At 61.0% G+C, this 43,257-nt stretch carries 42 protein-coding genes and 1 pseudogene; 22 read left to right on the forward strand and 21 right to left on the reverse strand.

The genetic code is table 11. The features are described from left to right. Window positions 1-195, forward strand: a pseudogene (locus tag SYN65AY6A5_RS14235) (RNA-guided endonuclease TnpB family protein); the annotation flags it as partial. Window positions 196-249: 54 nt separating this feature from the next. On the opposite strand, the gene SYN65AY6A5_RS00955 reads toward SYN65AY6A5_RS14235, so the two are convergent. From SYN65AY6A5_RS00955 to trpE, 4 genes are all read right to left on the reverse strand, one after another. Beyond that, complete coding sequence (locus SYN65AY6A5_RS00955; protein WP_011430954.1) at window positions 250-705, reverse strand: hypothetical protein; 456 nt, start codon at window positions 703-705, stop codon at window positions 250-252. A gap of 156 nt (window positions 706-861) precedes the next feature. Continuing rightward, window positions 862-1,926 (reverse strand): chlorophyll synthase ChlG, encoded by a 1,065-nt coding sequence (gene chlG / locus SYN65AY6A5_RS00960; RefSeq protein ID WP_071813560.1) that lies wholly within the window; start codon window positions 1,924-1,926, stop codon window positions 862-864. Between the two features lie 83 nt (window positions 1,927-2,009). After that, window positions 2,010-2,816, reverse strand: a complete 807-nt coding sequence (locus SYN65AY6A5_RS00965) for a phytanoyl-CoA dioxygenase family protein (RefSeq protein ID WP_099812963.1) — start codon at window positions 2,814-2,816, stop codon at window positions 2,010-2,012. A 6-nt stretch (window positions 2,817-2,822) separates the two neighbouring features. Then, window positions 2,823-4,319: an anthranilate synthase component I gene (gene trpE, locus SYN65AY6A5_RS00970; RefSeq protein WP_099883732.1), complete on the reverse strand. Its 1,497-nt coding sequence runs from the start codon at window positions 4,317-4,319 to the stop codon at window positions 2,823-2,825. Window positions 4,320-4,423: 104 nt separating this feature from the next. Between trpE and SYN65AY6A5_RS00975 the strand changes: the two genes are divergently transcribed. Next, window positions 4,424-4,999: an NUDIX hydrolase gene (locus SYN65AY6A5_RS00975; protein ID WP_011430949.1), complete on the forward strand. Its 576-nt coding sequence runs from the start codon at window positions 4,424-4,426 to the stop codon at window positions 4,997-4,999. 85 nt (window positions 5,000-5,084) lie between these two features. On the opposite strand, the gene SYN65AY6A5_RS00980 is transcribed toward SYN65AY6A5_RS00975, so the two are convergent. After that, window positions 5,085-6,131: a glucokinase gene (locus SYN65AY6A5_RS00980; protein ID WP_011430947.1), complete on the reverse strand. Its 1,047-nt coding sequence runs from the start codon at window positions 6,129-6,131 to the stop codon at window positions 5,085-5,087. A gap of 138 nt (window positions 6,132-6,269) precedes the next feature. Between SYN65AY6A5_RS00980 and SYN65AY6A5_RS00985 the strand changes: the two genes are divergently transcribed. After that, a complete protein-coding gene (locus tag SYN65AY6A5_RS00985) occupies window positions 6,270-7,016 on the forward strand; it encodes a DUF3120 domain-containing protein (RefSeq protein ID WP_099812964.1) in 747 nt (248 codons plus the stop codon). 188 nt (window positions 7,017-7,204) lie between these two features. On the opposite strand, the gene SYN65AY6A5_RS00990 is transcribed toward SYN65AY6A5_RS00985, so the two are convergent. From SYN65AY6A5_RS00990 to glgP, 4 genes are all read right to left on the reverse strand, one after another. Beyond that, window positions 7,205-7,846, reverse strand: a complete 642-nt coding sequence (locus SYN65AY6A5_RS00990; protein ID WP_099812966.1) for a hypothetical protein — start codon at window positions 7,844-7,846, stop codon at window positions 7,205-7,207. Between the two features lie 45 nt (window positions 7,847-7,891). Beyond that, window positions 7,892-8,416, reverse strand: a complete 525-nt coding sequence (gene ilvN, locus SYN65AY6A5_RS00995) for an acetolactate synthase small subunit (RefSeq protein WP_011430944.1) — start codon at window positions 8,414-8,416, stop codon at window positions 7,892-7,894. A 117-nt stretch (window positions 8,417-8,533) separates the two neighbouring features. Beyond that, window positions 8,534-9,595, reverse strand: coding sequence for a tetratricopeptide repeat protein (locus SYN65AY6A5_RS01000; protein ID WP_011430942.1), 1,062 nt, complete (start codon window positions 9,593-9,595; stop codon window positions 8,534-8,536). A gap of 161 nt (window positions 9,596-9,756) precedes the next feature. Next, a complete protein-coding gene (gene glgP, locus SYN65AY6A5_RS01005) occupies window positions 9,757-12,357 on the reverse strand; it encodes an alpha-glucan family phosphorylase (RefSeq protein WP_099812968.1) in 2,601 nt (866 codons plus the stop codon). A 189-nt stretch (window positions 12,358-12,546) separates the two neighbouring features. Here glgP and mnmE point away from each other — a divergent pair, with 189 nt between their 5' ends. The 4 genes from mnmE (at window position 12,547) to gpmI (ending at window position 16,912) form a co-directional block, all read left to right on the forward strand. Next, window positions 12,547-13,926: a tRNA uridine-5-carboxymethylaminomethyl(34) synthesis GTPase MnmE gene (mnmE, locus tag SYN65AY6A5_RS01010; protein WP_099883734.1), complete on the forward strand. Its 1,380-nt coding sequence runs from the start codon at window positions 12,547-12,549 to the stop codon at window positions 13,924-13,926. Window positions 13,927-14,044: 118 nt separating this feature from the next. After that, window positions 14,045-14,545: a DNA starvation/stationary phase protection protein Dps gene (gene dps, locus SYN65AY6A5_RS01015; RefSeq protein WP_011430939.1), complete on the forward strand. Its 501-nt coding sequence runs from the start codon at window positions 14,045-14,047 to the stop codon at window positions 14,543-14,545. 42 nt (window positions 14,546-14,587) lie between these two features. Further along, window positions 14,588-15,112 carry a tetratricopeptide repeat protein gene (locus SYN65AY6A5_RS01020; protein WP_011430938.1) on the forward strand — a complete coding sequence of 175 codons (525 nt, stop codon included), beginning with the start codon at window positions 14,588-14,590 and terminating at the stop codon, window positions 15,110-15,112. 207 nt (window positions 15,113-15,319) lie between these two features. Then, entirely contained in the window at window positions 15,320-16,912 is a 1,593-nt protein-coding gene (gene gpmI / locus SYN65AY6A5_RS01025) for a 2,3-bisphosphoglycerate-independent phosphoglycerate mutase (protein ID WP_099883736.1), read from the forward strand. Between the two features lie 13 nt (window positions 16,913-16,925). Here gpmI and SYN65AY6A5_RS01030 read toward each other — a convergent pair whose 3' ends face one another. Beyond that, window positions 16,926-17,240 (reverse strand): hypothetical protein, encoded by a 315-nt coding sequence (locus tag SYN65AY6A5_RS01030; RefSeq protein ID WP_099812972.1) that lies wholly within the window; start codon window positions 17,238-17,240, stop codon window positions 16,926-16,928. Continuing rightward, window positions 17,237-17,821 (reverse strand): DUF3177 family protein, encoded by a 585-nt coding sequence (locus SYN65AY6A5_RS01035; RefSeq protein WP_099812974.1) that lies wholly within the window; start codon window positions 17,819-17,821, stop codon window positions 17,237-17,239. The genes SYN65AY6A5_RS01030 and SYN65AY6A5_RS01035 overlap by 4 nt, the downstream gene beginning before the upstream one ends. A 345-nt stretch (window positions 17,822-18,166) precedes the next feature. Here SYN65AY6A5_RS01035 and SYN65AY6A5_RS01040 point away from each other — a divergent pair, with 345 nt between their 5' ends. The 8 genes from SYN65AY6A5_RS01040 (at window position 18,167) to SYN65AY6A5_RS01075 (ending at window position 24,244) form a co-directional block, all read left to right on the forward strand. Then, window positions 18,167-18,718 carry an ATP synthase subunit I gene (locus SYN65AY6A5_RS01040; RefSeq protein WP_228375272.1) on the forward strand — a complete coding sequence of 184 codons (552 nt, stop codon included), beginning with the start codon at window positions 18,167-18,169 and terminating at the stop codon, window positions 18,716-18,718. Window positions 18,719-18,723: 5 nt separating this feature from the next. Next, window positions 18,724-19,470 (forward strand): F0F1 ATP synthase subunit A, encoded by a 747-nt coding sequence (gene atpB / locus SYN65AY6A5_RS01045; RefSeq protein ID WP_011430933.1) that lies wholly within the window; start codon window positions 18,724-18,726, stop codon window positions 19,468-19,470. A gap of 229 nt (window positions 19,471-19,699) precedes the next feature. Continuing rightward, a complete protein-coding gene (gene atpE / locus SYN65AY6A5_RS01050; protein ID WP_011430931.1) occupies window positions 19,700-19,945 on the forward strand; it encodes an ATP synthase F0 subunit C in 246 nt (81 codons plus the stop codon). Window positions 19,946-20,039: 94 nt separating this feature from the next. Next, window positions 20,040-20,513 (forward strand): F0F1 ATP synthase subunit B', encoded by a 474-nt coding sequence (locus SYN65AY6A5_RS01055; RefSeq protein WP_099812975.1) that lies wholly within the window; start codon window positions 20,040-20,042, stop codon window positions 20,511-20,513. A gap of 35 nt (window positions 20,514-20,548) precedes the next feature. Then, window positions 20,549-21,109: a F0F1 ATP synthase subunit B gene (locus tag SYN65AY6A5_RS01060; RefSeq protein ID WP_049749774.1), complete on the forward strand. Its 561-nt coding sequence runs from the start codon at window positions 20,549-20,551 to the stop codon at window positions 21,107-21,109. Window positions 21,110-21,125: 16 nt separating this feature from the next. Further along, on the forward strand, window positions 21,126-21,674 hold the full coding sequence (gene atpH, locus SYN65AY6A5_RS01065; RefSeq protein ID WP_011430928.1) for an ATP synthase F1 subunit delta: 549 nt from the start codon (window positions 21,126-21,128) through the stop codon (window positions 21,672-21,674). 59 nt (window positions 21,675-21,733) lie between these two features. After that, window positions 21,734-23,254: a F0F1 ATP synthase subunit alpha gene (atpA, locus tag SYN65AY6A5_RS01070; RefSeq protein WP_011430927.1), complete on the forward strand. Its 1,521-nt coding sequence runs from the start codon at window positions 21,734-21,736 to the stop codon at window positions 23,252-23,254. A 45-nt stretch (window positions 23,255-23,299) separates the two neighbouring features. Continuing rightward, window positions 23,300-24,244, forward strand: coding sequence for a F0F1 ATP synthase subunit gamma (locus SYN65AY6A5_RS01075; protein WP_011430926.1), 945 nt, complete (start codon window positions 23,300-23,302; stop codon window positions 24,242-24,244). Between the two features lie 115 nt (window positions 24,245-24,359). Here the strand turns inward: SYN65AY6A5_RS01075 and SYN65AY6A5_RS01080 are convergent, their stop codons facing one another. The 3 genes from SYN65AY6A5_RS01080 to SYN65AY6A5_RS01090 form a co-directional block, all read right to left on the reverse strand. Continuing rightward, window positions 24,360-26,069 carry an iron ABC transporter permease gene (locus SYN65AY6A5_RS01080; RefSeq protein WP_240527839.1) on the reverse strand — a complete coding sequence of 570 codons (1,710 nt, stop codon included), beginning with the start codon at window positions 26,067-26,069 and terminating at the stop codon, window positions 24,360-24,362. A 115-nt stretch (window positions 26,070-26,184) separates the two neighbouring features. After that, on the reverse strand, window positions 26,185-27,453 hold the full coding sequence (locus tag SYN65AY6A5_RS01085; protein WP_099812978.1) for an esterase-like activity of phytase family protein: 1,269 nt from the start codon (window positions 27,451-27,453) through the stop codon (window positions 26,185-26,187). Window positions 27,454-27,625: 172 nt separating this feature from the next. Continuing rightward, window positions 27,626-28,672, reverse strand: coding sequence for a Fe(3+) ABC transporter substrate-binding protein (locus tag SYN65AY6A5_RS01090; RefSeq protein ID WP_099835810.1), 1,047 nt, complete (start codon window positions 28,670-28,672; stop codon window positions 27,626-27,628). Between the two features lie 412 nt (window positions 28,673-29,084). On the opposite strand from SYN65AY6A5_RS01090, the gene SYN65AY6A5_RS01100 reads away from it, so the two are divergent. After that, window positions 29,085-31,277 carry an NAD-binding protein gene (locus SYN65AY6A5_RS01100; RefSeq protein WP_011430921.1) on the forward strand — a complete coding sequence of 731 codons (2,193 nt, stop codon included), beginning with the start codon at window positions 29,085-29,087 and terminating at the stop codon, window positions 31,275-31,277. Here the strand turns inward: SYN65AY6A5_RS01100 and SYN65AY6A5_RS01105 are convergent. From SYN65AY6A5_RS01105 to accD, 3 genes are all read right to left on the reverse strand, one after another. Further along, a complete protein-coding gene (locus SYN65AY6A5_RS01105) occupies window positions 31,274-31,972 on the reverse strand; it encodes a class I SAM-dependent methyltransferase (protein WP_099812983.1) in 699 nt (232 codons plus the stop codon). The genes SYN65AY6A5_RS01100 and SYN65AY6A5_RS01105 overlap by 4 nt on opposite strands. 82 nt (window positions 31,973-32,054) lie before the next feature. Next, complete coding sequence (locus tag SYN65AY6A5_RS01110; protein WP_011430919.1) at window positions 32,055-32,429, reverse strand: STAS domain-containing protein; 375 nt, start codon at window positions 32,427-32,429, stop codon at window positions 32,055-32,057. A 279-nt stretch (window positions 32,430-32,708) separates the two neighbouring features. After that, entirely contained in the window at window positions 32,709-33,653 is a 945-nt protein-coding gene (gene accD, locus SYN65AY6A5_RS01115) for an acetyl-CoA carboxylase, carboxyltransferase subunit beta (RefSeq protein WP_011430918.1), read from the reverse strand. A 137-nt stretch (window positions 33,654-33,790) separates the two neighbouring features. Between accD and SYN65AY6A5_RS01120 the strand changes: the two genes are divergently transcribed. The 3 genes from SYN65AY6A5_RS01120 (at window position 33,791) to SYN65AY6A5_RS01130 (ending at window position 35,674) form a co-directional block, all read left to right on the forward strand. Continuing rightward, window positions 33,791-34,663, forward strand: coding sequence for an MnmC family methyltransferase (locus tag SYN65AY6A5_RS01120; protein WP_041438476.1), 873 nt, complete (start codon window positions 33,791-33,793; stop codon window positions 34,661-34,663). Between the two features lie 146 nt (window positions 34,664-34,809). Then, complete coding sequence (locus SYN65AY6A5_RS01125; protein ID WP_099883738.1) at window positions 34,810-35,412, forward strand: hemerythrin domain-containing protein; 603 nt, start codon at window positions 34,810-34,812, stop codon at window positions 35,410-35,412. 100 nt (window positions 35,413-35,512) lie between these two features. Further along, window positions 35,513-35,674, forward strand: a complete 162-nt coding sequence (locus tag SYN65AY6A5_RS01130; protein ID WP_099883740.1) for a DUF4089 domain-containing protein — start codon at window positions 35,513-35,515, stop codon at window positions 35,672-35,674. Here the strand turns inward: SYN65AY6A5_RS01130 and SYN65AY6A5_RS13910 are convergent. After that, window positions 35,671-35,853, reverse strand: coding sequence for a hypothetical protein (locus tag SYN65AY6A5_RS13910; RefSeq protein ID WP_168174230.1), 183 nt, complete (start codon window positions 35,851-35,853; stop codon window positions 35,671-35,673). The genes SYN65AY6A5_RS01130 and SYN65AY6A5_RS13910 overlap by 4 nt on opposite strands. 256 nt (window positions 35,854-36,109) lie before the next feature. On the opposite strand from SYN65AY6A5_RS13910, the gene SYN65AY6A5_RS01140 reads away from it, so the two are divergent. Beyond that, window positions 36,110-36,919 (forward strand): hypothetical protein, encoded by an 810-nt coding sequence (locus SYN65AY6A5_RS01140; RefSeq protein WP_240527840.1) that lies wholly within the window; start codon window positions 36,110-36,112, stop codon window positions 36,917-36,919. Between the two features lie 8 nt (window positions 36,920-36,927). On the opposite strand, the gene gcvP is transcribed toward SYN65AY6A5_RS01140, so the two are convergent. Continuing rightward, window positions 36,928-39,858 carry an aminomethyl-transferring glycine dehydrogenase gene (gene gcvP, locus SYN65AY6A5_RS01145; protein ID WP_099883741.1) on the reverse strand — a complete coding sequence of 977 codons (2,931 nt, stop codon included), beginning with the start codon at window positions 39,856-39,858 and terminating at the stop codon, window positions 36,928-36,930. A 214-nt stretch (window positions 39,859-40,072) separates the two neighbouring features. On the opposite strand from gcvP, the gene psbU reads away from it, so the two are divergent. Continuing rightward, window positions 40,073-40,435, forward strand: coding sequence for a photosystem II complex extrinsic protein PsbU (gene psbU, locus SYN65AY6A5_RS01150; RefSeq protein ID WP_041438474.1), 363 nt, complete (start codon window positions 40,073-40,075; stop codon window positions 40,433-40,435). Window positions 40,436-40,843: 408 nt separating this feature from the next. Next, the gene (tyrS, locus tag SYN65AY6A5_RS01155; protein WP_099812990.1) at window positions 40,844-42,097 is read left to right on the forward strand and encodes a tyrosine--tRNA ligase; all 1,254 of its coding nucleotides are present in this window, start codon (window positions 40,844-40,846) and stop codon (window positions 42,095-42,097) included. A gap of 67 nt (window positions 42,098-42,164) precedes the next feature. On the opposite strand, the gene SYN65AY6A5_RS01160 is transcribed toward tyrS, so the two are convergent. Continuing rightward, complete coding sequence (locus SYN65AY6A5_RS01160) at window positions 42,165-42,866, reverse strand: hypothetical protein (RefSeq protein WP_011430909.1); 702 nt, start codon at window positions 42,864-42,866, stop codon at window positions 42,165-42,167. 20 nt (window positions 42,867-42,886) lie between these two features. After that, window positions 42,887-43,257 (reverse strand): zinc ribbon domain-containing protein (locus SYN65AY6A5_RS01165; protein ID WP_143597119.1); only part of this gene is annotated, 371 nt, incomplete at its 5' end.

A 43,257-nucleotide genomic window follows, 5' to 3' on the forward strand; every position in this document is an offset into this window, starting at 1 on the left:
AAGTGCAACCATAGGCTACCACGAGATTGGCAAGGCGCTCTGGGTGTTATGCTCAGGGCTTTGCGGGATACCGCCTTTCTGTTTGGACTCCGTCCGAGTAGCGCGGTCGCGTCAGCGTCGCGTAGTGACAACGGAAACGGACAGAATGCTATCGCTTCACCGCTGAGCAGTAATGCTCAGCAGTGTTCAGCGTAAATGTATCAGCTGCTCCTGAGGGATCCCCTTAGACAGGGGGCCGCTTCCCGTCTGTCAGTTGAGGATGATGCGCAAGCCACTGCCGGAGGGCTGCACCGGCTCGGAGTTGGGCAGAATCCGCAGGCCGCTGCCGGAAGGCTGGATCACAGGGTTGTCAGTATTGACGAAGAAGGTGTTGGAGCGGCCATCCCGCTCGTAGACCACCACGTCGTTGGGGTTGAACTGGGAGCGGCAGATGATGGGAGAGTTGTCGGCAGCGGTGGCGGCGCTGCAGCGGTAGCCAGGGGCAGAGACCACTTGGCCCTCTGCATCGAGGGAAAAAGGAACTCCCCCAGGCGGGATCGGAGCCAAGAGCGGCTGGTCGGGGTTGAGGATGACCGAGCCACCGGTGCTGGGTTCGACCAGGATCCCGCGCCCGTCGATGACGATCCGCTGGGCTTGTGCAGGGACGACCGCCCCCAAGAGCAGAGCCAGGCTCAGGCTGAGTTGGAGGGGAATAGACAGCTTCATCGGATATCTCCTTTGGCCCAGGGCCATCCCACTTTTTGGGATCCATCGGCCATCCCCGATGGGATCCTGACTTGATCTTGGCCCAGGCAGAGGGAGCACCCCAGGGCGGAAGCCGTCACCTCGGTTGCCAGGATGGGCACTTTGGCCTCGGCTCGACTACCCCAGCCCCAAGCGGCCCAGCGCCAGCCCCACCACCAGCATGCCCAACACCAGAAAAGGCTGAGCGCTGGCCTGGTATTTGACGTCGTTGTTGAGGGGATCCCGCAGCAGGTACATGTCTTGGAAGGTGATCTGCGGGATAATCAGCAGCACCAAAATTGCGGCGTAGAGCTTTAGGCCAGCTCCCAGCAAAAACGAGGCCATGCCGAACTGAAACAGGTCGATCATCAGCGCCGCGATCCAGGCCGCCCCCATCGCCCCAAACATCACCGGCAAGGAGGCGAGGCCAAATTGTCTATCCCCCTCCATGCTTTTGAAATCGTTGACCACGGCGATCCCCAGGCCGGCCAAGCTGTAGATCAGGGTCAGAATGCAGATTGTCCAGTTCAGCTCGCCAAAGAGGGCATGTCCCGTCCACCAGGGCAGGGCGATGTAGCTGGCCCCCAGGGCGTAGTTCCCCAGCCAGCCGTTGCGCTTTAGTTTCAGGGGCGGCGCCGAGTAGATGTAGGCAATTAGGGCTCCCGCCAGGGCAATGCAGGTGATCACCGGAAAGTCGTGGCCGGTGTACCAATCCAGGGCATAGGCCAACGCCAGCCCCAGGATCAGCAGCACCCAGATTTGGATGACCACCCGCCGCAGGGAGATGGCCCCGGAAGGGATGGGGCGATAGGGCTCGTTGATGGCGTCGATGTCGCGGTCGTAGTATTCGTTCAGGGTCTGGGTGTAGCCCGTCATCAAGGGGCCGGCCAGGATCATGCCCACCAAGATGAGGGCCACGTTTTCCCAAGTCCAGGTGAAGTGGCCGGAGGAGGCCGCTCCCGGAATCAGGCCCCACACCAGCGGGATCCAGGTCACGGGCTTCATCAGTTGCAGGTGGACTTGCCAAACGGAGCGAGACTCCACCTCTGCCCCTTTCATGCCCAAGAGTTGGCGGACACGCCGGGCGGCGGATCCCTTGTCGGCTTCAGGAGCCGGGGCGGTTTCTGCGCCAGGACCCACAGCAGGGGCCATTTCGTCTGCCGTCGGCGCCCAAGATGGCTCTTGAGAGGTGCTTTCGCTCATGGTGGGGTGCGCAATCAAACTTCAACAACGGGGATACCCACCCCCATTCTGAGGCATCTTCCCACATTCCTCAAAACTTTCCTCTACACAATCTGCGCTGCCACGAATAGGGAGTGGTGCTGGGCCGGGATCCGCTCTTTCTCGGCTGCCGGGATCACCAGGGGGGGCTGTCGGGTATAGTTGACGGGATCCCGGAACCAAGGTCGGCTGTAAGTGTTGTAGAGGAGGGGCCGGGGAGCAGCAGAACGATTGGCCCGGCCCAGGTGAATCAAGCGGTAGTCGAACAGCAGGCAGGATCCCTTGGCCAGCGGCGGATCGACAAAGGGCATCTGCCGGGCCAGCTCGGTGTAGTGGGCCTCGAAAACAGCGTGGCTGCCAGGCCAGAGGCGGGTCATGCCGTTCTCTTCGTTGACCTCCACCAGCGGGATAAGCAAATTCAGGGCATAGCAGGGGACGATGGCATCTAGAATTGCGTCGCCGAAGAGGTGGGAGAGATCCCGGTGAACCTGTTGGTCGGCGGATCCCGGCAGAGAAACTACCACCCCCAGCCCGCTCAGGATCAGGCTTGATCCCAAGATTCGCTGCAAGATAGGCAGGATTAAGGGATGGGCATAGAGCAGGGGATCGTTAAAGGGCCCCTCCAGGCGCACCGTCACCATCACTCGTCGATTGCCCACCAACAGGGCGTCGGGGTGGTTTTCGTGGGTGCAGTAGCGGCTGTAGGTGGTCAGAAAGCTACTGTGTAGCTTGTCGATGAGCGCCGTGGGGAAGATCTCCGGCAGCACCAGGTAGCCCTCGGTGGAAAACAGGTGAAACGCCTGCTCTACGGTCTCTGGATCCGGCTGCCGGCGCTCCCGCTCGGCATGGCTAAAGTGCACCTGGGCTAACACGAGCCTTTACTCCTTCTGCAAGCTGGCCACTGCCATGAGCATGCCCCGCGCTTTGTTCAGGCATTCTTGGTACTCCCGCTCCGGATCCGAGTCGGCCACGATGCCCGCCCCGGCTTGGATGCTCACCCGGTCCCCCTGAACCAGCAGGGTGCGGATGGTGATGGCGGTGTTCAGTTGGCCGGCAAAGTCGTAGTAGCCATAGGCGCCGGCGTAGGGGCCGCGGCGACACCCTTCCAGCTCGTGGATAATCTGCATGGCGCGGATCTTGGGAGCGCCAGTAACCGTGCCGGCAGGAAAGGTGGCCCGCAGCAGATCCCAGGCGCTGTAGCGGGGATCCAACTGCCCCACCACATTGCTGACGATGTGCATCACGTGGCTGTAGCGCTCGATCTGCATCAGGTCGTCCACCTGCACGGATCCCAGGCGGCAGACCCGCCCCAGGTCGTTGCGGGCCAAGTCCACCAGCATCACATGCTCTGCCCGCTCCTTGGGATCCGCCAACAGCTCCTGCTCCAACTGGCGGTCTTGGGCGGGGGTGGCGCCGCGGGGGCGGGTGCCGGCGATGGGACGCACGGTGGCGATGCGCTCTTCCCCTATCCGAGTGAGCTTGACCATCACTTCTGGGCTGGAGCCGACAAGGCAGAGATCGCCAAACTGGAAAAACGCCATGTAGGGGGAGGGGTTAATCAGCCGCAGGGAGCGGTAGAGCCGGAAAGGATCTCCAGCAAAAGGGGTGGTGAAGCGCTGCGAGAGCACCACCTGAAAGATCTCGCCAGCCCGGATGTAGGCTTTGGCCTGCTCCACCGCCTGGCAGTAGGCGGCGCGGCTGAGGGTGCTGGGGGGAATGGCATCGGGCAGTTGCGGCTTCCAGTCGAGGCTGAGGTGGGCAAGAGAAAGGGGGGCGCTGAGCTGTTGCACCAACTGTTCCACCCGCCGGCAGGCTTGGGCGTAGGCCTGCTCCGCCGGCTGCTGGCGTGTGTCGGCAAAGGCCACCACCCAGATCTTGCGCTTGACCTGGTCGAAGATCAGGATGCTGTCCACCTGCATGAGGATAGCGTCGGGGGGATCCCCCGGCTGCAGGGGGTGAATGGGCACCTTGGGCTCGATCCAGCGAATCAGCTCATAGCCCCAGTAGCCAAAGAGCCCGCCGATGCTGCTGGGCAACTCCGGCAGGTGCACCGGCTCATAGGGCTGCAGGCAGCGGGCCAAAACGGCAAAGGGATCCCCTTGGTGCTGCTCTCGATGCCCATCGCGGTGGATCTGCAAGGCCTGATCCCCGCGCACCTGCAAAACCCACAAAGGGTCGCAGCCGAGGAAGCTGTAGCGGGCCACCTGTTCCCCTCCCTCCACCGATTCCAGCAGAAAGTTGTAGGGCCGCCCGGCACAGACCCGGTACCAGGCAGAGACAGGCGTTTCCAAGTCCGCCACCCATTCTTGGTAGACCGGGATGAAATTGCCCTGTTGGCTGAGGGCGAGGAACTCCTTCAGAGAAGGGGAGATCATGGCCTGCACCTTCGCTTGCCCCTCTGACTTTACCTTAAGGGGGGAGCTCCAACAGCACCGCCACCGATTAAGCTGAGGGGGGCCTTTCTCTGAGCAACCTTGCCATGCACACCCCATCGCAGATCCTTCGCGAGCGCCTGCGCTTTCAAGGCCACAAGTACACCTTTGTCAGCCAGCGCTTGCGCTTTCCCAACGGCACCGAAGGGGAGCGGGAGTACCTCCTCCACCCCGGCGGCGTGGTGGCCGTGCCGGTCACTGCCGAAGGCAAGTTCGTCTGCATTCGCCAATATCGCTTTGCCGTCGCCGCCTACCTCTACGAGTTTCCCGCCGGTACCGTCGAGCCAGGGGAACATCCTGATGAAACCATTCGCCGCGAGCTGGAAGAAGAAACCGGCCTGCGCGCCCACCGCTGGGATCCCCTCGGCCAATTTTATCTGTGCCCCGGCTATTCCAGCGAGATCATGTACGCCTACCTGGCGCGGGATCTGGAAGTGCTGGATGCTCCACCGGCCAAGGATGAAGATGAAGACATTGCGGTGGTGGAGCTTTCGCCTGCCGAACTGACAGAAATGGCCCGTTTTGGCCTGGATTTCGACAGCAAATCCATCACCTGCTTTTGGCGGGCCCAGTTGTTTTTGGCAGCGGAAAATGCGGCCTTTGCGAGCAGGAACAAGCCCTAGGCATGGCCATCCTGCGCCTTGCCCAGCCCCCCTCTCCCCCTGGGAGAAGGGAGCGGGGGATCCCTGCCGCCAACAGGCTTAACCTCTACAGCAAAGTGGCGGCATAGTGGGCAGCCCCTATCAAGCCCACCTGGGCGTTCACCACCACCTGCACTGACAGTTGCTCCAGCAGAGTGCGCATCCGTCCCTTATCCAAAAAGGAGGGCAAAAACTCTCCCTCCCGCAACAGGCGCAGGAGCTTGGGCGCGATCCCGCCGGCGATGAACAGGCCCCCACGGGGCAGCAGGTGCAGGGCAAAATTGCCGACAGCGGCCCCATACAAGCTGGTAAACAGCCGCAAACACTCCACCGCCAAGGGATCCCGTCCCTCCAGGGCGGCATTGGCAATTTGGGCGGCTGGGTCGACGGGGCTGGCTCCCCTTTCCCAGGCGGCAATTTGGGCCAGCAACTGCTCCTCTCCCTGGCCCCAGCGGCTATCCCGCAGAAATTGATAGATGGCCACGATCCCCTGCCCCGAGACCACCCGCTCGGTGGAGACGCGCCCATGTCGTTGTTGCAGATACCGCAGCAGCTCCCATTCCAAAGGGGTCCGTGGAGAAAAATCCACATGCCCCCCCTCGCTGGCATGAACCTGGTAGCCGCCTTCTCCCCAGGTGAGGTAGGCCTGCCCCAGCCCTGTGCCCGCCCCGATGACGCCGATGGGCGCCTGGGGCTGCCGCTCTCCTGTCTGCAGCGTTTCCAGATCCTGATCTCGCAGGGCCAGCACCCCATAGCCTACGGCGCTGAAGTCGTTGATCAACGCTAGGCGGGGGATCCCCAGCTCCGCCGCCAACTGGCTTGAGTGCAGGCTCCAGGGCAGGTTGGTGATTTTGGCCCTCTGTCCCCCGGCTCCTGGACTGCTTTTTTCTTCCACTACGGGGCCGGCCACAGCAAAGCAGGCGGCAACCGGTTGGGGATCTCGCCCCAGCTCCTGCCGTGCCTGGGCCAGAAACTCCAGCACCACCGGGGTGAGGTTGGGATAGCTCTGGCTGGCGTAGCGGCAGTGGTAGAGGCTGTGATCGGGATCTTGGGCATTGAAGAGGCTGAGGCTGGTCTTGGTGCCCCCGATATCTCCCGCCAACAGCAACTCCATAGTGTTTTCCGGGCAGCGCGTTATTCTCACCCTGACATTTTCGGCAGTACCCTGGCAACGCCGGCCCCTCTCGGCCGGGGCGGGAAAGGGCAGGGAAGATGCTATGTTAACTGATGTAAAAGTTTCTAAGATTGCGTTTTGTTTCCTACCTCTTGTTCGCCGCCTCTCCAAGAAGAGCCTTCCCTGGCCTCCCAGGGCCCAGTCGGACGGGAGATTCCCCGTTCTTCTCTGCGAAGGCGGTTTCCCTCTCACCACGCCATCGGGGGAGCGGCGGCTGTGCTGGTGTGCCTACCCGTTTTTGTGGCAGCGCCCCTGGTGCGCTATAGCCCTTGGCTGAGCTTGGCGATGACTCTAGGCTGGCTGGGCCTTAGCTGGCGGCTCTACTCGCGGCCCCGCACCCGCATCTGGGGGGATCTGCTCTACGGCTTCACGCTGACTTGGCTGGCAGGATCCTTCTACTGGGGCTGGCTGCGCTGGGAGCCCCTCTGGCACATGCCGGTGGAAGCTCTGGGGATCCCGATGGTCTGGTGGGGGGCACGGCAACGCTTTGCCCGCATCGGCACCTGGTTCTATCTCGGCTCCTTGTGGGGCACAGCGGTTACAGATCTTTACATTTACTCGGTGGGGCTGTTGCCGGAGTGGCGGCAGGCGATGCGGTTTGACCGGCTGGATCAGGCAACCGTCCCGTTTATGGCTGCGCTCGACAAAATGGCCGCCCCTTGGGGGGTAGCTTGGGGCATCGGCTTAAGCCTTCTGCTCCTTGGGGTTGGCCTGTGGGTCATTCAGGGATCCCGTCGCTTGCACCACTGGGCCTTTGCCGGAGCAGTGCTGAATACCCTGTTGGTGGATGGGCTCTTTCTGTGGGGGGCGGCCTTGCTTCGCTGAGCCAACCACCTCTGCGGTGCTGACCCAGAAAATGGCGGCGCAAGGGACAACATTGAGGCCTGCAGAGGAGCCTGCCTACCGTTGTTTGGAGTTTCTACGTAGCGCTTTGTTGTGGCCAGGTAGCCGCGAAGGATCTCTTCCTCCCCAGGGAAGGTAGCTGACTTCTCCGGTGGGAGCAGTCCTCCAGCCTAGGAAAGAGTTCTCTGGCTTACCCCTGGGCGAAAGCCAGCTATAGGGGCGGGGAGAGCGTCAAGGTCAGTCGGGTGTCGGTACGCCTGTTCGGCAGGAGGCAGCTCCGGCAGCGGTGCCGGCTGGGGGAAAAAGTCGATGACCTCCCAGCTCTTGGCATCGGGAGAGGAATGGGCCAGTAGCCACCGTTCGGGCAGGGTTTTGGGCTGCGCTCCCCCAGGGGAAGGGGAACTTTGCGCCTTCTGGTGGGCCAGGGTGAGCTGGAAGGGATCCCCCTTGCGGCGGTAGGGGCGGCGGGATCCCGGTGGCTTGACAATTACGGTATAGGTGCCGCTGAGGTGGTGGCCTTCCAGTTTCTCTCCTGAGGCCAACAGCAGGGGTTCACGGCGATCCTGACGAATTTGGACATCCTGCACTTCCAAACGGCCTGCTAAGCGGTCGCTGCCCACCAGCGAGGCAACCGGCTCAGCCGGGTGGGAGATCTGGTAGGCCAGAGCCTGCTGCACAACCGACTTGGGAGGTCGGGGGCCACAGCCCCCCAGTAACCCCAACAGCCCAATGGCCAGGAGGCTCATCAGGCAACGCAGGCTATTGCGCAGGGCCTGCCCCCTATGGCGCCGGCTTCTCTCCGGTTTTGCCATGGCCTCCTCCCTAAGCAATCTCTGTTGGCATCGTGGCCAAGCCCCTCAGACGACTGCCACGGTGGGGTGCTGCTTCAAGTACTCGGTATTGACTCCCGACTCGCGGGTGAGAGCTACCAGGCCGGTGCGGGCAATCTCCCGAATGCCGAAGCTGGTTAACATCTTGATGATGGCCACCATTTTGCCCGGATCCCCTGTCACTTCCAAAGTTAAAGACTCTTCCGCCACATCCACAATCCGGGCACGGAACATCTGCGCCACGTCCATGATGGCCGAGCGAGTTTCGATGCTGGCGTTGACCTTGACGAGCATCAGCTCCCGTTCTACACAGGGGACATGGGTAATGTCGGTTACTTTCAGCACGTCGATCAGCTTGTAGAGCTGCTTGGTCATCTGCTCCACATCGTGCTCATCCCCCTGCACCACCATGGTGATGCGGGAGATGCCAGGCCGCTCGGTGGGGCCAACGGTGAGGCTGTCGATGTTGAAGCCCCGGCGGGCAAACATGCCGGCGATGCGGGTTAAGACCCCGGGCTGATCCTGCACAAGAGCGCTGAGGGTGTGTTTCACGGCAGCCACAGAAGGAGGTGGGAAAAATCCAACTGCAGATCAGGGGAATTGAGATGGCGATAAGCAAATTTTACGCCAGTTTCGCGGCAATGTTCTGAGGGGATCCCTTCGACCTCGCTAGCCAAAGGCTCCGGGATCTCCGTCCAAATCCTGGAGCTGCCGCAAAGATCGATGCGCCTGTTCCTGCAAAACTAGGTTGTGGTGTTGGCGGCTGACCTGCAAAGCGGCTTGCCAACTGGAAATAGCCGTTGCCCTATCTCCCATATTTCCGTAAGCCAGCCCCCGACCGTACAAGCCGTACTCGTCGGTGGGATCCCCGAGGTTGCCGTCGGCTTCCAAGCGAAAGGCCTGGTCGTAATCGTCGAGGGCAGCTTTGATCTCCCCCAGCTCGTAGAGAAGATTGCCCCTGATGTAGAGAACGTGGGGTTGGCAGGGTTCTGCCTCGAGGCTGCGGCTGAGGTCGGCAATGGCCTCGTCATAGCAATCGGCCCAAGCATAGGCAACGCCCCGCCCATAGTGGTGGGCCGGACAGGGATCCCAGCGGATGGCCTGGGACCAATCGGCCACAGCCGCCTCCCATTCTCCCAGGTAGCCGTACACCGTAGCGCGGCAGGCATAGGCAGGCGCCGAGGTGGGATCCCGACAAATGGCCTCGTCCAGGTGAGCTAGAGCTGAAGGCAGGGATCCCTGTTGCCTGAGCAGGTTGGCCAAGCGGAGGTGGTGGGGGGCGCTGGGATGCCGGCGTACTACCTCGGCAAGCTCGGCTATTGCCCCCTGCAAATCCCCCTGCAACTGAAGAAGGAGGCCGCGGTAGAGATAGGACTCTGGCCGGCGCGGGGCCAACCGGGTGGCTTGGTCGAAGTCCGCCAGCGCCTGGGGAAGTTGGCCGAGTTCGAGGTAAACCTGGCCGCGCAGAAGGTGGGCGTTGGTCAGACAGGGATCCTGCTGCAGCGCCAGGTTGAGCTGCTCGACAGCCCCTATCAGATCCCGGTTCAGCCACCGTTCGCGACCCCGGTTGTAAGCCAAGATGGCGGGGCGGGTGAAGGCTGAAATGGCTGCCGCACTGGCCAGACCCATCACTGCCGAGAGGCGATCCTGCCGCCAACTGGCCAAGCCCCCCAACAGCAGGGCAGCCGCGAGCAACAGGCGCAAACCGGCCGAGTCGTGGGCTTTGAGCATGGCATCAACCCGGAGCTGGTTTCTCTGATTCTGCCTGATTGGGCAGCGAGAAACACCCATCCGCACGAATTTGGGGAGTCTCTCTTGTTCAGGCTGGATCCGCATAGGAAGGGGATCCCTGCTGTTCCCCTTCCTTCTCCCTTTTGGGTGGAACGGACATTCTAGGCCCAGAGCATCAGCCGCAGCTCATAGGGATCGTGCATGTCAGGATGAAAGGGCAGCAGGCGGATGGCCAGCCCCTGCAAGCCGCTGGCCTCGTAGCGAATCTGGCCGGAGAAGATGGCCCGATCCTCCACCGTCTCCACGTAGCGCAGGGGGGTTGCTTGGCCGTTCCGGATCTGGCCGTTGTCGTCCACCGGCCCCTGGTAGGCCTGGACGATGACATCCTGGGGTTGCAGGGATCCCAGCCGCACCTCAACGGTCACCGTGAGGGGATCGCGGGCCATCACCACTTGGTCGTTTTGCGCCGAGGGGAGGCCGGCGGCGGAAGCTTTCTTGGGGGGTTCGACCTGGACATTGACAACCCGAATGTTGTACCAGTTCTCCTGCAGATGGCTGCGCCAGCGGGTAAACTGGCGAGCCGACTCGAAGTTATCGCGGCGCATGCGGTCGAAGTAGTTGCTGAGGGGAATGTAGGCCCGCTCGGCATACTCCAGTACCATGCGCTGGGTGCTAAAGCGGGGGCAGTTGAGCTGAATGGCCTGCTTCATGCGCCGAATCCAGGCGTGGGGCAGGCCATCGCTACCGCGCTGGTAAAACAGAGGGGCAACCTCCTGTTCCAGCAGGTCGTAGAGGGCGTTGGACTCCACCTCGTCTTGGTAGGCGCGATCCTCGTATTCCTCGCCGCGGCCAATGGGCCAGCCAGTCTGGTAGTAATCTGCCTCATCCCACCAGCCGTCCAAGATGCTCAGGTGCAGTCCGCCGTTAGCCGCTGCCTTCATGCCGCTAGTACCGCTGGCCTCGCGGGGGCGCAGGGGGGTGTTCAGCCACACGTCCACCCCGGCCACCATTAAGCTAGCGATGTACATGTCATAGTCTTCGATAAACACCAGCCGCTGGCGAAACTCCGGCTGGCGCGACACTTGCACAATTTGCCGGATCAGCTCCTTGCCGGGGTTGTCGCGGGGGTGGGCTTTGCCGGCAAAGATAAACTGCATCGGGTAGCGGGGATGGTTGAGCAAGGCTTTGAGCCGTTCCAGGTTGTGAAACAAGAGGGTGGCCCGCTTGTAGGTGGCAAAGCGGCGGGCAAAGCCAATGGTGAGCACTTCCGGGTTGAGGGCTTCAGAGGCCCACTGAATTTCCACCGCTGAGGCCGCCCGCTTTTGCAGTTGCTCCACCAGGCGCTCGCGAACGAAGTTGATCAGGCGCGAGCGGCTGCGCTCGTGGGCCCGCCACAGCTCCCCATCCGGGATCCGATCCACTTTCTGCCACAGGGGATCCGAGGGGGGAGCCTCCGCCCAATCCGGCCCCAGGTAGCGGTCGTAGAGAGCTTGGTTTTCCTCCCCCACCCAGGTGCGGACATGCACGCCATTGGTGATGGAGGTAATCGGCACCTCCTCTTGCGGGATCCCAGGCCAGAGGGGGCCAAACATCTTGCGGGCGACCGCCCCATGGAGCTTGCTGACGCCGTTAACAAACGAGGCCATGTTGATGGCCAGCACCGCCATGCTGAAAGGGGACTGGAAGTCGCCTGGATTTTCTCGACCCAGGGCCAAAAAGTGCTCCCGACTTAGGCCCATCTGGCGGTAGTAGGAGCCCAGGTAGTAGTCGATTTTGTCTGGCGGGAACAGGTCGATCCCGGCAGGTACCGGCGTGTGGGTGGTAAACATCTGGCTGGACTTGGCCACCTGCCAGGCTTCTTCAAAGCTCAACCCCTGCTCCACCATCAACAGGCGGATGCGCTCCACCGCCAAAAAAGCCGAGTGCCCCTCGTTCATGTGGTAGACGGTGGGATGGATGCCGAGGGCGCGCAAAGCCCGCACGCCGCCGATCCCCAACATGATCTCCTGGTGGATGCGCACATCCTGGTCGCCGCCGTACAGCTCATCGGTGATGTCCTGGTCGTACTGGCTGTTGGGCTCGATGTTGGTGTCCAGCAGGTAGAGGGGCACCCGCCCCACCATCGCCTTCCAAATGCGGGCAAACACCTTGCGTTTGGGGTAGTCCACCTCGATGCGAATCTCGCGGCCCTCCGCATCTCTTTGCAGCTCCAGGGGCATATTGAAAAAATCGTTAACGGGATAGCGCTCCTGCTGCCAGCCGTCGGGGTTGAGGTACTGGCGAAAATACCCCTTCTGGTAGAGCAGGCCCACCCCCACCAGCGGCAGGCCCAGGTCGCTGGCCGCCTTGAGGTGATCCCCGGCCAAGACCCCCAGGCCTCCTGAGTAGAGGGGCAAACAATCTGCCAGACCAAACTCGGCTGAAAAATAGGCGTAGCACTCCCCTTCCACCGCTTGGGCCGAGCGATACTTGCGATACCAGGTGTCTTCCTGCAGGTAGCTCTGGAGCTGTTGGCTGGCCCGCTCCAGGTGGGCCAAAAAACCAGGATCCTCCGCCAGCTCGTCCAGCCGCTCCTGCCGAATCTGCCCCAACAAAGCCACCGGATTGTGGCCACAGGCATCCCACAGATCTGGATCCATGCGCCGAAACAGGCTGCGGGTTTCCACGTTCCAACTAAAATGCAGGTTATAGGCCAACAAGCGCAGACTTTCCAGAGCAGCCGGCAGGTAGGGAGTGACCTTGAACGTGCGTAACGGCTTCATAAGTATCCGGGACGAGCGTGAGTTGCCACTGTCAGGCTACCCCGGCCTTCACCGGGTCGCACGGCTTTTTATAGCTTTTTCCGACTTCGGGGAGGCGCGCCAATAGGCGCAAGAGACCTCTGCAGGGGATCGGGGAAAGCCGATGGGGAATCCAACAGTTGCGACAATTCAAGCCGGGCTTTGTCGAGGATGGATCTGACTGCGCCCCTGGCCGATACCATTGCTGCCATTGCCACGGCAGTGGTGCCCGAACAGGGCAGCATTGGCATTGTACGCCTCTCCGGTTCGCGGGCTTTGGCCATTGCCCAGGCTATCTTTACTCCCGCCCGCCGCAACGCAGTCTGGGAAAGCCATCGCCTCCTCTACGGCTGGATCCACGACGAGAAGGGCCGGCGGTTGGACGAGGCCCTGGCCGTCTGGATGCAGGCTCCCCGCTCCTACACCCGCGAGGACGTAGTGGAGCTGCACTGCCACGGCGGCATCATGGTGGTTCAGGCCACGCTGCAGCAGTGCCTGCGCCAGGGGGCACGGCTGGCGCAGCCGGGGGAGTTCAGCCTGCGCGCTTTCTTGAACGGCCGCATCGACCTCACCCAGGCCGAAAGCGTGGCCGATCTGGTGGCGGCCCGCTCCCCGCAGGCGGCCCAAATGGCCCTGGCGGGGCTGCAGGGCAAGTTGGGGCAGTCCATCCGCGCCCTGCGCCAGGAGCTGCTGGGTTTATTGGCCGAGATCGAAGCCCGCCTCGACTTTGAAGAGGATCTGCCCCCCCTGGACGTCCCCGCTTGGCAGGCCCGGCTGCAAGACATTCAGGCTCAGATGCAGGCCCTGCTGGCCACCGCCGAGCGGGGGCAATTGCTGCGCACCGGGGTCAAGGTGGCCATCGTCGGGCGGCCCAATGTGGGCAAGTCCAGCCTGCTCAACGCCTGGTCAGGCCAGGATCGCGCCATCGTCACCGACCTGCCCGGCACCACCCGCGACGTGGTGGAATCCCAGTTGGTGGTCAGAGGGATGCCTGTCCAGCTTTTGGATACCGCCGGCATTCGCGCCACCGACGATCCGGTGGAACGGCTAGGGGTGGAGCGCTCCCAACGGCTGGCCCAGACCGCCGATGTGCTGGTGCTGGTCATCGACGCCCAGGCCGGCTGGACGGAGGCTGATGCGGCTATCTATGCCTCCATCCGCCACCGCCCCCTCATCCTGGTGATCAACAAAACCGACCTCGCCCCCGCCGACAAGATCCGCCTCCCGCCCGAGATCGCCTACCGCGTCCCCGCCGTCGCCGCCCAAGGCCAAGGGATCCCGGAGCTGGAAGAGGCCTTGGAGCAGCTTGTGACTCAGGGGCGGCCCCAGCCCAACCTGGAGGTGAGCCTCAACCAACGCCAGGCCGCCGCCCTCCGCCAGGCCCAAGCCAGCCTGGAACAAGTCGTTCAGGCTATGCAGGCGCAGCTCCCCCTCGATTTTTGGACCATCGACCTGCGCGGCGCCCTGCACGCCCTTGGCCAAATCACCGGCGAGGAGATCTCCGAAGCGGTGCTGGATCAGATCTTCAGCCGCTTCTGCATCGGCAAGTAAGCGCTTGCTAACTCATACTCATTCCGAGTTTGTGTTAGTATGGACTCAGTCGGGAATCAGCAGGCCCCAGAGCCGAGGCGGATCCCAGATAATGGAAACACAACTTAGGAGGTTGGCTATGGTTACCGCCGCAAAAACCCGTCTCTACCCCACCCAGATCGACTTGCCGGCGGAGGCCCGCGCGCAACTGGTGGAGCTGCTCAACCAGTCCTTGGCGGACACGCTGGATTTGAAAACTCAGGTGAAGCAGGCCCACTGGAACGTCAAAGGCATGAACTTCATCGCCCTGCACGAGATGTTCGACACCTTTGCCGGCACTCTGGAGAACTACGTGGACATGCTGGCGGAGCGGGTTACAGCTTTGGGGGGCATTGCCCGCGGCACGGCCCGCATCGTCGCCCAAACCTCAGCCTTGCCGGAGTACGACCTGACGGCTGAAGACGGCCGGGCTCACCTGCAGGCTTTGGCGGCCCGCTACGGCCAGTATGCCGCTTCGGTGCGCCGCAACATCGACCGCAGTACCGAACTGGGGGACGCCGATACCGCCGACCTGTTTACCGAGATCTCGCGCCAGATCGACAAAGATCTTTGGTTGATCGAGGCTCACCTGCAGGCGTAACGCTGGCAAGGCAAATCTGAAGAGGCAAGCGGGATAGGCAAAATGGGCGTCAACGCTCCCCTCCTGTACCTGGTGGCTTTGGCCGGTATCCTCAGCGTGGTGGGCTACTTCGTCCTGCGCGAGGTGCTGCGGATACGGGCCCAGGAAAGAGTCATCCGGCAGCTCCAGCCCCGCCTGAGCAAAGGCAAGGGATCCCCGCAGGAGCACTACGAGTTGGGCAGCGTCTATCTGCAAAAGCGCCTCTACGACCAGGCCATCGTCCAGCTTAAAAAAGCTCTAGAGGTGGCTGGGGAGAACATTCCCCCCGTCTGCAACGCCCTCGGCTTTGCCTACTTCAGCCAGGGGCAATACGACTTGGCCATCCGCTACTACAAAGACGCGGTGGCAGCGGATCCCGGCTATGTAACCGCTTGGAACAATCTGGCCCATGCCTACGAGAAGAAAAATCTCTACGGCCCTGGCCTCGAGGCCTACGAGACGGTGCTGCAACTGGATCCGAAGAATGCCATTGCCAAGCGCCGCGCCGAGTCCCTGCGCAAACGTTTGCGGCCCAGCCCCCGCGGCTGACCGTGTTTTATCTGGGTAGATGTCTGCGCAGATATGTATAAATACTTATGGCAGCTCGCCTATCGATTGGCGGTAGCTGCTCAATCCCGACTATTGGAGTTGCTTCTTTTCCCCTCACAAGAAAGGTGAAATCTTGAGAGGGAATGGAGGATTCGGTATCGTATTGCCTGGGCTGGTATTATGTCTTAAAAAACGAGAGGCCATTTCATGGATGCACAATCGGTGGCACCTGTGGTTCTGGTAATCCTGGATGGCTGGGGTTATCGCGAAGCCCCTGAGGGCAATGCGGTGCTGGCCGCCCGAACCCCTGTCGTGGACAGCCTATGGGCTACCTACCCCCATACCCTGCTGCAAGCTTCGGGGCGAGCCGTGGGCCTGCCGTCAGGGCAAATGGGCAACTCAGAAGTGGGCCACCTGACCCTGGGGGCGGGGCGGGTGGTGCCGCAGGAGTTGGTGCGTATCAGCGACGCCATCGAGACGGGATCCCTTTTTCACGAGCCCCTCTTGGTGGAGGTTTGTCATCGGCTCAAGGAGCAGGGGGGCCGTTTTCATTTCATTGGCCTCTGCTCTGAGGGGGGGGTTCACTCCCACATCGACCATCTCTACGGCTTGCTGAAGCTGGCAGCCCAGGCGGGGATCCCTGCCTATGTCCACGCCATCACCGATGGCCGCGATACCTTGCCCCGCGATGGAGCCAGGGTTCTGGCCGCTCTGGAAAAAGAGCTGCAATGGCTGGGCAGCGGCGTCATCGCCACCCTGAGCGGCCGCTACTACGCCATGGATCGGGATCGCCGTTGGGAGCGCACCCAGAAGGCCTACGAGATCCTGACGGAAGACGGCCCTGGCTGTGGCCGCAGCGCCGCCGAGGTGATGGAAGACTTTTACGCCCAGGATATTACCGACGAGTTTATTCCCCCCACTCGCTTGGCTCCGGGGGCGGTGCAGTCGGGAGATGCGGTCATCTTCTTCAATTTCCGCCCGGATCGCGCCCGCCAGCTTACCCAAGCTTTTGTCTGTCCCGACTTTTCCGGTTTTCAGCGCCGTCTGATTCCGGATCTCACCTTCATCACCATGACCCAGTACGATCCGACCTTGCCGGTGCAGGTGCTTTTTAAGCCGCAGAACCTGGATCACCTGCTGGGCCAAGTGGTGAGCGAGGCCGGCCTCAAGCAATTGCGCATTGCCGAGACGGAAAAGTACGCCCACGTCACCTACTTTTTTAACGGCGGCATTGAGCAGCCCTTTCCCGGCGAAGATCGCATCTTGGTGCAAAGCCCGCTGGTGGCCACCTACGACCAAATGCCGGAGATGTCAGCGGTGGAGGTGACCGACAAAGCCATCGAAGCTATCGCCCGCCGCGAATACAGCCTGGTGGTGCTCAACTACGCCAACCCCGACATGGTGGGCCACACCGGCAACTTCAAGGCCACGGTGCGGGCGCTGGAGACGGTGGATCGCTGCCTGGGCCGTCTGCTGGCGGCGGTGGTGGACGTGGGGGGAACCACCTTAATCGTGGCGGATCACGGCAATGCGGAGCTGATGTGGGACGAGCAGGGCAACCCTTGGACGGCCCACACCAACAACCCCGTGCCCTGCATCCTGGTGGAGGGGGAAAGGCGCAAGATCCCTGGTCGCGGTGGCGATGTCAAGCTGCGCTCTGGCGGCACCCTGGCCGATGTCGGCCCCACCCTGCTCGAGATCCTAGGCCTGCCTCAGCCCCCCGAGATGACAGGGCAATCTCTTCTGCAGCCGGCAGAATACACCATCCTGCAGCGCCAGCCCAGTCCAGTGGGGCGCTGAGACCGGGAATTGCTCACTCGGCCACGGGGATCCCTTCTTGGATCAGCCAAGCCCTCAACTCCTCCCAGGTTCGGTAGAGGGCCAAAACCTGCGAGCGCTCAGGGTGATAAGGAGCGCTCAGGCGCTCCAGTTGCAAAAAGCGAGCCTGGGGAGGGATCACCGCCACTTCTGGATCGGGGGGCGTAGCCCGCTGCAGGGAGCAGCTATAGCCACGGTAGATCAGCACCAAATCAGCTTCCCCCTCGCTTTCCACCTCCACCCGCAGCACCTCCTGGGGGTGGGCCTGGCTGTAGCGCTCTAGAGCCAGCGGCCAGGGCAGAGCACTCATGCCAGCTCCCCCCTGTCTGCGCCAGGCCGCAGCCGCCAGACAAAGTAGACGCTGTAGAGCAGGTAGGCCACCAAGCCCCAGGCCCCCACGCTCCCCAGCAGCTCCGGCGGCACATTGGGATGGAAAATTTCTCGAAACCCCAGCGGCGGCTCAAACCAAGCTCGACACTCTGCCGATAGGGAAGCCCGGAAGGCACAGGGCACAAAGGCCCCCGAAAAGAGGATCCCAATCCCCATGTAGCCAGTCAAGATCCAGCGCCAGAGCAAAAAAGCTCGCGCCGCCCCGCTTCTCGACTGCTCAAGGGCAGTGCTCCAATCCTGCCAGAACCACAGACCCATTGGGATCAACAGCCGCGCCATCGCCCCGCTCAAGAAACTGATGGGCAGACCGCCGATCATCAAATACACCGTCACCGCCAATAGGCTGGATACCCGCCAGTAGACGATCAAGAGCTGAATCAGAGGACGCAACCCCACCGCAAAGGCCCAAATTAGGAGAGCCAACGGCAGCACCACCGTCAGCGCTACAGCCAAGCTGTAGTCCACCCAGATCGCCTTGACCAGCCAACTCACTGGGATCATCCTCGCCCTTTCTTCTCACTGCCCCATAGTATATAGAGCAACAGAATCGGCGGGATCCACCTCAAAACAACAGGAGGTAACAGAAGATTGCAGCTTCTCAGCCACCCCAGGCAAAACTTTACATCCGCGGTCTTTCAGAAAGTTTTCCATTTTTGCCGTTGCCGATCCACGAAGGTGGTAAATTCTTAGAGGAACATCTCCATCTGTCGAAGGGCTAGTCGTCTTTCGAGGCGATAGTTGCAAGGTTCCATCCCGCCCTGGCCTCGCCCAACTCGTTAAGTATTGTTACTTAGTCGTGTTATTTTGGGTTAAGGCCAGATCCTCAGAGGTGGTGACCTCATTCCCATGGCACGTTCTTCCCGACTCCTCTCCCACAGTCCTGCCCGTTGGAAGGCGACCCCGTGGAAGCCTAAGCCTTTGCCGCCCCTGGAGGAGGCGGCGCCTCCGCCACAGCAGGAGGCGGGTCTGGGCTGCCAGAGTGCGTTGCAGCCGTCGCTTGCCCCGGGCAAAGCGGATTTGCGGGAGAAGGCGACAACGGCTGGCAGGAGCTATGAAGCACTGCAGCTATGGTTGGTGCTGGTCACCTTGGGGGTGAGCCTGGCCATTGCGGTGGGGGTGGCTTTGGTTTACTCGCCGGCGGTGGCTGCCAATTATTTGCTGGGGGCAATCGTCGGCGTAGTCTATCTGCGCATGCTGGGCCGCGGCGTCGCGGAACTGGGCAAAAGTCGCAGCCGACTGGGGGTAACGCGTTTGGCTTTGTTTGTCGGGCTAATCGTCCTGGCCACCCAGGTGAAGTCTTTGCAGATTTTGCCCATTTTCTTGGGGTTCATGACCTACAAGGTCACCCTGCTGATTTATCTTGTTCAGACCTTGACCCGTTTATCTTCTTCTGCGTGATGCTCATGAACCTGTTCTTCTCCGCTCCTCCTCTGGTAGCAGAACTTGAGGTTGGTCATCACCTTTACTGGCACCTGGGCAAATTTACGGTTCACGGGCAAGTTTTGATTGCCAGTTGGATTGCCATCGCCCTGATCTTGACCGTGGTGCTGTTGGGGACTCGTCAACTGCAGCGGGAGCCCGCTGGTCTGCAAAACTTTATCGAGTACACCCTGGAGTTTGTCCAAAGCATTGCCCGTGCCCAGATTGGTGAGAAAAACTTCCGGCCCTGGGTGCCCTACGTTGGCACCTTGTTCCTGTTTATTTTTGTCTCCAACTGGATGGGCAATCTCTTCCCCTGGAAGTTGATTCCCCTGCCGGAAGGAGAGCTGGCCTCTCCCACCAACGACATCAACACCACCGCCGGCTTGGCGCTGCTCACCAGCGTCATGTATTTCGTGGCCGGTATCAGCAAGCGAGGGCTGTCTTACTTTAAGAAGTACATCGAGCCCACGCCAGTTCTGTTGCCCATCAACGTCCTGGAAGACTTCACCAAGCCCCTCTCCCTGAGTTTCCGTCTGTTCGGCAACATCTTGGCAGAAGAGCTGGTGATTGCGGTGTTGGTGTTGCTGGTGCCGTTGTTGATCCCGGTGCCGGTGATGATCCTATTTCTGTTTACGGGGGCCATTCAGGCTTTGATCTTCTCCACCCTCTCGGCCGCTTACATTGGAGAGGCGCTGGAAGGTCATGGGGGTGGGGATCACCACGATTGACCTGCGGAGGGAAGGTGGGGACTTCTACCCAGTTCAACGCCCCCTCTCCTTCAAAGGTCGTCGCAAGGGATCCCTTCTCTGGTAAGGTTTGTTGGGGCCGAGGGCTTGAGCCTGGAGGCCGCCGACAAAGAGGCGATCGGCTCGACTACTCCGGTCAGATCACCTCAAGCTCAAGACGCTGTTGCGTTCGTGTCAACATCTGTTTTGTAACGACAAGGAGCATCTTGCTATGGATCCGTTAACCTCTGCTGCTTCTGTGTTGTCTGCCGCTCTGGCAATTGGCCTGGGATCCCTGGGCCCGGGTCTGGGCCAGGGGAATGCTGCTGCCGCTGCCATGGAGGGGCTGGCCCGTCAGCCGGAAGCAGAAGACAAAATCCGCGGCAACCTGTTGGTTAGCCTGGCCTTCATGGAAGCCCTGACCATCTATGGCCTGGTGGTGGCGCTGGTGCTCTTGTTCGCCAACCCCTTCGCCTGATGTCTCTGGGGGCGGCCCGGATCAATAGCTCTGTTGCGCCGGTTCGCCCCCTGCCTTGTTCGATGTTGGATCCCGTTTCTGTTGGTGCGGCCCCATGATCTGTCCAACCCTGTTGGCTGTTGAAGCTGCCGAGAAAAATGGCCTCTTCGATCTCGACGCCACCTTGCCCATCATTGCCGTCCAATTTCTGTTGCTGGTGGCCGTGCTCAACTCCCTCTTCTACGAGCCGGTTACTCGGGTTATCGACAGCCGCAACGACTACATCCGCACCACCCAGGCGGAGGCCCAGGAGCGGCTGGACAAGGCGATGGCCCTGACCCGCCAGTACGAGGCTGAGATCGGCCAGGCCCGCCTCCAGGCGCAGCAGGTGATCGCCGAGGCGGAAGCGGCTGCGGCCCGTATCCGTTCGGAGAAGCTGGCGGCGGCCCAGGCGGAGATCCAAGCTAAGCTGGAGGCGGCGCGGCGGCAAATCGAGCAGGAAAAGCAGACGGCGCTCGAACAACTGCAGCAGCAAGTGGATGCCATTGCCGCCCAGATCACCGAGAAGCTGTTGGGCAGCGCCCGTTAAGTGGCCAGTTGAACATTCCTTTGGAGTAGCGCGTGATGCTGGTGTGGAGCCTTGTGCCCGCTTGGCTTTTGGCCGTTGCCGAGCCGGTGACGGAAGCCACTGAGGGTTCTGCAGAAAAGGGGATCCTGGATGCGATTCTGGAAAGCAACTTAATCAACATCGCCATCATCCTCAGCCTGCTGTACATTTTGGGCCGCCGGGTGGTGGGGGAAGCTCTGGCCAAACGGCGAGAAGGCATCCTCGAGGAGCTGCGCCAGGCGGAGCAGCGCAAGCAGGAGGCGATCGAGAGGCTGGCGGAGGAGCAGCAAAAGCTGGCGCAGGCTCAGCAGGAGGCGGAGCGCATTCGCAAACAGGCGGAGGCCAATGCGGAAGCCCGCCGGCAGGAGCTGTTGCAGCAGGCGGAGCGGGAGATCGAGCGGCTGCGCGCCAACGCCGAAAGGGATCTCTCTGCCGAACAAGAGCAAATTCTCCAGGAGCTGCGCCGCCAGATCGTGCGCCAAGCCCTGAGCAAGGTGGAGCAGGAGCTGCCGCAACACCTCAACGAGCAGGTGCACCAGCGCCTGATTGAACGGGGGATCCAGATGATTGCCCGCTAGGAGGAAAGGGGAAGTTATGATCAGCAGCACCATGGCCGCCAGAGTGGTGGATCCCTACGCCGAAGCCCTTGTTTCGCTGGCCTCTGCGCAGGGATTATTGGATACCTTTGAGGCCGACATCCGTTTCATTGCCGCGGTTGTGCAGGCCACGCCGGAGCTGGGCCAATTCCTCGCCAGTCCCCTGGTCAAGGCGGAAGCCAAGAAAAACCTGTTGCAGCAGGTGTTTGCCGACCAGATCCACCCGCTGCTGCTGAACGCGCTCAAGCTGTTGAGCGACCGTCGCCGTATTATGTTCCTCGGGGCCGTCTGCCAGCGGTTCTTGGAGCTGCAGCGGAAGCTCAAAAATATCGTCCTGGCCGAGGTGACCACAGCGGTACCTTTGACCGAGGCGCAACAGCAGTCGATCCGCGAGCGGGTGAGGGACTTCACACAAGCCAGCGGCGTGGAGCTCCAGACCAGCCAAGATCCCACGTTGCTGGGTGGAGTGATCATTAAGATTGGATCCCAGGTGATCGACCTTAGCCTGCGCGGCCAGTTGCGCCGGCTGGCGCTGCAGTTAGCCTAGATTGGCCGAGCGTTTTTCCTTAATTTTGGATCCCTTCCCATTCCCTCGAGAGGACTGCCATGCCTACAATTCGCCCAGACGAGATCAGCACCATCATCAAGCAACAGATCGAACAGTACAACCAGGAGATGCAGATCTCCAATGTCGGCACCGTCCTGCAGGTGGGGGACGGCATTGCCCGCATCTACGGCTTGGAGAAGGTGATGGCCAGCGAGCTACTGGAGTTCGAGGATGGCACGGTGGGCATTGCCCTCAACCTGGAGGAAGACAACGTCGGCGCGGTGCTGATCGGCTCCGGGCGCAACATCCAAGAAGGATCTATCGTCAAAGCCACGGGCAGAATTGCCAGCATCCCGGTGGGAGAAGCCCTGCTGGGCCGCGTGGTGGATCCCCTCTGCAATCCCATCGATGGCAAAGGGCCGATTCACTGCACCGAGACGCGCCTCATTGAGTCGCCGGCCCCTGGCATCGTCGATCGCCGCTCCGTCTACGAGCCCCTGCAGACTGGCATCACCGCCATCGATGCCCTGATCCCCATCGGGCGGGGCCAGCGGGAGCTGATCATCGGCGACCGCCAAACCGGCAAGACCACCCTTGCTGTCGACACCATCCTCAACCAAAAAGGACAGGATGTCATTTGCATCTATGTGGCCATCGGCCAGAAGCAGAGCAATATCGCCCAGGTGGTGAACATCCTGAGCGAGCGAGGGGCGATGGACTACAGCATTGTGGTGGCTGCCGGCGCCGACAGCCCGGCCCCGCTGCAGTGGCTGGCCCCCTATTGCGGCGCCACCATCGCCGAGTACTTCATGTACCAGGGCAAGCATACCCTGGTGGTCTACGACGATCTGTCCAAGCAGGCGGTGGCCTACCGGCAGATGTCGCTGCTGTTGCGGCGCCCACCTGGACGGGAAGCCTACCCAGGAGATGTGTTCTATCTGCACTCGCGCCTGCTGGAGCGGGCCGCCAAGCTGAACAGCCGGCTGGGCGAGGGATCCATGACGGCGCTGCCGATTGTGGAAACCCAGGCCAACGACGTGTCGGCCTATATTCCCACCAACGTTATCTCCATTACCGATGGGCAGATCTTCCTGGAGTCGGATCTGTTCAACGCCGGCATTCGCCCGGCCATCAACGTCGGCATCTCTGTCAGCCGCGTCGGCTCGGCAGCCCAGACCAAGGCGATGAAGAAAGTGGCCGGCTCGATCAAGGTGGAACTGGCGCAATATCGCGACCTGGAAGCCTTTGCCCAATTTGCCTCCGACCTGGACGAAGCTACCCAGAAGCAACTGGCCCGCGGCCAACGGCTGCAGGAGATCCTCAAGCAGCCGCAGTACTCGCCCCTGTCTTTGGATCAGCAGGTGGCCATCATCTACGCCGGGACGCGGGGGTATTTGGACGACATTCCGGTGGAGAAAGTCTCCAGCTTTAAGCAGGGCCTGCTGTCCTACTTGGGCACCGCCCATCCCAAGTATGGCGAGATCGTCCTCTCCACCAAGCAGCTTACCGACGAGGCGGAAGAGATCTTGAAAACCGCCATCGCGGAGTTCAAGCAAAGCTTCCTGGCCAAGGCGGCCTAGTTGCCGGGGATCCCCATCCAGTGACCACAGCAGAGAGGATCGGTTATGGCAAACCTAAAGCGGATTCGCGACCGCATCAAGGCGGTGAAGAACACCCGCAAGATTACAGAGGCCATGCGCCTGGTGGCCGCGGCGCGGGTGCGACGGGCTCAGGAGCAGGTGATGGCCACCCGTCCCTTTGCCGATCGCCTGGCCCAGGTTTTCTACCGCCTGCAGACGCGGTTGCGGCTGGAGGATGTCGACCTGCCCCTGCTGAAGCAGCGGCCCATTGAGACCGTGGGCCTATTGGTGGTGGCCGGGGATCGGGGCCTGTGCGGCGCTTACAATGCCAACGTTATCAAGCGCACCGAGGAGCGGGTGCGCGAGCTGCAGGAGACGGGGCAGCAGGTGCGGCTTTACCTGGTGGGCCGCAAGGCGGTGCAGTATTTTCAGCGCCGCTCTGCCCCCATCGCCAAGACCTACGTGAATCTGTCCCAGATCCCCACTGCCGCTGAAGCTGCTCAAATTGGGGATGAGCTGCTCTCCGCTTTCCTCTCCGAGAAGGTGGATAAGGTGGAGCTCATCTACACTCGCTTTGTCTCGCTGATTAGCTCGCGGCCAGTGGTGCAGTCGCTGCTTCCTCTGGATCCCACGCGCCTGGCTGCCCGCGACGACGAGATTTTTAACCTTCTGGTGCGCGGGGGAGAGTTCACCGTCGAGCGCAGCAAGATCGTGGCTGCTGTTTCCGCTCCGCCGCCGGACATGATCTTCGAGCAGGATCCGGTGCAGATTTTGGACGCGCTGCTGCCGCTGTACTTGAATAACCAGTTGTTGCGGGCTTTGCAGGAAGCAGCGGCCAGCGAGTTGGCGGCCCGCATGACGGCCATGAGCAACGCCAGCGACAACGCCACCGAGCTTATCCGCACACTGGGCCTTGCCTACAACAAAGCTCGGCAGGCGGCCATCACTCAGGAGATCCTGGAGGTAGTTGCCGGGGCTGAGGCCCTGTAAACTTCCCTCCAGTGACCCACTCCTGCACTCAAGCTGACGCATAGAGGGCAGCCTTCTCTAGCCCAGAAAAGCCAAGCGCCTCGCGCCGCGACCCTCACCCCCAACCCCTCTCCCTCTAGGAGAGGGGAGTAGGGAGACGTTTCATTTCATTTGAGGAGCCTAGATTGCGTCGCTGGGCTATCTGGGCGTTGAGCAGGATCACCGGCAAAATCCCCACCAGGACAATCGCCAAGGCAGGAGCGCCGGCCTCGGCCAGCCGTTCGTCGGCAGCCATGCGGTAGGTGTGGACGGCCAAGGTATCGAAGTTGAAGGGGCGTAGCACCATCGTTGCCGGCAGCTCCTTCATTACATCCACAAACACCAGCAGCATCGCCGCCAGGATCCCGCCTCCCATCAGGGGCAGGTGCACCCGTAGCAAGGTGCCCAGGGATCCCTGCCCCAAGCTGCGGGCTGCTTCATCCAGGCTGGGAGGAATGCGCGCTAGCGTCGCCTCGACCGTGGCCAGGGCAACGGCCAAAAAGCGCACCAGGTAGCCAAACACCAACGCCACAATGGTGCCGCTGATCACCAAGCCGGGCGGCTGTTGCAGTACCACCTGCCGCAAGTCGCTCAGCAGTTGATCCAGCCGCCCTAGGGGAATCAGAACCCCCACCGCGATCACCACCCCGGGCAGCGCGTAGCCCAGAGAAGACAGCCGCACCGCCAGCCGCAGGCCCCGGACAGATCTCGCCTGCTCGAACCCTTGCAGCCGCAAACCGTACAGCACCACCACCGCCACCAAGACGGCAATCACCGCCGTGATCGTCGAGAGGAGAAAACTGTTCTGGGCGTAGCTCCAAAAGCGGCGGCCCAACTCTCCCTGGCGCAGAGTCATGTTGAGCAGGATCAGGGCCGGCACGACAAAGCCCAGCCCAATCGGGATCCCACAGGCCAGCCACGCCCCCACCGCCCGCATCCCCTGCAGACGGTAGCGGGTGAGGGACGGCTTGAACCCTTGGCGATAGTAGCGCGCCCGCCGGCGGGAAAATTGCTCCAGGGCCATCAGCAGCAGCACCAACAGCAGCAGCAGCGCCGAGAGCTGGGCGGCAGCCACCGGATTGCCCAAGGCCGTCCAGGTGCGGTAGATGCCGGTGGTAAAGGTATCGACCCCAAAGTAGCTGACCGTCCCAAAGTCGTTCAAGGTCTCCATCAAAGCCAGCAGACAGCCGGCCACGATCCCCGGCCGCGCCAGCGGCAAGGCCACTCGGAAAAAGCTGGCCCACGGCCCATAGCCCAAGGAGCGGCTCACCTCCAAACAGGCCACCGACTGTTCCTGGAAGGCCAGCCGCGCCGAGAGATACACATAGGGGTAAAGAGTGAGGACGAGCAGCAGGATCGCCCCCCACAAGGAGCGAATGTTAGGGAACCAGTAGTCGCCGATGCCCCAGCCGGTGACCCGCCGCAGCCAGATCTGGAAGCCGCCGGTTACTTGCAAAAAGTCCGTGTAGGCGTAGGCCAACACATAAGTAGGAGCTGCCAGGGGCAACACCAGCATCCACTCCAGCCAGGCCCGCCCCCAAAACTCGCACATCGTCACCAGCCAGGCGGTGCCGCTGCCGACCAGGATAACGCCCACTGCCACACCCACCATCATCACCAGGGTATTGCGCACATATAGCCCCAAGACCGTGTCGGCCAGGTGCTGCCAAACCTGCCGCTCATCGGCAAAGAGGCTGAGCAGCACCGTCAGGACGGGAAGGAGGATGAGGCCGCTGAGGGTTAAAGTCAGGAGTGCCCATCCGCTGAGAGGGGGGAAGCCAACTTTTTGCAGAGATTTGCTCAACAACTTTAGCCCAGTTCCTGTGTGCATCTCAATTTTTCAGGGACACCTGCTCCGGCAAGCTCTGAGAAAAAAGGGAAATCCGTAGGGAATTTCCCCCTTTTGACAGCTAGGTTCTCTTTCAAAACAAACCCTTTGGCAACTTAACAAAATAGACAATGTTCTCGTCTAGCTTGTTGTCTAGGTAGGGCATCTTTTTCTCCTGAACCACGCCTTTTTCCGAGACAATGCCGAAGTCGTCATCGTTCACTATCGCCAGAGTATTTGCGTCGAGAATGACCAATCCCTCTGGCTTATCGTGGAGATAATTGGGGATCGACGTGATGTCAAAGACTTCTTCTTTGGCAACAGGCTTGATCCCTGCTGCGGCCTTTTCCTCTTGGGTCAACTGCTCCAGCGTTTTGCCGTCGACCAACCGGCCGTTTGGGCCAGGATCAAAGACATCGGTAGCGCCAGAGATGTCAATTTTGTAGATTTTCTTGGTTACGTCTTTGTCGGCTCCCGGAGTTTTGCCGTCCCGCTCGAGGACTAGGAAAGTCGTGTCTGTGATGGCGGCAATTTCGCTAACGGCCGTGCCTGTTCCCTCCAGAGGGTAGAGGTATTCCCTAAACTTGCCCGTGGTCAGGTCATAGAAGAGTATTCTGCAAACGGTCGCAGTCTTTTGAACGTCTTTGTTTGGGTTCAAAAGCGGCGACTGCATGATGCCAACCAGATAGTTCTGATTGGGCGTCAGCGTCAGCCCCTCCATGCCGCGATTGGGGCGCCGATGTTTGTAGACTTCTGGCAGCTTTTTGCCACCGACTCCGCTCCCAAAAGGATTTAGCCACTCGATGGCCTTGCCGTTGGCGTCGAAGTGGATCAAGTGAGGTCCATATTCGTCGGCAACCCAAAAACTGCCATCTTTGGCCACCGCAATGCCTTCTGGATCGATGCCCTTGAGATCCGGCGCTATCTGTTTGCCACTGAGATCGTAAGCTTTTTCTCCTGTTCCCCCCAAATCAGATGGATTGGGGATCCCCGTGAGATTTTTGCCGGTTTCGTCTTGCAGCAGGATGACTTTGTCTAACTTGAAGCCCTCGCCCTCCAGGGATAATCTGGCAACTTGAGGGGTAAAGTCGGGCTTAGGAAAGATCTTGTCGTTGGATTCAGCTCCGTCGATATTGGGGCCGCGATCGGTGAGAGCATAGAAGTACTGGCCATCAAAGGCAAGGCCAGAGCCAAACCCGCCATTATAGATTTTGACGCCGTTTTCCGTGGTTAAAAGCAGATCCCGCTTGGGAACGGGAGCCTTTTCGGGGAGGCTTTCAATGGCCTCTGCCGGGCTACTGCTGTAGGAAGAAGTTAAAAAAGGGAGGAGCAAAAACAAGACTGCAGTGCGCAGTTGCTTCATTGGCTGAGCCTCCAGAAACCTTGAAAAAGTATAGACAAAAGGCCCGAGCGGCCTCGAACGGAGGCAACGCCGTCCTAGAGTATCAACGTTTGGCCAAAAACTGTCAAGCTGCTTAACGTTTGCGGCTCTACCAACGGGAGGCTGCGCTCAGGGCCTGTCCTGGAGGCATGATCTACTTCCAACCGGCCCGATCCATAACCATCAGGGCATCGGGGGTCACGCGACCGATGCTGGCGGCGTTGATCGTGTCTCCCTTGAAGGTGCCAAAGCTGGCCACCACCGAGTCGATCTCAGCCCCCGGCAGCACCGGGTACTCGTTGTTGCTTTGGGCAAAGATAGCCTGCGCTTCTGGGCCGGAGAGGAACTCCAGAAACTGGATGGCCGCCTCTTTGTTGGGAGCAGTTTTCAAAATTCCGGCGCCGCTGATGTTGACGTGCGTGCCGCGATCTTCTTGGTTGGGGAAGAAGACGCCCACCTTTTCCGCTACGGCCCGATCTTCAGGATTGTCGGATTTGATCAAGCGCGCCAGGTAGTAGGTGTTGGCTAAGGCTACATCCCCCACGCCAGCAGCTACGGCTTTGATCTGATCGATGTCTCCCCCTTCCGGCGGGCGGGCAAAGTTGGCCACTAGGCCGCGGGCCCACTTTTCGGTTTCCGGGATCCCATGCGCCAAGATGATCGAGGCCGTCAGAGATTGGCTGTACACATTGCTGGAGGAGCGGGTGAGCACCTTGCCCCGCCATTTGGGGTTTGCCAAGTCCTCATAGGTGGACAACTCCTTGGGATCCACCTTGTCTTTGTTGTACATGATCACCCGCGCCCGCTTGGTGAGGCCAAACCAGTACCCCTCTGGATCCCGCAGAGACTCGGGAATATTTTTGGAGAGCGTCTCCGACTGGATGGGTTGAAACAAGCCCTCGTTCTGAGCGCGCCACAACCGGGCAACATCCACCGTCATGAAGATGTCGGCGGGGCTGTTGGAGCCCTCGCTGCGGATGCGCTGGACGATCTCATCGGCGTTGCCCTGCACCCAGTTCACCGTAATGCCCGTTTTCTGCTTGAAGAGGTCGTACAATTTTTCGTCTGTGCCGTAGTGCCGAGAGGTGTAGAGGTTCACCTCCCGGTTGGCGCCGCGGGCCGGACGCCCCAACGAGCCTGCCGCCAAGGCTACAGAGCCCAGAGCGGCCCAGCTGACAAATTGCCGTCGCGATAAGCGCATACCCAACTCCTAAACTCAAAAACATTTCAAGAAAGGCTGCTGCATTGACCCAGTCAGCAATGCCTTTACCCGAGAAAGCACTTGAAAGTCCCTCCCCTGAAAGCAGGGGAGTTTTCCCAAATGCCGGCCTTTTGATCTTTGTCTAGGCCAAGCTTATTGAGATTTTTATTCAAGAACTTTGCTCTGGGGCAATGATAGGGGATCCTAAGTACCGAGTCAAGCTGTTGGGAGTTGTTCTCATCTTTGAACCGTTTGGCCTCAGATCCGCCAACTCTCGCTGGAAACAAGAGCCAAGGTCGCTCCTCATGCGGCTGGCCGGGCAAGGGGATCCCTTACTGGAATAGAATATTTTGGGTAGGTCGGGGTTTTAGAGCTGCCTTGGGTATAAAGGGAGCAGGGTGGATGGTGGAGTATGGTGGGCTCCCCTTCTCAAGGGCCGGATGAGCAACTGCAAGACAATGGCCGGGATCCAGGTGCTTTCCTCCTAGTCTGTGGCTACAACGACTTGGCAGCGTTGACGCTGCAGATTCTGGAAGACTTTGGACAGCGCGCGGTGGTGGTGGCTCCTGGCCCGCGGCCTTCTTTGTTAAAGGAACCGTGGCAATACGTAGAGGGGGATCCCCATCAGCCGGAGGTGCTGCGCCGGGCTGGGATCGAGCGGATCAAGGTGGCGCTGCTGCTGGAGGACAACGACCAGGCCAACTTCGAGCTGGCCCTCTTGATTCGAGATCTCAACCCGCAGGCGCGCATTGTCTCTCGTCTGTTTAACACCGGCCTTGCCCGCTACCTGGACTCGATTTTGCCGCAGCATTTTTCCCTATCGGTTGCCGGCTTAGCGGCTCCGGCCTTTGCCCTCAAGGCTGTCTCGGACGAATTTGTCGGCTACTTCGAGCTGCCCCAGTTGGAGGCTCAGCCGGCCACGCTGCCGCCGGAGCTGGCCGATCCGCTTTATTTGGGCGCCCCCCAAGAGACCACCCTCTGGAACGTGGTGGAGCTGACCATCGGCTACAACTCCCGTCTGCTGCACATGCCCCTCGCGGAACTGGAGGAAACCTTTGGGGCGCGGGTGCTGTTCCACTACCCGGTGGACGGGCTGTCCGACTTTTCCGAGTCTCGGGTTTTCGACGATTTCGACCACGAGGCAGAGCTGCTGGAGGGGGATCGCATTTTGGTGATCTGCGACCCCAGATCCTATCTGCAACTGTTGGAGCGCAACGGGCGGCGCGGCTCTTCGCGGGCCCAACGCTGGGCCAGCGGACAGGCGCAAGACAGGCGACAACAACGGCGAGGCAAGTCGTTCGGGCGGGGCCTCCTATCTTGGCTGCGCAGAAGCCTGCAGGGACTGCTGCAGGTCAAGCCCATCGTGCATACCCTCACCTTCACCTTGGGGGCGATGTTGGTGCTGGGGGTCATTAATTTCAGAATTATCGGCAAATCTGTGGTTGACGGGCTGCTGCTGACCATCGTGGTGTTGACAGGGGGGTATGGCGACATCGAGGCTTTTCAGCAGGCGGAGACGCCGCTGGGGGTGAAGGTGGTGGCGGTGGTCATGACCTTGGTGGGAGCTGCCCTGGTGGGGTTGATCTACGGGTTGGTGACCGACAAGTTGGTGAGCAGCCGCTTTGGCTTGGGCCGAGCCGCCCGTATGCCCAAAGCGGATCATGTGGTGATTGCCGGTTTGGGGCGGCTAAGCTACTTGGTGCTGCAGTTGTTGCGGCAGATGGGCTATGAGGTGGTGGTGGTGGAGCCCGACAGCGACAACCCTCTGGTGGAAGCGGCGGAACGGGAGGGGGCGGTGGTGATTCGGGGCAACTACGCTCTGGCCAGCACGCTGCAACAGGCTCGCATCCAAAGCAGCCGCTGCCTGATCTGCACGACGCCTGACGATCTCACCAACCTCGAGACCGCCCTGACCGCCCACAGCCTGCAACCGGGGATCCGCACCATCTTGCGGGTTACCGATCCCCAGGTGGCGGCGCGGATGCAGCGGCATCTGCAGACGCTGGGAACCAGCTACAGCACCACCGCCCTGGGGGCGCGCGCTTTTGCCACGGCAGCGCTGGTGGGATCCGTTTACGGCACCTTAACTTGGGAGGGGGAAACGCTGCTGGTGACGCTGCTGGAGGTCTCGCCTTCCAGCCCTTACCTGGGGCTGTCCCTGCGGCAACTGGCCCAGGATTACGACCTGGCAATTTTGCTGCATCACTCCCGACCGGGCCGGCCCTGTGTTTTCCCCAAGATCTGGCAGAAAGAGGGCGAGACGGTGTTGAAGCGGGGGGATCGCCTGTATGTGATGGGGACGGTGGGATCCCTGATTCGCCTGGCCCAGGGACGCCCTCTGCCGCCGGAGCTGTATCAAGTGCGCCTTTTGGAATGTCGCAACCCCTACTTTGAAGACGAGATCCTCTCCACCTTGGCGTTTTATGCGCGGCTGCCCAAGACGGCCCTGAAGCCGCTGTTGCGCTGTCTGCCGGCGGTGGTGAGCCCCCCTCTCCCCCGCGACAAGGCGATTAAGTTGGCCCGCCAACTGCGCAAAATGAGCACCGAGGTGCAGGTGTTTGCCCAGGTGCAGTCCGGCGAGCGGCGGATCCTTGAAGTCCTCTAGGGCTTTTCGGCCACAAGACGCACAAAGCGATTTTGCCCGTAGAGCTCCTGGGCCACGACTCTTAAACCAACCTTCTCCAACAGCCAGGCCAAGTCCTCGGCGCTGAAGCGGTTGTGCTCGTAGAAGTGGGTAAATTGATCCACCAAGGTATCTAGGGGGGTGTCCGGCTGAAACAGTTGGGCCTCGGTGGCGGCATCGAAGTAGAGGCTGAGGGGGGCGCGCACCCAGTCCACTAGCAAAAATCGTCCCCCTGGCTTGAGTAGACGCCGCACCGCTTGCAACAGGCGCACCGGCTGCACCATCTCGTGGATCACCACCACCGCCTGGGCCGCGTCAACGCTGCTATCGGGCAGGGGCAAATGGGGATCGTGGAGGTCCGCTTGCAGCAGTTGGATGCCGGGGATGTCTTTGAGGTCGGCTTTAGCCCGCTCCAACATGTAGGGCATCAGATCTACGCCGATCAACTGTCCGCCGGGGTAGCGCTGGGCCCACTGCCGGAGGACATACCCCGGCCCCGTTCCCAGATCCAGCAGGCAGGGCGCAGCAGGCAAGCAAGGCTCAACGTGCTGCTGCCAAAACCGCCAAAAGGCCTCGTTGAAGCGCCCAGGAGCCGTGGCCAGCATGCGCTCGCAAAAGCTGGGGCCACGGTGGTGCTGGTAAAGAAGCTGAAAGGTATCGAGGCCGGTTTGGGGCATGGCTGAGCATTCTCAACGAATCCTGGGAACCAGGTCAGCAGCGCAGGAAGGGCATCGAAGCAAATCAAAAAGGAATGTCGGCCTAGCGAGCGGAAGAAGCGGTGGAGAAGTTGGCGATGCCCGTCTCTAGGTCGTCAAAACAGGTCAAGACCTTTTCCATGGAGGTGAGGCTGAGGACAAGGGAGACACTTTCGGGAACGCAACAGAGGCTGAGGTTGCCGCCGGCAGCCCGGCACTTGCGCAAGGCCGAGATCAGCACTCCCAGGCCGGAGCTATCCATAAAGGTAACCGCCGACATGTCGATCAACAGGTTGTGGTAGCCAAAATCCAAAACCTGCTGCAGCAACTGCCGGACTTCAGAAGCGGCTTTGGCGTCAAAGCGACCCTCTAAGGGCACGATTGCCAGCTTTTGCCCCTGGGGGGTTTCGGCAGTACGGATGCGCAGCTTAAAATCCATCGTTTCCAGTCAAGACCTCATGCCCCACCTTAGCACCATCGGTTGCTGCTATTACCCCCTCGGCAGGAAATCCCTCTTATGCAGAAAGAGAGGGTATCCCTCTTTGCCATGGCAATTTCCAACTGGTTGAGATTGTCTGCGGGGCCCAGCGTTGAGGCAGCTACCCTCACTTCCTCTTCAGACGGGGAGCAATCCCTCACCCCCTACCCCTCTCCCTTTGGGAGAGGGGAGCTAGCCGCTCCGCCTGCAGGCAGAGGGATCCAACCTTGGCTCCCCATCTCAGATCCTGGCCGGATCGAGCGCATAAGTCGGCTCGAGGGCGGGAAGGGACATACGCAGGCGAGGACGGTGCATGGCCAGCAACTGGGCCAGGCGCCTGCGCAGCTCGGTTCGCGGCACAATTGCGTCGATGAGCCCGTGGGCCAGCAGATATTCGGCCGTCTGGAAGCCCTCCGGCAGCTTGCCCTTGCCGATGGTTTGCTCAATAACATTGGGCCCGGCAAACCCCACCTGGGCGCCGGGTTCGGCCAGGATCAAATCCCCCAACATGGCAAAGCTGGCAGTCACCCCCCCATAGGTGGGATGGGTGAGCACAGAGATGAACAATTGCCCGGCCTCGCGGTGCCTTTGCAGAGCGGCTGCCGTTTTGGCCATTTGCATCAAGCTGAGGATCCCTTCCTGCATGCGGGCTCCCCCCGAGGCGGAGAAGATGACTAGGGGCAGGTGATCGCGGGTAGCTCGTTCGGTAAGACGGGTGATCTTCTCGCCCACCACCGAGCCCATGCTGCCGCCCATAAAGCGGAAGTCCATCACGCCCATCGCCACTGGGATCCCTTCCAAGCTGCCCAGCCCGGTCAAGACGGCATCTTTAAGTTGGGTGCGCTCCTGATAAGAGGCCAGTCGCTCGGCGTAGGGCTTTTGGTCGAAAAAGTGCAGCGGATCGGTGGGGGCCAGGTGCTCGTCAAGGGGCTGCCAGGAGCCGGGATCCAAAAGCTGCTGCAGCCGCTGCGGGGCCGTGATGCGATGGTGATAGCCGCAGCTCGGGCAAACCTGCCAGTTCTGCTGCAGATCCTTGGTGTAGGTGAGGGCGTCGCAAGCCGGACACTTCTGCCACAGGCCGTCGGCGATCTCCCGCACTTGCCGCTCTTTGTCGAAGGGGCTGCTGCCGGTCAAGTTAAGGGAAGTCTGCTTGCGCCGCTCGGCAAACCAATCCAGTAAAGACATAGCCGCTGAGGTACCCCCCTAGCTAGGGATGGCCAGAGCTGAATCTGTAAGCCCTGCCGGTGAGCTGCGAAACTCATCTTAACGTTCTCAAGCTATCAAAGAATCGCCAAGCTGGAAATAGAGACTTGCAATAGCCCATGACCGCAGAAACCCAGTGGCAGGTGTTGACCACAGGGGATGGATCCCTGACCTTTTTCTCCCAAGAGTTCGGGCAGGCTTTCCATAACACCAGCGGCGCTGCCCAGGAAGCGCTGGAGAAGTTTGTCCGCCCTTGCCGGCTGGATCGCCTGCCGTTGGAGCGGGATCCGGACGATCCCATTCGCCTCTTGGATATTTGCTTTGGCCTCGGCTACAACTCCGGCCTGGCCTTGGAGACGATTTGGCAGGTGCGGCCCGATTGCCCTGTGGAAGTCATTGGCCTGGAGCGATCCCCAGAGGTGCCCCGCCAGGCCTGGCAGGTGGGGGTGGGATCCACCTGGAGCTTTGGCCAGGAGTGGCAACACTTGATCGAGCAGGGATCCTGGCAATCGCCGCGCTGGCGGGGAACCCTGCTGTGGGGAGATGCCCGGCAAACCCTGCTCCAGGTGCCGCCGGGATGGGCGGATGCGGTGTTTTTGGATCCCTTCTCCCCTTCGGTTTGCCCGGAGCTGTGGACGGTGGACTTCTTGCGGGCAGTGGCCGAGCGAATGCGCCCCAGCGGGATCCTGGCCACCTATTCCTGTGCGGCGGCGGTGCGGGCGGCCTTGCTGGAGGCGGGGCTATTCATTGGCTCGACGCCGCCGGTGGGCCGCCCCTGGCCGGGCACGGTGGCCTCGCCCCAACCGCATCACCTGCCGCCCCTCTCGCCCATGGAGTGGGAGCACCTGCGAACCCGCGCCGCGGTGCCCTACCGGGATCCTACCTTGCAAGGGGATAGAGCCCAGATTCGGCTGCAACGCCAGCGAGAACAGCAAACTTCACCCCTTGAGCCCACTTCCGCCTGGAAACGCCGCTGGCCTGTGCAAGCCTAGCGACCGGAGTGCAGATCTGGGCAGCTTTTGCCGGAATTGCTGTCTGAGTGTATCCAAGACACCTGCACCAGTCCCGTACCCTTACGCAAGCTGCCGTGTCTTGACAAAGTTAAGCTAAAGTGAAGCCCTCTCTCCGGTGAGCTGCTATGTCTCCTTCGGCCTCTGCCGGTACACTGGTTGTCCTTTGTGCTGAACAGCACCGTGTTACCCTGCAGTTCTTGGCTCGCCTCTCTCGAGCTCCGGAGTTAGATCTGGAGCAGCGGCGTCTCTGTGTGCAAAGGTTGCGGCAGCGCCTCTCCCGCCACATTCAACTGGAGCGCCATGTCCTTTACCCGCTGCTCAGGACGGCTCTGGCGGCGGATCCCCACCGCAGCGCCCAAATTGACCGGCTGGAGCAGCAGTTGCGGGATCAGATCCCGGAGCTGACGCGCTTTTTGCACCAGGCGGAGCGCGACCCGCAGCAGTTGGATCCCACTTCTGCTCTTCACTTCTATCGGCAGTTGCGGGCCCAGTTCGAGCAGGAAGAGAAGCTCTTGCATCCCCTCTTTGCCCAGCATGTTTCCCCCGCTGCAGAGCAGCAGCAGTTGCGCCTGTTCCGCAAGCGCCTGCAGGCCAGCGCCTCCAGTTCTGCTGCCGGTCGTCGCCCCAGCTTGGAGGAATGGGAGCGGCAGGCAGTGACTCGCCCTGTCTTTCCCCACGAACGCCTTTGGCCTCCGCAAGGTAGCACGGCGTCGATGGCCACCCCTTAGCCAAGGACGGTCTTGTCTTTGGATTTTGCCTTGGGTAACTTTCTGCTGGTTTTGGCAAGCTGGCTTGTGGTACTTTTTCCCCAGCCGACCCCTTGCATCGATGCAACCTTGGGATCCCGAAACCTACATCGATCAGAGGGCCCAACTCCTGCATCCCGACCATCGAGCGGAGGTGATCGAAAACTTCGCCCGCTTCTTGCCCCTTGCTCAACAGCTGCTGGAGTTTCCGTTGCTGCCGACGGTTGAGAAGATGAGCCTCTAACCCAGCCCCTCTCCTTTGTCGGCCTGCCAACATCCCTGCCCTTTGGCGTACAACTGGTGGCTGCCCCCTACCAAGAGGCCAACCTGTTGCGGGCCGCCGCCCATCTGGAAGCGCTGGGGATCCCGGATGCGCGGCCTGCCTGAGCCAGGAGATGCTCCCTCTAGGCGCGTTTGAACCATATCTAGTGTTTTAATTTTGAATCCTTTGCTCCAGACGCTAAATTTATAATCTCCTCGATAGGGGTAAAAATGTGCCACTCTTGAGGGCCGCTTTTGCCCCTTTGTTTTTGCCAGAGAGTTTGAATCTTGTCGGGGCAGGACGTGAGCTGTTTGCCCAGAGAGAGGAAAATCTTAAAGTAAAATTAATCCCACGGTTGTTGTAGCGAATAACCTCTTTTCCGGCTTGGGTCGATAGAATGAGCGGCATAAAATGGACATGGCACCCCCACCTGGACTCTGCATTATGGATCACCCTACTTTTCTGGCCCAGCGCTACACGAAACTGTGCGAGGCTTATCTCTCGCTCAACGAAGCCTTCGCCAAATTAGATCACTCCCACAGCCGCCTGCAGAAGAGCTTCAGGAGGCTTCTGGTCACGGCCCGGAAAGCTTTGGATGAACTGCCTATCCTGCGGCAGGACGTCGAACAGTTACAACAGGGCGTCGAACAAAGGGATCGCTTGGTCCGTTCCCTGCGAGAAGAACTTCGGGAGAGAGAAGCTCGGCTGGGCGAGCTGATTGCCAACTATGACCAAGTCTGTCACGAGCTGGAGTCCACCAAAGCAGATCTGTTGAGCGGTCAGGCGTTGATTGAAAAACTGGAAGCAGAGAATGCCCAACTTTTGCAACAGTTGAGTCGCCTCACCAGTTTGGAGGAGGAATTGGCAAGCTTGACAGAACGGCTGAACCAAGCAGAGGCAGCCCGCCAAGCGTTGGAGGCCCGCAACCGTGAGCTGGAAGCAGCCCTGGGAGAGCGAGATCGGCAAGTGGATAGCCTGCAAGCCCGGCTGGCGCAATTGGAGCGAGAGAACGCCTCGCTGAAGGCGCAACTGTCGCAGGTGGCTGACCTGCTTACCGAGGACTCGATCAATCTCCTGCAAGAAACCGAGAATGCCGTCAAGGCCGATGAGGAGGTGCTGCCCCTGGTGCTGGCCTCGCTGCCAGAGACTGAGCGCCTTATGCAAGAGGCCGAGCAACTCCTCTCCTCTTGCTCAGAGCTGGTCCAAGTGAAACCACAAGCGGCTTGATCTGAGGGTTAGCCTTCCAGCCAGGGCTGACAACTGCACACCAGGTGACGATCCCCGTAGGCGTTGTCAATGCGGCTGACGCTGGGCCAGAACTTGCGCTCCTTGACCCACGGGAGGGGATAGGCGGCTAGGGAGCGAGGGTAGGGGCGATCCCAGTGGTCGGCGGCCACTACCTCGGCGGTGTGGGGGGCAAGTTTAAGGGGATTGCGCACGGGATCCATCTCGCCCCGCTCGATGGCAGCAATCTCCTGGCGAATGGCGATCATTGCCTCACAGAAGCGATCCAGCTCTTCTAGGGATTCGCTCTCGGTGGGCTCCACCATCATTGTCCCCGGCACCGGCCAGGAGATGGTGGGGGCGTGGAAGCCGTAGTCCATTAGCCGCTTGGCTACATCCTCCACCTCAATGCCGGCGCTTTTCTTGAGGGGGCGCAGGTCCAGGATGCACTCGTGGGCCACCCATCCCCCCGGCCCTTTGTAGAGCACCGGGTAGTAGGGATCCAGCCGCTTGGCGATGTAATTGGCATTGAGGAGGGCCACTTGGGTAGCTAGGGTAAGGCCGGCGGATCCCATGAGGCGGATGTAGGCCCAGGCAATGGGCAGGATGCTGGCACTGCCCCAGGGGGCGGCGCTGACCGGGCCGTTGCAGCCGGGCAAAAAGGGGTGGCCGGGCAAATGCGGCAGCAGATGACGGGCAACGGCAATGGGCCCCACCCCCGGCCCGCCGCCGCCGTGGGGGATGCAGAAGGTCTTGTGCAGGTTGAGGTGGCAGACATCGGCCCCCAGCTCCGCAGGACGGCAGAGGCCCACCTGGGCGTTGAGGTTGGCCCCATCCATGTACACCTGCCCCCCGGCCTCGTGGATCATCTGGCAAATCTCGCGGATCCCCTCCTCAAATACCCCATGAGTGGAGGGGTAAGTGATCATCAAAGCCGCCAGGCGTTCCCGGTGCTGCTCCACCTTGGCCCGCAGGTCTTCGAGGTCGATGTTGCCGGCCCTGTCGCAGGCCACGCTCACCACCTGCATCCCAGCCATGACAGCGCTGGCGGGGTTGGTGCCATGGGCAGAGGTGGGGATCAGGCACACCTGCCGCTGGCTTTCCCCTCGCGCCTGGTGGTAGCGGCGAATGGCCAGCAAGCCGGCGTATTCCCCCTGAGATCCGGCGTTGGGCTGCAGGGAGACGCCGGCAAAGCCCGTGATCTCCGCCAGCATCTGCTCCAACTGGGCAAAGAGGGTTTGATAGCCGCGAGCTTGTTCCAGGGGCACAAAAGGATGGAGCTGGGCAAACTCCGGCCAGGTCATTGGCAGCATCTCGGCTGTGGCGTTCAGCTTCATGGTGCAGGAGCCCAAGGGGATCATGGAGTGGACAAGGGAGAGATCCCGGCTCTGCAGGCGGTGGATGTAGCGCAGCAGCTCCGTTTCCGAGTGGTGGCGGTTGAACACCGGATGGGTGAGGTAGGGAGTGGTGCGCAAGAGCTGGGGGGGCAGGCTTTGGTTGGCATCCAAACCCAGGCCCTCGACATCCCAGGCTGGCTCTTCAGAGCCGGCAAAGATCTGCCAGAGATCGCGCAGATCCTGAGCGGTGGTGGCCTCGTCCAAGCTAATCCCCAGGGTCATCTCGTCGATCCGGCGCAGGTTGATGCGCCGCTGGGCGGCCCGCTCTTGGATCTGCCCAACCTGGGCGGGGGACTCTGCCCTTACCCAAAACGTGTCGAAGAAATACTCTGGCCCCACCCTGTAGCCCAGCTGGCGAATCGCGGCCGCTAGGTGATGGGCCTGGCGGTGGATGCGTTCGGCGATTTGCCGCAGGCCTCGGGGGCCGTGATAGACGGCATACATGGAGGCCACCACGGCCAAGAGCACCTGGGCGGTGCAGATGTTGCTGGTGGCCTTGTCGCGGCGGATGTGCTGCTCCCGGGTTTGCAGAGCCAGGCGCAGGGCCGGCCTGCCCTGAGCATCCTGAGAGATCCCCACCAGGCGCCCCGGCAGCAGCCGTTTGTGGGCCTCGCGAGTGGCAAAGTAGGCGGCATGGGGGCCGCCGTAGCCCAGGGGCACCCCAAAGCGCTGGGTGGATCCCACCACGATGTCCGCCCCCCATTCTCCCGGCGGCTGCAGGAGAGTCAGGCTGAGCAAGTCGGCAGCTACGGCCACCACCATCCCCCTTTGGTGGGCCCGCTCCACCAGCTCGCGGTAATCCCGGATCTCTCCATAGGTGTTGGGATACTGCAAGAGCAATCCAAAGCCGTTCTCCAGCTCCAACTGCGAAGGATCGGCCACACGCACCTGGATCCCCAAGGGCTCTGCCCGCGTCTGCACGACGGCAATGGTCTGGGGATGGCAGCCGCGATCCACCCAAAAAACTGGGGATTGCTTGCCCGCTAAGGTGTAGGCCAGGCTCATCGCTTCGGCGGCGGCAGTGGCTTCGTCCAGCAGGGAGGCATTGGCGATCTCCATGCCTGTTAGATCGATCACCATCGTCTGGAAATTGAGCAGGGCCTCTAGCCGCCCCTGGGCGATCTCCGCCTGGTAGGGGGTGTACTGGGTGTACCAGCCGGGGTTCTCCAGAATGTTGCGCTGAATCACCGGCGGCGTCAGGCAGTTGGAATAGCCCATACCCAAAAAGGAGCGCCACACCTGGTTCTGGGCCGCCATCGCCCTCAGCTCCGCCAATACTTGTTGCTCGCTGCAGGGGGATCCCAGGCCCAGGGGTCGGCTGCTGCGGATGGCCGCCGGTACCGCCTTATCCACTAATTCCCGTAGAGAGCTCAGCCCTAAGGCGTGCAACATCTGACGGATTTGCTGGGCGTCCGGCCCGATGTGCCGCCAGAGGAAGAGTTCTCGCTGCTCTAGCAGCTCCAGCTCGGCATCGACGGCAGAGAGGGGTTGAGGCGTCTCCCGTCCAGAGGGGCTGAGGGGATGGAGGATGGTGGAGTCGGACATGGGGCAAAACAAAAGCGATGGAAAGTCGGTCAGCCGCCAAAAGGCTATTCCCCGATCATAGTTGTTAAAAATTGTTTCTGTCGGGATCCAAATTTGAATCTGGGTCTCGATTCGGGGGAGCGGGGATGAGACACTAAATGGTCGGAGAATGTTAGCGACCTATCCCCTGAGCGTTGTCATGACTGCTTTCAACTCTGTCTGGAGAGGTGGTGCTATGCGTCGGCTCCTGTCCGCCTTGGTGTCTATCCTGTTGCTGCTCTGTCTGTGCTTGGTCCCCTTGGGGATCCCGGCGGTGGCGGCGGAGCTGCCGCCGGTGAAACATCTTGACACTCCCATCGACGTGAACAACACCATCCTGCGCAACTACCGCCAGTTGCCCGGCTTCTATCCCACCCTGGCCCGCATCCTAGTAAAAAATGCTCCCTACAACAGCCTGGAGGACATGCTGCAGATCCCAGAATTGACGGAGCAACAGAAGGCCTTGATCAAGGCGAACGCGGAGAACTTCGTGTTTGGGGAGTACCAAGAGGGAGCCAACCAACTGGAAAACCGGATCAACCAGGGATACTACGGCTGATCCTGGCAGGGTCTGCAGGGGAGAAAGCTTTCTGCTTCTCTGCAGCTTTTATGAAGCCTGCGTCGACATACCCCCCATCCCTAAAGGGCGGGGATTCTTGTTCTTGGTTCCACGACAGCACTTACTAACTAGTGGCTAGTGGTTAGTAATTAGTGACGGGCCACTAACTTCTTCACCTACTTGTCACTACGCCAGATCTCCCCAAGCGTTCCCGAACCCCCCTCTGTCCCCTCGTACACGGGGGGATGAAAGGGGGGCCCAGTAGTTCCCCAATGGCCTTGGGAATTCCCCCGCTAGTTGTGAGACCCAAGGGGAGCTGCCCTCCTCAGTCTCTATCCCCCGTCGCCAGAGTACCCCGAAGGTTTTGATGGGCTTAAAATAGCCCATGGTGCTCATCGAGCCAAGTGGATGGAGCCAACTTCGAGAACATTTCCAACTGCTGTCTCGTCAGCCCAGGGAGATCCCCGCATCGCCGAGATCACGCAGCGGGGAGTGGCCGAGGTCTTCCCAGGGGGAGCGGCAGCCTTGGCGGAGCGCCTGGCCACCACCGATCGCCCCTTGCGGGTGAAGCTGGGCATCGATCCCACGCGGCCAGATCTGCACCTGGGCCATGCAGTGGTCTTGCGCAAGTTGCGCCAATTCCAGGATGCTGGCCATGTGGCCATCCTCCTCATCGGGGATTTTACAGCCCTGGTCGGGGATCCCACTGGCCAATCGGAGGCGCGTCCCCGTCTGACGCCGGCAGAAGTGGAGGAAAATGCCCGCACCTATCTGGAGCAGGCTGCCAAGATTTTGGACTTTGCCACCCCTGGCCGGCTGGAGGTGCGCCGCAACAGCGAGTGGCTGGCCCGCCTTACCTTGAGCGAGCTAATCGAGCTGCAGGCTCAGATGACGGTGGGGCAGATGTTGGCCAAGGAAGACTTTGCCCAGCGCTACCGCTCGGGGACGCCAATTTATCTCCACGAATTTCTCTACCCCCTCCTGCAGGGCTATGATTCGGTGGCCCTGGCAGCCGACGTGGAACTAGGGGGGACTGACCAGCGCTTTAACCTCCTGGTTGGCCGGGAGCTGCAACTGTGGAAGGGCCAAACCCCTCAATTTTGCCTGACGGTGCCCCTGTTGGAGGGCTTAGATGGCTACCAGAAAATGTCCAAGTCCAAAAACAACTACGTGGGCCTGACCGAGGATCCCCTCACCATGTACTCCAAGCTAGAGAAGGTGCCGGATCAGCTGGTGGAGCGCTACTTTGAGCTGCTCACCTCGGTGCCCCCCTCGGAGCTGCCGGCGGATCCCCGCCAGCGCCAGATCCTCTTGGCCAAGACCCTCGTGGCCCAATTTCACTCTTCTGAAGCCGCAGAAGAGGCGCAGCGCACCGCCCAAGCGCTGGTGTTACAAGGCAATCTCGTTGAAACGGGATCCATCCCCACTTTTGCCATCCAGTGCTTGTCTTACCCGGTAAAACTGAGCTACATCCTGCGCGAATCCGGCCTCTGCAAGAGCGCTGCCGAGGCCCGTCGGCAAATCCAAGGGGGCGCCGTGCGGCTGGACGGGCAAAAGGTGGAGGATCCCGACCTGGAGTTTGCCCAAGCCTCTGAGCTGGACGGGCGGGTTTTGCAGGTGGGCAAGAAGGCCTTCTGCCGCTTGGTGGTCGGCACAAACTAGTCAGCTTTGGTTTTCTCCCCTCACCCCCAACCCCTCTATGAGGGGAGCTCGATGGTTCCACAACTATTCAACAGGTGGGGATGGGCTTAAAGCCGAGCCCGGCTTTCTTCTGCTTGGTCTTGGCTGAGGGGTTAAACAGCGGCGAAGCTAACACGGGCTCTGGCCGGGGCCGGATCGATCTTGCCTCCGCCACAGCTTCGGCGAGCTTTTGCCGCACCAGCTCTTGGGTCTCCAAAATATTGGGATCCGCCGCCCATTCCGGGGCTTCTTTGACCGGATCGTCTTCGGAAGTGAATTCCAAATCGTAAACCTCGTTGCGGTAAGTGGGGCTGAAGCACTCCCAGGCGCGCAGGCTGTAGAAGTAGGGGAATAGCCGCACCATGCGCTCGATATCCAAGTGTTCGGCAAAGCGCCGAAAGGCTTCTTCTTCGGAAACCGGAAAAGGCGCATAATGCTCGGAAACAAACCACTGCAAAAACTTTCGCGCCTCCGGAACGATCTGCTCTGGGGCCATGGATCCCAGCGCTGCCGCGTTGAAGCAGTTGACCAAAAGGTGCTCCAGCAGCACAGCGTTGTACTCGGCAAAGCAGGTTTGCTCGCGGCTTTCTACCGGCTGCCAAGGCATCTTGCCGTTGGCGGCAATGAACAAGTGAACCAGGTCATGCGAGGGATTGGTTTGGATGGAGCCGTGCCCCTCCAGCTTGGCCCCGTCACAGCTAAAGATCTGGTACTGAGGGCTCCAGTAGAACTTCAGTTGCTTGGCCGCCATGTTTGACCGTCCTGATACATTTACGCTGAACACTGCTGAGCATTACTGCTCAGCGGTGAAGCGATAGCATTCTGTCCGTTTCCGTTGTCACTACGCGACGCTGACGCGACCGCGCTACTCGGACGGAGTCCAAACAGAAAGGCGGTATCCCGCAAAGCCCTGAGCATAACACCCAGAGCGCCTTGCCAATCTCGTGGTAGCCTATGGTTGCACTTTGGGCATCTAAACACCTTTGCGCCACCCAACTTGGTGTGGATGTGCCCGCACTTGGTACAGGTTTTGCTGGTGTACGCTTCCGATACTTCCACGACAACCACGTTTTTCTTCTTGGCTTGAAACTTCAGGAACTGCTTGAACCGATAGTGCGCCCAGGTGAGCATCGCCCTTGCTG

Source organism: Synechococcus sp. 65AY6A5 (genome assembly GCF_002760415.1).
In the GTDB taxonomy this organism is placed as follows: domain Bacteria; phylum Cyanobacteriota; class Cyanobacteriia; order Thermostichales; family Thermostichaceae; genus Thermostichus.

What these genes read in the sequence shown, in the direction of transcription:
- SYN65AY6A5_RS01055 (WP_099812975.1), top strand. Translation starts at nt 20,040, where the DNA reads ATGATCTGTCCAACCCTGTTGGCTGTTGAAGCTGCCGAGAAAAATGGC.
- SYN65AY6A5_RS13910 (WP_168174230.1), bottom strand. Translation starts at nt 35,853, where the DNA reads ATGGTTCAAACGCGCCTAGAGGGAGCATCTCCTGGCTCAGGCAGGCCG.
- SYN65AY6A5_RS01075 (WP_011430926.1), top strand. Translation starts at nt 23,300, where the DNA reads ATGGCAAACCTAAAGCGGATTCGCGACCGCATCAAGGCGGTGAAGAAC.
- SYN65AY6A5_RS01030 (WP_099812972.1), bottom strand. Translation starts at nt 17,240, where the DNA reads ATGAGTGCTCTGCCCTGGCCGCTGGCTCTAGAGCGCTACAGCCAGGCC.
- SYN65AY6A5_RS01130 (WP_099883740.1), top strand. Translation starts at nt 35,513, where the DNA reads ATGCAACCTTGGGATCCCGAAACCTACATCGATCAGAGGGCCCAACTC.
- trpE (WP_099883732.1), bottom strand. Translation starts at nt 4,319, where the DNA reads ATGATCTCCCCTTCTCTGAAGGAGTTCCTCGCCCTCAGCCAACAGGGC.
- SYN65AY6A5_RS01035 (WP_099812974.1), bottom strand. Translation starts at nt 17,821, where the DNA reads ATGATCCCAGTGAGTTGGCTGGTCAAGGCGATCTGGGTGGACTACAGC.
- SYN65AY6A5_RS01020 (WP_011430938.1), top strand. Translation starts at nt 14,588, where the DNA reads ATGGGCGTCAACGCTCCCCTCCTGTACCTGGTGGCTTTGGCCGGTATC.
- mnmE (WP_099883734.1), top strand. Translation starts at nt 12,547, where the DNA reads ATGGATCTGACTGCGCCCCTGGCCGATACCATTGCTGCCATTGCCACG.
- SYN65AY6A5_RS01140 (WP_240527840.1), top strand. Translation starts at nt 36,110, where the DNA reads ATGGCACCCCCACCTGGACTCTGCATTATGGATCACCCTACTTTTCTG.
- glgP (WP_099812968.1), bottom strand. Translation starts at nt 12,357, where the DNA reads ATGAAGCCGTTACGCACGTTCAAGGTCACTCCCTACCTGCCGGCTGCT.
- SYN65AY6A5_RS01100 (WP_011430921.1), top strand. Translation starts at nt 29,085, where the DNA reads ATGGTGGGCTCCCCTTCTCAAGGGCCGGATGAGCAACTGCAAGACAAT.
- SYN65AY6A5_RS01090 (WP_099835810.1), bottom strand. Translation starts at nt 28,672, where the DNA reads ATGCGCTTATCGCGACGGCAATTTGTCAGCTGGGCCGCTCTGGGCTCT.
- accD (WP_011430918.1), bottom strand. Translation starts at nt 33,653, where the DNA reads ATGTCTTTACTGGATTGGTTTGCCGAGCGGCGCAAGCAGACTTCCCTT.
- gpmI (WP_099883736.1), top strand. Translation starts at nt 15,320, where the DNA reads ATGGATGCACAATCGGTGGCACCTGTGGTTCTGGTAATCCTGGATGGC.
- psbU (WP_041438474.1), top strand. Translation starts at nt 40,073, where the DNA reads ATGCGTCGGCTCCTGTCCGCCTTGGTGTCTATCCTGTTGCTGCTCTGT.
- SYN65AY6A5_RS00980 (WP_011430947.1), bottom strand. Translation starts at nt 6,131, where the DNA reads ATGGAGTTGCTGTTGGCGGGAGATATCGGGGGCACCAAGACCAGCCTC.
- tyrS (WP_099812990.1), top strand. Translation starts at nt 40,844, where the DNA reads ATGGAGCCAACTTCGAGAACATTTCCAACTGCTGTCTCGTCAGCCCAG.
- atpE (WP_011430931.1), top strand. Translation starts at nt 19,700, where the DNA reads ATGGATCCGTTAACCTCTGCTGCTTCTGTGTTGTCTGCCGCTCTGGCA.
- SYN65AY6A5_RS01160 (WP_011430909.1), bottom strand. Translation starts at nt 42,866, where the DNA reads ATGGCGGCCAAGCAACTGAAGTTCTACTGGAGCCCTCAGTACCAGATC.
- SYN65AY6A5_RS01000 (WP_011430942.1), bottom strand. Translation starts at nt 9,595, where the DNA reads ATGCTCAAAGCCCACGACTCGGCCGGTTTGCGCCTGTTGCTCGCGGCT.
- SYN65AY6A5_RS00990 (WP_099812966.1), bottom strand. Translation starts at nt 7,846, where the DNA reads ATGGCAAAACCGGAGAGAAGCCGGCGCCATAGGGGGCAGGCCCTGCGC.
- SYN65AY6A5_RS01085 (WP_099812978.1), bottom strand. Translation starts at nt 27,453, where the DNA reads ATGAAGCAACTGCGCACTGCAGTCTTGTTTTTGCTCCTCCCTTTTTTA.
- chlG (WP_071813560.1), bottom strand. Translation starts at nt 1,926, where the DNA reads ATGAGCGAAAGCACCTCTCAAGAGCCATCTTGGGCGCCGACGGCAGAC.
- atpH (WP_011430928.1), top strand. Translation starts at nt 21,126, where the DNA reads ATGATCAGCAGCACCATGGCCGCCAGAGTGGTGGATCCCTACGCCGAA.
- SYN65AY6A5_RS01125 (WP_099883738.1), top strand. Translation starts at nt 34,810, where the DNA reads ATGTCTCCTTCGGCCTCTGCCGGTACACTGGTTGTCCTTTGTGCTGAA.
- SYN65AY6A5_RS01060 (WP_049749774.1), top strand. Translation starts at nt 20,549, where the DNA reads ATGCTGGTGTGGAGCCTTGTGCCCGCTTGGCTTTTGGCCGTTGCCGAG.
- gcvP (WP_099883741.1), bottom strand. Translation starts at nt 39,858, where the DNA reads ATGTCCGACTCCACCATCCTCCATCCCCTCAGCCCCTCTGGACGGGAG.
- atpA (WP_011430927.1), top strand. Translation starts at nt 21,734, where the DNA reads ATGCCTACAATTCGCCCAGACGAGATCAGCACCATCATCAAGCAACAG.
- SYN65AY6A5_RS01120 (WP_041438476.1), top strand. Translation starts at nt 33,791, where the DNA reads ATGACCGCAGAAACCCAGTGGCAGGTGTTGACCACAGGGGATGGATCC.
- atpB (WP_011430933.1), top strand. Translation starts at nt 18,724, where the DNA reads ATGAACCTGTTCTTCTCCGCTCCTCCTCTGGTAGCAGAACTTGAGGTT.
- SYN65AY6A5_RS00955 (WP_011430954.1), bottom strand. Translation starts at nt 705, where the DNA reads ATGAAGCTGTCTATTCCCCTCCAACTCAGCCTGAGCCTGGCTCTGCTC.
- SYN65AY6A5_RS01040 (WP_228375272.1), top strand. Translation starts at nt 18,167, where the DNA reads ATGGCACGTTCTTCCCGACTCCTCTCCCACAGTCCTGCCCGTTGGAAG.
- SYN65AY6A5_RS01105 (WP_099812983.1), bottom strand. Translation starts at nt 31,972, where the DNA reads ATGCCCCAAACCGGCCTCGATACCTTTCAGCTTCTTTACCAGCACCAC.
- dps (WP_011430939.1), top strand. Translation starts at nt 14,045, where the DNA reads ATGGTTACCGCCGCAAAAACCCGTCTCTACCCCACCCAGATCGACTTG.
- SYN65AY6A5_RS01110 (WP_011430919.1), bottom strand. Translation starts at nt 32,429, where the DNA reads ATGGATTTTAAGCTGCGCATCCGTACTGCCGAAACCCCCCAGGGGCAA.
- SYN65AY6A5_RS00975 (WP_011430949.1), top strand. Translation starts at nt 4,424, where the DNA reads ATGCACACCCCATCGCAGATCCTTCGCGAGCGCCTGCGCTTTCAAGGC.